The organism is Pseudanabaena cinerea FACHB-1277, from assembly GCF_014696345.1.
Classification (GTDB): domain Bacteria; phylum Cyanobacteriota; class Cyanobacteriia; order Pseudanabaenales; family Pseudanabaenaceae; genus Pseudanabaena; species Pseudanabaena cinerea.
In genome coordinates this window covers 1-57,671 of the sequence record NZ_JACJPY010000014.1, presented here as the reverse complement: position 1 = coordinate 57,671, position 57,671 = coordinate 1, and the positions used below count along the sequence as shown (strand labels likewise).

Sequence of the window (57,671 nt, the reverse complement as noted above, 5' to 3'; positions counted from 1 at the left end):
CTCAGTTTTGGTCTTACTCAGCATCCGCAGGTTTTACTCACTGAGTACTAACTGGCAAGATAGTTTCCTATCTTCGAGGCAGACTCCCTGTGTCCCAAGGAGTGAATATTGTTTTTTATTTTTCACCCATCCATAAGCTCTTTTACGGCTTAGTGGGATATTGGGGCTATTAGTGCATAACTAATAGGTGATGTCTAGCCTTTATACAACGGAAAGTTCGCCCACCACGGCTACTCTTTTCAACTCCGCTTGGTTCTATTTTATCACGGATTTAAGCTTTCAGCTCCTAGTTTATTACAAGGCTAAGGCGTAAGTCCTACAAGATTGCGATCGCAATGCACATTCAGAAAGGCACAAATCTGGGTAAGATCTACATAGAGTCAGTCAATTTTCGATAAATTTGCAACAACTTAAGTAACTTAAATAGTCAATATGCCTGAAGACAACGCATTGCCCCAAGCCCAATCCATAGATGAAGCAAGATTTAATGAAATACTTAAAAGTGTCGAGATCGATCCTGCTTTATTAGCCGAACTTGGTGAAGTCACCAATGATCCTAGTCAGGCGATCGACACTGCCATTCGCCAATGGCTACAGAGACGGGCAATCAAAGAAGCCGATCGCTCACGTCCCCTCACGATGAATCCCGTTGTGCCGCCCCGTGGCGAATGGAATGATTGAAAAATTTTATGGATGAATTGTGGCAACAGGATAAACTCATACTGGTGATTGGACTATTCCAGTTTGGAATCATCTTACTTATGTCCTTTATCTTCAATCGTAATCAACCCAAGGTTTCCGATCAATCCATCATGAAACCCATCACCCAAGATAAATCTAATGCCATGTCTGAGCAAAGTTCCCATTTAATTGCTAAACAATTGCCGCAACCCATGAGCGCAAATGATAGTGATGCAAATGGTGATGCAAATGGCGAAACAAATAACGATCCAATGGCGATCGCCGATGGCAAAATCGCTACTGCTGCAAGTGAATCCCCTTCGCTAAATGTAGACTTATCAACCAACCCATTATCAAAACCATTATCAGAGGCGGATACATCCTATAGTGTCGAGATTTCCCCTGAGTTGTTTAAGGAACTGTTAGAAATTTCTAATAATCCTGCGGCAACAGTCGATGAAGCAATTCGCTGGTGGTTGCGCCGTCGTACTCTAGATACCATAAACTCTGTTAACGATCGCCGCGATCGCTTAGGGCTACGTTCCCATCGTTCATGGAAATCCTTAGAAGAATCTTGGAATGATTAATGATTGCTAAAGTCAATCATAGTGTGGACATAGATTATGATCCTTTTGCGATGGTGGTGGGACAGCAACAGGCGATCGCCTTACTCAAATCTGCCATCAAACGCGATCGGATAGCCCCTGCCTACCTATTTGCAGGAACCAGTGGCATCGGGCGCAGCAAAACTGCCCTTGCTTTTGCTACACTCCTCTTAGATGATCGCAAATCTATCAACCGTATCAGCGATCGCAATCATCCAGATTTGCTGTGGGTAGAGCCAACCTACCTAGACAAAGGCAAAATGCTCACCGCCAAGGAAGCCGAAGCCGCAGGACTCAAACGTAAGGCTTTACCGCAAATTAGAATTGAACAGGTGCGGGAAATTCGTGAATTTGTCAGCCGTGCGCCCCTAGAATGTCAGAGATCGGTCGTGATCATTGAAGAGGCGCAGTCTATGGCAGAGTCAGCCGCTAATAGTCTTCTCAAAACCCTAGAAGAACCCCTCTATGCCACCATTATTTTGATCGTTCCCGATGCTGGCACAATTCTCTCCACCCTAGTTTCGCGCTGTCAACGCATTCCCTTTACAAGGCTCAACCAAGAGCAAATGCAGTTAGTCCTAGCGCGGGAAGGACATACGGATATTCCCCCAGAGGTGATTGCCCTCGCCCAAGGCTCCGCAGGTCAGGCGATCGAGTCCTTTGAGCGTTTCCAAAGTATTCCCGCCGAGTTAATGATTGCGGTGCGGAAGATTCCGCAAGATGCCAGAACTGCTATGGCGATCGCCAAGCAAATCACGAAGGAATTAGAAGTGGATCGGCAATTATGGCTAATCGATTATTTACAAAACTACTTTTGGAATCTAACCACCATTGCCCCAAACGCATCCCACCATCTCCCTAAGGTTCTTCAACATTTGCAACATCTCGATAAGGCTAGAGAACTAATTTCTCGATATGTGCAGCCAAGGTTAGTATGGGAAGTCACTCTACTACAAATAGCAGGTTTGATTATTTGAGAGAATTGGGAACAATGATTTACAGCTACTACCGATCAAACGGACCACAAGAAAGAGTTTTGAAGGCGTTGCGATGCAAAGATTTCAAAACTTTTTCTTGGTTTGGATTTGAGCGCAAAGCGCTGTAATTGCTGTAATCTACATTAATTGCGTCTGGACTAAAGCAGCCTGTAAAAAATTGTGAAACTATCCCTATTTGAATACGAAGTGAGTAGAGGCTTTAATTGGACAAATCAAGAGCAAGGGGCGATCGCTAAGTTAGAAAAAATCCTTGGCGATCGCTTATTTGATTTTTTAGGTCGAGAAATTCAAGCGCGGCAATATGTGGGAGTATTTCGATTAGGCGATCGCACGGTCGAAGTTTTGCCGAAAATGTATCGAGATAATACGGCAACACCAAAACAAGACTCGGTACGAAATTTGCTGTATATGCTGGAATATACGCACCAGTTGAACGTTAAGCAATATGCACTGGCTTCTCTATCACAACAGGATCTCGATTGGTTTGAGATTTTGACAAGATTATTCGCAATGAATCTTCTGGAAGAATGGCAAAGGGGCGCTTTTCGGAATTATCAAGGGGTGAGTGATACTTTACCCGTTCTCAAAGGGAAGTGGAATTTGACGGAGCAGCTACGCCGTCCTGAACGCAAGCATTTATTCGCAGTGACGTTTGATGAATTCACTGCCGATAATCAACTGAATCGGGTTTTGCGCTATGTGGTGGAGCGGCTGTATCAGTTAACGCGCAATTTCCATAATCGCCAAATGTTGCATGAGTTGCAGCAATGGATGGAAGAGGTGATTTTATTGCCAAAGGTAAATGTTGAAGATTTGCGATTAATTGCCATTACCCGCTTAAATCAACGCTTTGAGCCGCTTTTAAATCTGGCGCGTTTATTTCTAGAAAACGAGAGTTTGCAATTATCCAGTGGCAATTTCCAGACTTTTGCTTTTGCTTTGGATATGAATAAGCTGTTTGAGGAGTTCGTGATCGCCTTTATCGATCGCCATCGTCACGAAATTTTACCAACTGAACTACAGGATTGTGAATTGTTGCCACAGTCATCTGGTGCGGTGCGCTATCTGGCAAAGACAAGTAATCAACAGCCAATATTTCAACTTAAGCCCGATTTGGTGATCCGCCAAAAGGGCATTTTTCCTTTGATCATAGATACGAAGTATAAGAGATTGCAAGAAGGCGATCGCAAGTTGGGTGTTTCACAGGCAGATTTCTATCAAATGTATGCCTATGCTCAACGCTACAATTGTGCAAATGTGTTGTTGATTTATCCGCAAGTTGTGGGGATGTCAGAGCTTAGGGCTAGTTTTGCCATAGAGGGCGGAACGATTACGGCGGCGACGATTGATCTTTGTGGTGATTTGAGCAAGCAGGAAGAGCGTGATAAGCTAGTAAGGCGGTTGAAGGCACTTTTTGAGTAAGTATAGTTAAAGGTAATTGTAATAATTATGAATGAAGATATTCGCTGGAAGCAAAGATTTTCTAATTATAAAAAAGCGCTCTTACAGTTAACTAAGTTTATTAACAAAGGCGATTTGAATGAACTGGAAAAGCAGGGTTTAATTCAAGCTTTTGAATATACTCATGAGTTAGCATGGAATTTATTAAAAGATTATTTACAGGATCAAGGAATCCAAAATATAACTGGTTCTAAGGATTCGGTGAGGGCTGCTTTTAAGGTGGGGTTGATTGAGGATGGAGAAAGTTGGATGGATATGATTAAGGATCGCAATCAGACGGTGCATACTTATAATGAAGCTACGGCTGAGGCAATTATTACGAATATTGAGACAAGATTTTTTGCTTTGTTTGTGGCGTTAGGGAAAAAGATGCAGGAGTTAAGTGATGATGCAAACTGATGAAACTATAAAACGATTTGGTCTAAAGGAATCAACGATTCATAAAATTATTTCTGTGTTTACAAAGCATCCTAAAATCGAAAAAGCATTATTATATGGCTCACGAGCTAAGGGTAATTATCGTAATGGCTCGGATATTGATTTGACTTTAATTGGTGATCAACTTAGTTATTCACATTTAGGTAGTATTGAGTTAGATATTGATGATTTGTTGTTGCCTTATTCTTTTGATATATCGATTTTCAAGGATATTGACAATCCTGATTTAGTCGATCATATTAATCGAGTTGGCGTTGTTTTTTATGAAAAAATTTAGTTGTCTTCTAAATATCAGATTAAGGCATGGGTATCGGTTACTGCGTTGCTCATCAAACACTCTCACGGGGAAAGTTTGCTGACATCTCTTGTCTGACTTCAGCAATGTCTTCATCGCTGATGTTAGCGCCACGCCACAAACCACGCAAAGATCTACGGGGCTTAGGTTTTATGTACAGTTCACGCTTAATTTCGGGGGTTATTTTTTCGATTAAGTTAATTTTATCTACAAGCGAAAGTTGCTTGGCTAGTTCTAAAACCTGCTCTAGGGTGACAACTTGAGGCATAAGTTTAGAGTTTTGGTAAGCTTTGATTTGTCTGATTTGATTTTACTCTATCAGGCTGGGTATGAGTTATCATGGCGGTTGTTAGGTTCAAAATATACATTAGAATATAATTCGGTATTGTTTAGGAGCATTCACGATGTTGCTGCAAGAACTCAAGGAACAGGCTTATAAGTTGTCAAAGGGCGATATTATGCAAAATTTAGATAAAGACGAGCAGGAGTTGTTAGACAGTATTGAAAATGATAATTGGGTGAGTATTCCTGATTCTAAATTAGAAATTCAACGTTTTCAAGATATAGCTAAACGTCAAGTTTCAATGCAAAAAATTAAGTTACAGGTTTCAATACAAGACTCAGATAAAATTTACAGGTTAGCTAATCAACTTGGTTTTTCTGCATCTAATTTTGCTGAGGATATTATTCATAAATATTTAAAATATGAATTAGTTGAAAAATCTAAGTAATTCACAATAAAAGCTTTTTTATTCTATTTTTAAAATCTCCAATTACTTTAGATATTTAATATATAACCATTCAAAAAATGAGATTTTCAATTAATTCATCAATATTACTGAAGCTTTTTGATAGTTTAGGTTCTGTTCTAAATACCTCTCAAAATCGATTAAACAAGGATGAAAATATTGTATTACTAAAAGTTAGTAATAATGTACTGTCAATTTCTTATTCTGATAGCACAAGATTTTCATATCCAGTTAATGAGTCTCAGGATGGAGAGCTATGGCTTAATATTTCACAAGTCAAAAATATACGCAAAAATCTTTTGAATATGTCAGGAGGATTAACTTTTAACTCTAAATCTATAGAATCATGCGAAATAAAATCAAATGACAAAAAATATAAATTCATAACAAATATTTCTGATGGAAATCCAAGAAAGGAGCTAATTGAGTATGACAATTTAGTTGCCAATGAAGATTTATTTGTAACATCTATAATAAATCGGTTAGAAAATGGTAGCAAAAATCTTATTTTATATGGCTCCCCTGGAGTAGGTAAAACTTATACAGTGAGAAAAATTGCTTCTAGATTTATAAGAAAAATAATTTTTGGTAGAAACTTTGAACTTAATTTAAGCGATCATAAAGATTTACGAGATATTTTGTGTAATCTTGAATCTCAAAATCTAATTGCTCTTGAAATGTACTTAAATAAGAAAAGAATATTTAAAGTTTCAGATTTATTAGCAAGTAGTTTAATTACAAAATATGGAAATCAGATAGATATCAATGAAATCTCTAATAGATTAAACGTTTATAGTAGAAGTAATCCACATACATTATTTACGAATCTATTTAATGAAAAACGTACAGATTATTGGACGCTTACGAATAGTGGAAAAGAATATGTAGAAAATCAATTAATCAAACAATTTGCAGGAATTAAAACATTAGCTAATTTTGATATATCACACAATATTAAGTTTGTAACTTTTCATCAGTCATTTGCTTATGAAGAATTTGTAGAAGGCATAAAACCAATTCCAGATGGAAGTGGAGGAATGTCATATACCATTAAAGATGGTGTATTTAAAGAAATTTGTACACAAGCAAAGAATGATTCTAAAAACAAATATTTGATTATTATTGATGAAATCAACAGAGCAAATATTGCTAAAGTTTTTGGTGAATTGATTACGCTGATTGAAGATGACAAAAGAATTGGAGCGCGTAACGAATTAAAAGTTACCTTGCCTTACTCCCAAGAAGAATTTGGCGTACCGAAAAATCTCTATATATTAGGAACAATGAACACAAGCGATCGCTCGATCGCCCTGTTAGACATCGCCCTCCGCCGCCGATTTACCTTTATCGAACTCAAACCCGATCCTGAACTTCTCAAAGAAAAAATTATAGATGGCATCAAACTAGATCAACTGCTCATCCAACTCAACCAACGCATCACCCTCCTCATCGGACGCGATTACCAAATTGGGCATAGCTACTTCATGAATGTTGATACACTCGAATCCCTGCGATTTACTTGGTATCACCGTATCATTCCCCTAATGCAAGAATATTTCTATCACAACAGTGAAATGCTGAGAGTAGCAATCGGCGAGCAATTTATGCCAAAGATGACCGTAGATCCCACCTTGCAAAAAGCACTCGGTAATTTCTTTCCCTCTGAACCTCAGTATGAAATAAAAGAACTAGAATCCAATGAATTTAGAAATGCGTTGTTAAAACTGACTAATGGGTCTTAGTGGTGCAGAAAAGTTCTTGCCATAAATAATTTGTTGATGACTAAATAGATTGAGAAGGGAAATACTGGTGTTTCTCTAAATAAACAGGAATCTCTTTGATCACAGTTTTCACCTTAGTACAGACAAAGTGAAAACCGCTATGGTTCACTTCTTCTTTGTTAATTGGGCACTTTCGCAAGCAAAATTGGAATTTATTGTTATAACCTACTTTTCCCTCAACGAATTATTTACAGCAAGAATTACATGAGATAATTTTCTTGTTCATATGGGTACATCACCTCAATGTGCTGTATTTTTTCAGTAAGTCCATCACTATGCAATATCTCTACCTTCACGGATTTGCTTCTAGCCCCAACTCTTACAAAGCGCAATATATGCAGCAGAAATTTTCTGAACTAGGCTTAACCCTGCATATCCCCGATCTCAATCTTACGGATTTTGCAACGGTGACACTTTCGCAGCAGTTGGACTATTTGCAAAGTGCATATTTTGCGGAAGGGCAAGCAACCATCGTGATTGGCTCTAGCTTGGGCGGCTTTCTAGCCGTGCAACTCGCCGCCCTCAGTCCCCTTGTCCAGAAATTAGTCCTATTCGCCCCCGCCTTTGGTTTTGGTCAGAGGGTTGCGGCGGCGATCGGTATAGAAAATATGTCAGAGTGGCAACAGTCAGGTGTGCGACAGTTCTATCATTACGGATTGAAACGCAATGTAAATTTACATTATGAGTTCATTGCCGATGCCCAAAAATTTTCGGAAGACAGCTTGACGCGATCGCTGCCAATCTTAATTATTCATGGCATTCACGATGATGTCGTACCATCTGTGCTAAGCGAAAAGTTTGTTAAGGGGCGATCGCTAGTAGATTTAAAATTAGTCGAAGATGATCACGCTCTAGGCAAGGATCTTGAGAGCTATTGGCAAGATTTAAAGCGGTTCCTTACGATTTAGTTCCCCCTCACTTGTGGGCTTTCCCCTTTATTCAGAGAGAAATTAAAGGTAATAACCATTTGTGAATGAATTTAAAGATTCACCCCAAAAGTAGTTTCTTTTGATACAAAATATCCGCTAGGATTTTAAAATCAGCAGTTGCAAATAAAAAAGGTTTTAAAACCGTTGAAAAGTATCATCAAAACACTGCGAGCTGACTTCGCAATCATTTTTGAGCGCGACCCTGCTGCGCGTAACTGGCTAGAAGTGCTGCTATGCTACCCTGGGCTTCATGCCATTTGGCTATACCGCTTTGCCCATTGGCTACATCAACTTAAGTTACCCGTGATCCCGCGCATGATCTCCCAATTTGCCAGATTTTTGACAGGCATCGAGATTCACCCAGGAGCAAGGATCGGCATGGGAGCTTTCATCGATCATGGGATGGGTGTGGTCATTGGCGAGACCACGATCGTAGGTGAATATGTACTGATTTATCAAGGCGTAACCCTTGGAGGCACTGGTAAACAGTCGGGCAAGCGTCATCCCACCCTTGGCGACAATGTGGTAATCGGTGCGGGTGCAAAAGTATTAGGCAATATTGAAATTGGCAGTAACTGCCGCATTGGTGCTGGCTCAGTCGTGCTAAAGGCTGTCCCCCCTGACTGTACCGTAGTTGGCATTCCTGGACGCATTGTACATCGTCATGGCGTAAAGGTCTCTGCCCTCGATCATAGCCAAACCCCTGACCCAGAAGGGGATGTAATTCGCTCTTTGATTGGGCGGGTTGAGCAGTTAGAAAGATCTAGCGAAGCCCATGCTTTGCACCCACTCAATAGCTATCTAATTGATGCAGAACTGCTCAAAAATGTGCGCCCTCGCCATCTCATTCCCTCTGACCATTTTGATCGACCCGAAGAATATGAAGGTTTTTCTGAGGGTGGCGGCATATAGGGCAAAACTCTGTAAATGAGCTTGTAAATGGCTTGTAAATGGCTGAGCCACTCATTAATTGGGGATGAGGGCAAAGCGCTGTAATATTGTGATAGCTGTTAGCAATCAAATTTAACAATATGGCTTTAGAAATTGGCGATCGCGCCCCAGATTTTAGTTTATTAGACACCTATGGCAATAGTGTCACCCTATCCGCCCTTAAGGGCAAACGGGTGATCCTGTACTTTTATCCCCGCGACAATACCCCAGGCTGCACCAAAGAAGCCTGTGGCTTTCGTGATCGCTATGCCCAATTTCAAGACCATAACACCCTCATCTTTGGCATTAGCACCGATGATGCCAAGTCTCATCAAAAATTTGTCGAAAAATTTGAACTAAATTTTCCTTTACTCTGTGATGTTGACGCATCCGTTGCTACAGCCTATGAGAGCTATGGCAAAAAGCAAATGATGGGCAAGGAATATCTGGGTATTTTTCGGAATACTTTTGTAATTGATGCTGAAGGAAATATCGAAAAAATTTATCGATTAGTTAAGGCAGATCTGCACCCTGCTCAAGTTTTAGAAGATATCCTAAGCGGTGGCTAACTAATGACTAAGCTAACCCCTTGGCAAATACGCGATCGCCAATTTATCTGGGGCGATCGCACCTACATCATGGGGATTTTGAATATTACCCCCGACAGCTTTAGTGATGGCGGTAAGTTCAATTCACGCGATGCTGCCCTGCAACAGGTCGCCCAAATGCTGCCCTATATCGACATCCTTGATGTCGGTGGCGAATCCACGCGCCCCCATGCCCAGCCCGTCAGCATTCAAGAAGAAAGCGATCGCATCTTGCCCATCATCACCGCCCTTCGTGCCGAATATCCGCATCTGCCCATCTCCGTAGATACGATCAAATCCGCAGTGGCACAACAGGCGATCGCCGCAGGGGCAGACATGATCAATGATGTTTCCGCAGGGCGTTTTGATTCAGAAATGCTCTTACTTGCAGGTAGATTGCAAGTGCCAATTTTTTTGATGCATATGCAGGGGGAACCGCAAACCATGCAAGCCAACCCGCAATATCAAGATGTGCTAAAAGAGGTTAAGCAATTTTTGACCGATGCCATCCATATTGCCAAAGCTTGCGGGGTGCTGCCCCATCTTGTGGCGATCGATCCTGGCATCGGTTTTGGCAAAACCCTCGATCACAATTTAGAGCTAATTAGAAATTTATCAGCATTAAAAACATTGCCAGCACCCTTATTAATGGGTGTGTCCCGCAAAAGCTTTATCGGCACAATTTGCGATCGCCCCAACCCCAGCGATCGGCTCTTCGGCACGATTGCCGCCTGTACAGCCTGCATCAGTGGTGGAGCCGACATCTTGCGTGTCCATGACCCCAAAGAAATTTTTGATGCCTGTCGCATCAGTGATGCCATATTTCGTGACATTTAGCATAACTCGATTGCACAAAACGCATATTTACTATGCACAAATTAGTCAACACAAAATGTAACAACTGCAAAGCATCAGCTACAATATCCAAATCAGGATCTAAATTTATTTGAATTTATTTACACTCCTGTAAATTTTGTAATAGGGTTAGAGGGCAAGACGTGCCACAGGCTAAGCATCTGTTGATTGGTTCTACTAGGTCAGGCAGTGGGAAATCGGCAACAATTTTAGGTTTGACATACAACTTACAGGTCAAAGGGTTTAAGGTTGGCTATGGCAAGCCTATTGGCACTTTTACCTCCAAAAGCTTGCCAGAATCGGCTGAGCATAGCGAGGCTGATGTGGATTTTATTCGTCAAGCCCTAAACCTGCCTCCAGAACTTTTGCGTCCCACACTGCTCAATCTTGATCGCAATGCACTTCAGCGTCGTTTGTCTGGCGAAGATCGACAGGACTATACGGGTAAGCTCGATGAATATAAGAAACTGGTAGAAGCGGATTTAGTGCTAGTAGAAGCGCCAGCCAACACCGCCGAAGGTGCAATTTTTGGGCTATCCCTAGAGGAAATGTCTGCTCAGTTGGATGCGCCAATTTTGTTGGTAATGCGCTTCGGCTCCTTGCTGGTGGTTGACCATATTTTGATGGCAAAACAGCGCTTTGGCGATCGCCTCTTGGGGGTAGTCATTAACGATATTCCTGATGGACAGTACGAAAGTGCGATCGAAGTATTACACCCATACCTTGAAAATCAAGGTATCCCCGTTCTTGCCCTCATGCCCGAAAATCGTACCCTCCGCAGTGTCAGCGTCTCGGAAATCATTGAGCAGTTAGGCGCAACCATGCTTTGCCACCCTGACAATATCGACCTAGACAAACTGATGGTAGAGGAATTAAAGATTGGCGCAATGGATGTCAACTCCGCCCAGAGCTATTTCCGCAAGTCCTATAACAAAGCCGTCATTACAGGCAGTAGCCGCATCGACCTCCAATTTGCCGCCCTCGAAACATCAACTAACTGTCTAATTCTCACGGGTCGTCCGTTTGTTAATGATGATGTCGCCAGCAAAGCAATGGAGTTAGGCGTACCAATTTTGTCAGTTAGCCGTGACACCCTCAGTACGGTCAGTGTAATTGAGGCTTGCTTGGGTCAAGTGCGTCTCCATGAGGGCATAAAGGTGACTAGTATTTGCGAAATGATGTCTAAATATTTTCATTTCGAGCGTTTTTTAAAGCTCATGAACATTAAGGCACTAGCCGCCGTATAGCCCCCGTAAAAAGCTGCTGCTCTGCGGCACTTTGTTGGGGTTACATCTCCTGTAAAGTTTTCCAGCCTGGTTGCCATAGCGATCGCCGCTTCAAAGCGTTGGCATTCAACCAAAAACGCACCGAATCATCACAAGCCGCCTTGATCTCGGCAAATACTAGATCGCCTTCATTTTTGCGGTTAACCACCACAAAATGCCGCCAACCAAAGGTTTCTTGCATCGCTGTCCATTTGGAGCCAACAAGATAAGGAAATTTTTGTTTTTTACTCATGCAACCCACTGAGGCTTTTAATAATGCAGAAAGATCTTAGAAAGCAGTGCATAACAGCCTCAAAAGATCTTTCTGGTCTTCTTGTCAGCGCAGGAGCGCTGCAATTAAAAAAATAAAATAAATAAAAGACAAACAAAACTATTGCCAGTGGGTGACAATAGCTTTGCAACAGCTCAATCAAGCCAACTCAACCAAGCCAATTAGTCGATATCATCGTCATCATCATCGTCATCGTCATCGCCATAGCTAGAATCATCACCTAGCATCAATTCACTCAATTCTTCAGCCTCATCATCAAACTTGAGGCTAGACTCAGTACCTTCTCTAGCGATCAGGCGACCTGTTGACTCTAGCCAATCTAAGATTGATGCTTGCTGTTCGGTGGAAATAACAGCCGCAGGTTGATTACGGCGCTGTACACGCAATGCAGGGTTATTTATCATAAAAATTAAGAAAGCCGTCCGATTACATATAGCGATTTGCATTTTGCTAATAGCAAAATGCAAACCTAAAATTCCAATTTAGAAACCACCAGGAAGTCCCAGACCACCTGTGAGCGCTTCCATTTTTTCCTTCATTGTGCCAGTTGACAATTGATAAGCATCTTTGAGAGCCGCCAGCACTAAATCCGACAAAACTTCAGCACCCTGATTTAGAGCTTCAGGAGCAATCTCGACATCATGGGGTTCTTGGTTGCCGCTCAGAGTTACCTTCACTAATCCGCCGCCTGCTTCGCCAGTCAAACGCAGCTCATCTAGCTCTTCTTGTAACTTTTTTGCACCTTCTTGAATCTGTTGAGCTTTTTGGAAGGCTTCTTTCATTTTGCCTAAACCAAAGCCGAATCCTTTTCCGTCTGACATAGCAGTATCAGTTTTACCTTAAGTTTTCTCGCCTATTATGTCACCAATCGTCACAATTCGGTAAGTACGGTTATTGCGATGGGTAAAACTTGTGGATGCTCACCAAAATTTAGCAATCAGTTACAAAATAACGTTAAAATTCAAAAGCTTGGAAGTCGTCATTTATCCACCGAAGCTTGCAGCACATTACCGATCACCTATTACCACGCTGAAACATGGCTCCTATCGCCAAATTACTAATTGCTAACCGAGGTGAAATTGCCCTCCGCATCATCCGCACCTGCGAAGAGATGGGAATTCCCACTGTTGCTGTTTATTCTGATATAGATCGCAACTCTCTGCACGTGCAACTAGCCCATGAAGCGGTCTGCATTGGCGAATCACCGAGTAGTAAAAGTTATCTAAATATTCCTAACATCATTTCCGCAGCCCTGACCCACAATGCTACTGCGATCCATCCTGGTTATGGTTTTCTCTCTGAAAATGCCAAATTTGCGGAAATTTGTGCCGATCATAACCTGTTGTTTGTGGGTCCTAGTCCCAACTCAATTCGCTCGATGGGCGATAAGTCTACTGCTAAAAAGACGATGCAAAAGGCGGGTGTACCGACTATCCCAGGCAGTGAGGGCTTAATTGAGTCGGAGGAGCAGGCGATCAAGATTGCCCATGCCATTGGTTTTCCTGTGATGATTAAGGCGACTGCGGGTGGTGGTGGTCGTGGGATGCGTCTGGTAAACAATCCTGATGATTTATTGCGGTTGCTGAGGGCGGCTCAAGGGGAGGCTGAGGCGGCTTTTGGTAATGGTGGGGTCTATATCGAGAAGGTGATTGAAGATCCGCGCCATATTGAGATTCAGATCTTGGCGGATATGCATGGCAATGTGGTGCATTTGGGTGAGCGGGATTGCTCGATTCAGCGACGGCATCAAAAGTTGTTAGAAGAAGCGCCCAGCAGTGCGGTTAACCCCAAACTACGGGAAAAAATGGGTGATGCGGCGGTGAAGGCGGCTAAGGCAATTAACTATGTGGGTGTGGGGACGGTGGAGTTTTTGCTGGATAAATATGGCAAGTTTTATTTCATGGAAATGAATACCCGCATTCAAGTTGAGCATCCTGTGACGGAGATGATCACGGGGATCGATCTAATTGCGGAGCAGTTGCGGGTTGCCCAAGGCGATAAGTTGCAGATGCATCAGAAGGATGTCGAGATAAGAGGTCATGCGATCGAATGTCGGATTAATGCTGAAGATCCTGACCATAATTTTCGTCCTAATCCTGGGCGTATCAGTGGCTATTTGCCTCCAGGTGGTCCTGGGGTGCGGATGGATTCCCATGTTTATACTGATTATGTGATTCCGCCTTACTACGATTCTTTGATTGCGAAGTTGATTGTTTGGGGCAGCGATCGCAATGCAGCAATTTTGCGGATGAAGCGAGCTTTGCGAGAATGTGCGATTACAGGTGTCCCTACCACGATTCCTTTTCATCAGAAGGTGTTAGATGATGACGATTTTCGGCAGGGTCATGTTTATACCAATTATGTACCTCTGTTGCAGGCTAGGTTAGAAAGTCAATCCTAAAAAAAGGGGCGCTTCGCGCCCCTTTTTTATGTTTTTAATACATAAAGCTGCAATGGACTGCAATTCTCCCCAAAATTAGGTGGCGATCGTATCGGTCAAAACTTCGGATTCCCAATGGCTGAGGATAATCGCGTTGGTGCTGTTACCGATAATATTGACAACGGTTTTAAAACCATCGGTCAGTCGATCAATGCCTGCAACTAGGGCGATCGCCTCTAGGGGCAACCCTGCGGCAGATAGTACCGTTGCCATGGTGATAATTGCCGAACCAGGTACGCCTGGGGTACTAAAGGAAACTAATAAACTACTGAGGGCGATCGCCAATAATAGCGAAGGCGTAAGCGGCACTTGATAGATCTGGGTCACAAACAACGCATTGAAACCCTGCAAAATTGCTGCCCCATCCCGCTTTAACGCCGTTCCCAAGGGGATCGCAAAGCTGGCAATTTCTTCCCGCAGTCCGTAATTTTCTTGGATATTTTGCAATACCACAGGCAGCGCTGCGTTGGAGCTAGCCGTACCAAAGGCAAGGGCGATCGCCTCAGCGAGACTGCGTAAAAATCTCAGGGGGTCTGCCTTGAGGGTCGCCAAGATCAACATATCGATCGCAATCATGATCGTGGAAGCAATGAACAGACCCAACACGTAAAGAAATAATTTGGCAATTAGTTCTAAACCCTGCACTGCAATCACGGAGCTAATCAATGCAAACACACCCAAAGGCGCAACATACAAAATTACTGATAGGGTCTTTTCGCTGATGTGATAAATGCTTTCAATGAGTTTGACAAAGGGTTGGGCTTGCTCATGGGCTAACTGGATGCCAAACCCTAGAAGTACTGCCGAGAAAATTATTTGCAACAAATTACCTGTACTCAGTGCCTCTAGGGGGTTAGTGGGAATCAAACTAACTAACCAAGTAACTAGGGAAGGAGCCACCGTCACCTCTAAACTTTCGGGCAATGCAAACCCCTCCACCCCACTCCCTGGTTGCAAAAGGTAAGCAGTTGCCATGCCTACCCCAAGGGCGATCGTGCTAGTAATTACATAGCTAGTCACCAACTTAGCGGTATAGCGCCCCACCTGCCCTGCACCTTGGATTCTGGTCAAGCCCATGATCAATGAAGAAAACACGATCGGCACAACCACAAACTGAATTAGGCGCAAAAATGACTCCCCAACGGGAACCAAAATATTTAGATTTATCAGCTCAATATAGGTGGGAAATGTAGTATTCAGAATTGCCCCAAAACCAATACCAAGACCAAGGGACAGCAAAATTAAGGTGGATAAGTTCATAGCAAGGTGCTGAGATGACACACAAAAACTAACATTGCTTTAAAGCTAGTTTAGTTAAGTTTTTCATAAAGTCCAAAATGAACTAGGACTGACAGCTAGCGATTGGCGGCGATCGCTTCTTTAGCCAATCCTTAGGCTTTTATTATTTGCAGGGCTGAATTTGGCTACAATACGATCAAGTTAGATACAAAAAACTCTTTATGGCGGATCGTTACGTTCGCGTGAAAGCTTCCCAAGGGAAAGTCTATTACGGGCTACTAGAGCTAAACCAATCAGTAAAAATCCTTGATACAGCCCCTTGGCTTGGCGGCGAACCCAACGGTGAATTGCTAGCTCCAGATACATACCAGCTTTTAGCACCCTGTGAACCTAGCAAAATTGTGGCTGTTGGCAAAAATTATTCAGCCCATGCTGCCGAGATGGGCGGTGAAGTGCCGAAGGAGCCGATTATATTTTTAAAACCCACGACAACAATTATTGCGCCCGAAGCGGCGATCGCCCTGCCACCTCAGTCCAAGCGCGTGGAGTATGAAGGCGAACTGGCATTAGTTATTGGGGAGCGTTGTTTTAACCGTAGTCCTCAACAGGCGATCACTGCCATTTGGGGCTATACGATCGCTAATGATGTCACCGCCCGTGACCTGCAAAGAAGTGATAGTCAATGGACTAGGGGTAAGGGCTTTGATACTTTTTGTCCTTTGGGCCCTTGGGTGGTGCGTGAGGTCAGCCCTTCGGCTTTGCTGCAAACCTTCATGAATGAATCGAAAAAGCCTTTGCAATGCTCGGCGATCGATGAAATGGTATTTTCCCCTGATTACCTGGTGGCTTACATCAGTCAAATTATGACTTTATTGCCAGGGGATATTGTGTTGACAGGGACACCAGAGGGGGTGGGACCAATGCAGCAAGGCGATCGCGTATGTATAGAAATTGAAGGCATCGGCAAATTGCAAAACACGGTGATTTTACGCGAACCTTTACCCGCGATCGTGGATGAAGATATTACCGTAATTCAATAGGAACCGATCGCTTACACACAACGTCATTTACTTCTTGATACAGCAGTCAGCAACTCCTTACACACCATTGGTTCAAACCTATGCAATCCCTAATCCCCAAAGCATCCCAATCCCTATTATTAAAATTAATGCAAAGCGGAGCGATCGCCCTTGCAATCCCCTTGGCGATCGCCATGCCCAGCAGCGCTCAAATCATCCCTGTAGAAACCCCACCTAGCCAGATCCCTGCGGAAAACCCCAACGATAAAGCCGCTAACCCCACCGATAATAAAAATGCTAGATTTAGCTGTCAAATGCGCGATGGGCAGTACATCGTGGTCTATCAACCCAAAAGTCAACCCCAAAAATATTTTCCTTGGGCGGCTCCTAGTGCGATGGGTGATGGCTGGTCGCCTGAACGCCGTTGCAATGAAATTAGTCGCCGCCTAGAGTCATACCGCCCTGATGGTTTAGTGGAAATGCGGACAGGTGTGGAAAATGGCTATAACGTGATCTGTGCCACCACCGATAAAAATTCTAGTTGCCGCATTGTCCTGACGGTTCCCAATGGACAAGACCCCATTGCCACCCGCGATCGCGTATTTGGTAATCTCGCCACCGCCGACAGTGGACAAACAACCACGGCTGTAAACACCTATGGCAGTCGCGGTAATAGCACTTTAGGTAAATTAAATGACATTACGGATCTCGGTTTAGGGATCGATTTAGGCGATGTTAATGGGGTATTGAACTCTGTATTGACATCCTCTAATCGCTCTACCAATCTCCCTAGCGGCAGCAGCAATCTTTATCTCAAGCCCTATCTTGACCCTAGTGATGGTGGCACAGGCGCAAATTTGGGCAATGGTTTTAGTAGCTTAAATAATGGTAGAAGACTCAATCCTGAAAACTTTCGCTAAGCGAACATAGTGACTTTATCAGAGATTTGGGTTTATTCCCCCATGTTGATAGCATAATTAGGACTTACGCAAAACCACCAAAAGTAGGGGCAATTTATGAATTGCCCTACGCTAGCATCAGGGTTTCAAGGTTTCTTGCGTAAGAGGCTGTTTGCTAAGTTTTGTTCCCCCTAAATACCCCTTAAAAAGGGTTATTTTTTTAATCTGTCCCCCCCTTCGTAAGCGAATGTCTAGACTTCTCAAACAGGCTCTTAGGCAAAATCAAAACTGCTACAGCTATGGTGGTTTAGCTCACGCAATACTTATCGTTGGGCTGTACTGATTTCACATCAATGGTGACTCCAGAATTGATCACAAACTCACTCACGCCAATCTCGCTTTTAGGATTGCCCCAATCGTAGGTGTAGCCCATTCTTGTCCAAGGATAACCACCCACAGCATTATAGGACTTGGATCTTAAATCCTCAAACCAATTAACGTATTCGGGTTTGGCTTTTTCTGCAAGGACTGTGGGTAATTGCGTAAACTCACCAAAAGCGGTGCGATCGTTGATTTCAGCATCAGCGCTAGGTCGAAATAGATCCTGAGGATTTACCCAAAATTCGACAAATCGAGTTTTGCCATTATTGGGCGGCAATCCCAATAGTTGCTCTAATCTTAAATTTCTATCGCTCTGATTGGTGACTCCTTTCAATTCCTTTTTACAGAATTCTTGCACTTCAGGGGCTGTCGTCACCCATGTTTGGCGAGATGTATTGACTGACTGACCGATTTGATTATCATAGCCTGTCCAACTTGTCCAAGTTGCCACCAAAACCTTGCCCTTAGGGGAAGTCTTATTTTGCCAAACTAAAGATGGATTATCTTCAGTAATCGCCACTAATTTTTGCGAAACTTCATTTAGCTCAGCCACTTTAGCATCGGTAACCGCAAGATTGTATTTATTGATCAGATCGGGAGAAGTGGTCTGGGCATATACACCTTGGGGGGGCAGACCAATTGTCAATGCAAAGGCAGAGATCGCCAAAAACATGACTACAAATGTTTGAGCTGGAAACCTAACATTAAATCTAGACCGCAAATTGGTTATCAAATTTATTCTTTTCATGGTTATTTTCATGGTTAAACTAAATATCAGAGAGACAAAAAAATCAGACCCAACAATAAATGTTGCCTCTGAATTGCTGTCAATCAATCACCTTGATTAGTTTACAACGCAAAGCGCTAGATGGGAATTAGCTGGTTTGCTTATGTCCAAGCTTAATAAATATACTTTCTAGGGTTTCTTGAGTGCGATGGAAGTTGTAAATGGGAATACCTGCATCAATCAACAACTTCATTAGGTTGGCACAGTCCTCTAAGTTGCCTGTCATCTCTACCCGCACGCTGGGAACACCTGTGAGAACTTCTACTTGTTGGATTTGTGGCGATCGCTTGAGGGCGGCTTGCAAATCTTCCACTTTGCCGAGGGTAGAGATCAGAATTTGTTGTTGATCTTGACTGGTGCGATCGTAGAGTTCCTGTAGGCGTGAGCTTTCAACGAGGTTCCCTAATTCCATAATGCCGATGGAAGTACAGATTTCGGCAAGGTCACTGAGGATATGGGAAGAGATGAGAATCGTCATCCCTTGTTGTTGTAGAGATTTGATAATGTTGCGAACCTGTACCCGCGCTAGAGGATCAAGCCCTGATACGGGTTCATCCAATAGCAATAAGGTGGGATTGTGAATGATGCTACGGGCAAGGCTTAGCCTTTGTTTCATGCCCCGTGAAAGGGTGGCGATCGCCTCATCCTTTTTCTGCTCAAGTTCCACTAGTTCGATCACTTCGTGCAAGCGCTGCGATCGCTGGGGGTCACGCAAGAAATATAGACGCGCAAAATAATCTAAATAGTCCCAGACGGTCAAATCGTCATAGAGAGGGAAGTCATCGGGCAGATACCCCAATTGGCGCTTCAGTTCAGGATTGTTTTGTCCACGCAAAAACCTTGCCCCATTGATATAGATTTCGCCTGCGGTGGGTTCTTCTGCCGCCGCTAACATTCTAATTAATGTGGTTTTGCCCGCACCATTGGGACCTATTAATCCATAAACTTCACCACGTTCAATCTGCAAATCTAGATGATTGACCGCAACATGATTATCAAATTGCTTGGTTAGGTGATATGTCCGAACTGTGGGAGTGGCGGTCATAGATTTATTACCAAGGACAGAGCGCTATATTGTTTGTCAATGCACAAGAGTGTGTTCACACTTTTGCAGATTAGTATAAAGGTTTTTACTACACAAAACGGTATAGCCATTTTGTGTTTTGGTATAAGTTGTTAACTGATGTTACATGGAACCCCTCACCCCCCAGCCCCCTCTCCCAGAGAGGAGAGGGGGAGCAAAATCCAGAAAATTTTTGTTCCCCTCGCCCTTTGGGAGAGGGGCTAGGGGTGAGGGTCTTGGCAAATTCCGCGTAACATCAGTTACCACAAATAACTAGGAGGTATTAACCGTAATGACATATCCGCGAGATCTGACAGGCTATGGACGCACCCCGCCCCATGCCCAATGGCAAAATCAAGCCAGAATTGCTGTGCAGTTTGTAATTAACTATGAAGAGGGTGGCGAAAATTGCATCCTGCATGGGGATAGCAGTTCCGAAACATTTTTATCGGAAATTGTGGGTGCAGTTCCTTTTCAGGGGCTGCGGCATATGAGTATGGAGTCTTGCTATGAGTATGGCAGTCGGTCAGGCTTTTGGCGCTTATATCGGATGTTTGGCGATCGCCAGATTCCTGTGACTGTCTATGGAATTGCGATGGCATTGGAACGCAATCCTGAGGCAGTCGCTGCCATGCTGGAGGCAGATTGGGAAATTGCTAGTCACGGTTATCGTTGGATTGATTATAAATATTTCAGTCCTGAACAGGAACGGGAGCATTTACAAAAAGCGATCGCCATTCATACGGAGATTACAGGATCGCGCCCTTTAGGTTGGTACACAGGTCGCACTAGCGAACATACGCGCCGCCTAGTGATAGAGGAAGGGGGATTTCTCTATGACTCCGATAGCTATGCCGATGACCTACCCTATTGGGACTATAGCTATGGCAAACCCCATTTAGTAATTCCCTACACCCTCGATAATAACGATATGCGCTTCGCCACGCCACAGGGGTTTAACTCTGGGGAACAGTTTTTTACCTATCTACGCGATGCCTTTGACGTTCTCTATGGGGAGGGGGAAGAATCTCCCAAAATGATGAGTATCGGCTTGCATTGTCGCCTAGTCGGCAGACCAGGCAGGGCGGCGGCATTGGCTAGATTTTTAGATTATGTCCAGAGTCATGAGCGGGTGTGGCTCTGTCGCCGCATTGATATTGCTCACCATTGGCACAAACATCATAAACCCCTGTGAAATATAGTTGCGCGGCTTCGCCGCGCAACTATATTTCTCGGCAAAATTTCTCGGCAAAGCCGATATTTGCCTATTCGCCGACCAGTCGGGACACAGATAGTGTGTCGCACATTTTATTGATCTGGTTGCAGACCCGATCAAATTGATGGCGATCGCTGATATCGATGCTGAGATCAATGATTGCTGCCTTGCCCTTTTTGGTTTGGACATTGGCGCGGCGCACATTGATTTTGTTGTCGGATAGACGGGTTAAAATATCCCGCAGTACCCCCACGCGATCAATGGTTTCTACCCTGATGTCAATGGGGTAGGTTTGGGGATGTTCCGTTTCTTTATGTTGATTCCATGCCACATGGAGCAGGCGATCACTAGGAATATTTTGCAAATTATGGCAGTCATGGCGGTGAATGGTAATACCGCGATTGCTGCCGAGGGCAACTACTCCTGTGATCGGTTCCCCTGGTAAGGGCGCACAACAGCCAGCGATCGAATAGACCATGCCCTCTAGCCCCAAAATTGGCGCTTTAGAACTATGGGCATGATCGTGTTTAGCATCATGGCGAGAATCAAATTTGAAGGATTGGGTGCGATCGCCATCGGGTGCAAGTTGATGCAGGTGATGGAAATGATGTTGATGTTGATGTTGGTGTTGATGCTCGCGCAGTTTATTGACCACCGCATTGATTGAGGTTTCGCCATAGCCAATTCCTGCTAAAAGATCCTCCACATTGTGATAGTTGCATTTTTCTGCCAGCTTCAGCATTTGATCGGACTTGAGCAAAGCCTCTAAACCGTTTTTGCCTAGCTCTCGCTCTAAGGCACTGCGACCGAGGGCTATGTTTTCATCACGGCGCGATCGCTTAAACCATTGACGAATCCGACTCTTAGCGGAATTGGTAGCAACAAAATTAATCCAGTCGATACTGGGATGGGCATTATTTTGGGTCAGGATCGTGACAATATCACCATGCTTCAGCGCCCTTTGCAAAGGAACCATCACATTATTTACCAATGCCCCCGAACAATGATTTCCCACTTCCGTATGCACGCGATAGGCAAAATCTACAGGCGTTGCGCCCCTGGGCAAACAGTACACATCCCCCTTCGGACTAAATACATATACTTCGCTATCAAATAAATCCTCCTTGACGCTATCGAGATATTCCTGAGGATCTTTCATATCCCTTTGCCACTCGACCAACTGCCGCAGCCAAGTAAATTTTTGATCATCTCCCTTCAGCGCCTTACTAACAGAATTGCTCTCTTTATATTTCCAATGGGCGGCAATGCCATAGTCTGCGATGTGGTGCATCTCCCATGTGCGAATCTGCACTTCTACGGGTTGCCCCTTAGGTCCAATTACGGCGGTGTGCAGTGATTGATATTGGTTGGGCTTGGGCAGTCCGATATAGTCTTTAAATCTGCCTGGAATCGGACAGAAATGATCATGGACGACAGCGAGGACGCGATAACATTCATCCTTACTATTGACAATGACCCTGACCGCTTGAATATCGTAAATTTCGTTATATTGTTTACGCTGCCGTTCCATTTTGCGGTAAATACCGTACAGATGCTTAGGGCGACCGCTAATATCAACGTTGGTCAAGCCCATTGCCTCTAGGCGATCGCTGAGGACTCTAGTAACTTCAATCAATTGCTCTTGGCGGCTCTCGCGGGTTTCTGCCACCAAAGACTCCATCGTGCGATACTGCTCAGGCTCAATATATTTGAAAGCAATATCCTCCAGTTCCCATTTAATTTGTCCAAGCCCAAGGCGATTGGCAAGGGGCGCAAATATCTCCCTAGTTTCCCGTGAAATTGCTACCTGTTTTTCGGGACGTAAATGTTCGAGGGTTCGCATATTGTGCAGGCGATCGGCAAGTTTCACCACAATCACCCTGATGTCCTGTGCCATCGCCAAAAACATCCGCCGAAAGTTTTCTGCTTGGCTTTCGGTTTTATTCTCAAAGCTCAACTTCGATAGTTTGGTGACACCCTCCACCAACTGCCTGATTTCCTTGCCAAAAACCTCCTCAATTTCATCGCAGGTAACAGTGGTATCCTCCACCACGTCATGCAAAAAACCTGCGGCAATCATGGCATTACTCGCGCCAAGATCTTTGAGGATTGCGGCAACGGCGATCGGGTGCAGAATATATGGCTCTCCTGAGGCACGGCATTGACCGTCATGGAGGCTGTAGGCAAATCCTAGGGCGCGTCCGACTATATCTTCAGCATCTAGAGGTTCTCCTTTCTGAAATTTTTCCCAGCAATTTCTTAACCAATCTGGAATCCATAGGTCTACGGCTACGTTACAGGCTTCTGCTTTTTGATAGTCCAGCAACTGCCCTAGACGCGGAACTTCAGCAGCTATTAGTGTCATCGGAGTCATATGTTCTACTGCGCCCTAGCGAAAATATTTATTCAGATTTTGATAATCTTATTTTAAACTTTATCTTATAGCGAATTTTATAGTGATCGCTATAACTGTTTTCTAAAACCTAAAATACAGGTATTTATCCATGAATGATTCCCCAGAAAATTTTACGCAATCATTAAAAAAAATGATGCAAACTGCGGGGATAGCAAGTTGGCAAATGCTGAGCGATCGCGCAGGGGTGTCGCGCAGGGCTATTGACAGCCTTCGTAAGGGCAATGGCGCAAATTTGAAGTATGCCGATCTAGCTAAATTAGCTACGGTGTTGCAAACCAATATTACTGACTTCATGACTGAATTTGTTGATAAATTCACTGGCGAATCTATTAATAATTTGTATGAACAAACCGAGCATTCCCATGAGGTAATTAATGATCGGATCACCCATGATGTTACCGTTGATTGTTTTGATGATTTACCGTCAGGGATGGGGAATGATCTAGTTGAACAAAATCAAAAGCAAAATCAAGGGCAAAATCAAGAGCGAAACCTTGACCTTCAAGCTGAATACCAACTTTTACTGGATCGCTTAGAGCAGCAAAAACAGGATTTGCGATCGCAGTTAATCCGTGAAGCGGTGCAACAGATTGAGTCATTAATTTTGCAATTGCCATCAGCAATCTATGCAGTACAGCAAAATCCCCAATTACCTGCTAAAAATATTTTGCCGCTATTACGTCCCCTCGATCTGCTTTTGCAGCAATGGCAAGTCAAGCCCATCGGTGCGGTGGGCGAACAGATTGCCTATGATCCGCAGGAGCATGAATTAATGGATCAGACTATGGATCAAGAGCAGGCGATCGCGGTGGGCGATCGCGTATTAGTGCGCTATGTGGGTTATAAATTGGGCGCGCGACTGTTATATCGGGCGAGGGTTTCTCTGCCGCTACATTAAGGTCTTAACTAGGGCGATCGCGGCGGCTCTGGTTTTAACTTGACCTTCCACCTGTGCCAACTTAACGGTTTCTAAAAGCTCGCCTAGCTTGGGACTAGGGGCAATGCCTAACTCATAGCGCAAATCATCGCCCGTGAGCAGTGCCACAGGATAGGCGATCGCATCGTGGGGATTAAGCCACCGCTCTAGCCAAGGCGCAACTTTGGGCAACTCAAGACCAGCAGCTAGGGCAAGGGTAGCGATCGCAGGGAAAAACTCTAGGGTTGCTTGAAAAAATTTGTACTGCTCTGTTAGGGTCGCTTGCTCGCTGAGATCGATAAACTGCGGTAAATAACGCAGGGTTCCCAACAGCCAGCGTTGTTCGGCACGGCTCAAACCCAACGACTCAAGGGCATTGGCGCTATTGGTCAAAGCCGCAAGTTTGATAATTACCAGAGCATAGCGATCGGCTGCCAAGTGTTTGCTAAAAAATAATTCCAAATCTGGATATTCCTTGAGCAGCATCGTAATTACTGACTCAATTTGCCTAAAGCGAGCGATATTGAGGTGTTGGCGCGGCAGCCAATCTGCCAAGATCTGATCCTCAACCGCCGCCATCATCCAATAACTTCCATTGCTACTATGCAATAAATAACCTAATTCCGTGCGTATTCGTTCGGCGGCGATCGCCTTTAATCTCGGTGCAAACTTGATTGCTACCTGCCTTGTCAAGTCCTCGATCGCAAATCCTAACTGCGCCGCCTGCCGATAGCCGCGCAAAATCCGCAATGGATCTTCCGCCAAATTTTCAGGAGCCACCATTCTAATTTGTTGACTTTGTAAATCCCCAAAACCATCAAAAGGATCGATCAAAAGTTCCACCACTTGCTTCCCAATCCCCAATCCCCAATCCCCAATCCCCAATCCTTCAATCTCCAAAAGCTGATGGCATTCAATGGCGATCGCATTCATACAAAAATCGCGCCGCCCAAGATCCTCTCGAATTGTGCGCCCCATTTGCTGGGCAAAGTCTGCCGTGGCATTGGCAAATACGACCCTAGCAATTTTGCGCTCTGCATCTAGCACCACAAAACCCGCCTTATATTTACGGGCGATCGCTTGGGCAACCTCAATGGCGCGATCTGGCAATACAAAATCTAAATCTAAATAGCGACCTTGGCGGTTGAGCAAGCGATCGCGCACCCATCCACCTACAAGATAGGTTGGTGTCGGCAGTTCGTGAAAATCAAAGGGGAATTGTTGCAAGATATACTTAAATCTCTAACTAAATAACCATGTTATAGCTTATTTGAATGCCGCCCCCCAGCCGCATAGGTTTGATGTTTAATTCACAAATGTGTGACAACGCTATTATGGATAGGTGTAATCAGGTTATGCTAAGAGCAACAATGGCGCAAGTATTTATACACAAAGGGTATCATAACAATTATGTCGGGAAAACTATCAACTCATGTTCTAGATACTGTTCATGGCTGTCCTGCTCAAAGTGTCAAGCTAGAGCTATGGGCGATCGCTGACGATACAGATCACAGTCAAGGTCAAAATAAAGTTTTATTAAAAACCCTTTACACCAATCAAGATGGGCGTACTGACGAGCTACTGCTCAATGATACAGAAATCAAGATCGGCATCTATGAGATTTGCTTTTACGTTAGCGACTATTTCGCTAAGTTCCCTGATTGTGCTAATCCAACCAATTCAAAAATTAATTTTCTCGGACAAATTCCCATTCGCTTTGGCATCACCGATGCCAGCGATCGCTACCATGTACCTTTACTGGTTTCCCCTTGGTCTTACAGCACCTATCGCGGCAGCTAGGGCTGAGCCGTAATGTAAAAAATCAATTTTTGATGGAGCAGCGAAGTCAGTTTATTAAGAATATCTGGATAGTCAATTAGCAGTCAGTCAATTAGCAGTCAATCAATTTTATGCAAAAACCTGAAATTCCCGCCGATGAAGGCGATCGCCAAGCTGCCCTTAATCGCTACAAAATTCTCGATACGTTACCAGAACAGATATATAACGACTTGACTCAACTGGCTTCGGATATCTGTGGAACGAAGATTGCTTTAATTTCTTTAATTGATCGCGATCGGCAATGGTTTAAATCGCGGGTGGGAATTGAGGCAACTGAGACATCGCGTGAAATTTCTTTTTGTGGTCACGCTGTAGCAGCCAAAGAGACTCTGCACGTTCCTGATGCCATAGAAGATCCGCGTTTTTCGGATAATCCTTTAGTGGTTGGCGGTCCCAAAATTCGGTTTTACTTAGGAGTACCTTTAATCACTCCCGATCATTATGCCTTGGGTACGTTATGTGTTATCGATGGTGAACCCAAACAACTCACCTCCCACCAAATCAGACAATTGGAAATACTTGGGCATTTGGTTGTCAGTCAACTGGAGCTAAGACTAGCTGAGCAAGCTTCCCGTTTGTTAGTCTCGGTGGTTGAGTCCTCCAACGATGCGATTGTTACAAACACGTTTGATGGAAATATCACCAGTTGGAATCCAGCCGCCGAGAGAATGTTTGGTTATTCTGCGGATGAGGTATTGGGAAAATCGATTTCCATGATGATTCCCAGCGATCGCGTCCATGAAGAAGAGGTATTTATCGATCATATCAAACGGGGCGAACGAATGGAACATTATGAAAGTATTCGTCTGCACAAAGATGGCAGTCCCAGAGATGTATCTTTTACAGTTTCCCCTGTAATTGATGCGACAGGGGAAATTGTTGGGGCTTCCAAAATTGTCCGCGATATCACCACAATTAAGCAATCACAAGCTCAACTTCGCAACATTACCAATGCTTTAAATAACACCGCAATGGTGGCAATCACTGATGTGCATGGCTCCATTATCTTTGCTAATGATAAATTCTGCGAAATTTCTAAATATAGTCGAGCAGAATTAATCGGTCAAAATCATCGCATGATTAGCTCTGGATATCATTCTCGCGATTTTTTTGTGGATATAAAGATGACAGTTTCTATTGGGTGAACACGACGATTCTGCCGTTTATTGACGAACGGGGGAAGTTCTATCAATATATTGCCATTAGTCAAGATATTACCGACCTCAAAAACAATGAAGATCAACTTCTGCAAGCTCTGCGATTCAAGGATGAATTTCTGGCAAATATGAGTCACGAGCTACGCACTCCACTCAATGCCATTTTGGGAATGTCAGAGAGCTTGCAAGAAGGGGTGTTAGGCACAATTAATCAGCGTCAATCTGAAGCGATCGCCACCATTGAGAAAAGTGGAGAACATCTGCTAGCCTTAATCAATGACATTTTGGAACTATCAAAGATTTCTTCGGGAAAACTTGAATTGGAACTCGAACAAGTTTCTATTGAGCAGCTTTGTAAATCAAGTATCGTTTTTGTCAAACAACAGGCTTTCAAAAAACAGATTCAGATCAATGCGAATTTGCCTCCAGATCTAGGAGAAATGCTGTTAGATCAGCGCCGTATGCGACAAGTGCTGATTAATTTATTAACCAACGCGGTCAAGTTTACCCCCAAGGGTGGTAAGGTCAGCCTAGATGTCTATTATGAAGCCTCAGAAGTAGGTTTTGGCGATCGCCCAGAATACCCAGACAGTCGATATATTTGCTTTGCTATAACTGATACAGGCATTGGCATTGCCCCTGAGGATCAAGAGAAACTTTTTCAGCCCTTCGTACAGGTTGATAGCAAGCTAAATCGCAAATATGAAGGAACGGGGCTGGGGCTGGCGCTAGTGAAACAAATTGTGGAATTACATGGTGGTAATGTCGGGCTTCAGAGCGAACTTAATCAGGGTAGCTGCTTTACTGTGCGTCTGCCATATAGTTTTCCCTTGTTGCATAATCAAGAAATATCACCAACGCATTCATCAGCAATTTCAGAAGCAGATCAGCAGTTAGCCATAACTGAAAATTCACCTGAGCAGCAGGTTGTGAGTGAGTTTTATGACAGTAAGGCGACTCCGCTCCCGCTCCCGATCATTCTCTTGGCGGAAGATAACGAAGCCAACATCTTGACTATTTCCAGTTATCTTGAAGCCAAAGCCTATCGGGTGATTGTTGCTAAAAATGGGGTTGAGGCGATCGCTATTGCAAAAGCCGAACGCCCTGATTTAATTCTCATGGATATCCAAATGCCTGTGATGGATGGACTCGAAGCGATCGCCCAAATTCGCCGCGATCCTGGTCTGGCTGATTTACCAATTATTGCTTTAACTGCCTTGGCGGCACTGGTTCCGCCCAATGAGGAGCAGAAAGTCTTATTCAGCAAGGAGTGTAGGAATCTGTTGTCAAAGCTGGTTAACGTGGTTTTTGAGCAAAAAGTGCCTGTACACCCTGTTTTTGTGTTAGGTTACTGCCATACAAGATTCTTTTAATTAAAACCATAACCCTTGCTATGCTTGGCTTTTACTTCCTCACTGGGCGGAACCAGTGCCGCCTTGGCAATGGAAGGCGATCGCGATCGCTGCTTGGGCGTGGGGGCAAATGAGTACATTAGCAAACCGATTAAACTCAAGCAATTGGCTGTACTAATTCAAGAGTTGCTGTAGAGATTCCGCTTCAATCCCCCTTGTAAGTCACAGTAATTTGTCCTATGCAAAATCCTGAAATCCCAGCCAATGAGAGCGATCGCCTAGTTGCACTAGAGCGCTACCATATTCTCGATACCTTGCCTGAGCAAGAATATGATGACTTGACGCAACTGGCGGCTGATATTTGTGGAACGCCGATCTCCTTAATATCTTTGGTTGCTCAAGATCGCCAATGGTTTAAATCGCGTGTTGGAATTGACGTTATGGAGACACCCCGCGATATTTCCTTTTGTGGTCATGCGGTTGCCGATGGCGAGATCTTGAATATTCCAGACACTACTCAAGATGTCCGTTTTGCCGATAACCCATTGGTACTTCAAGATCCTAACATTCGCTTTTATGCTGGTGTCCCTTTAATGACCCCAGATCTCTATGCTTTGGGGACTTTGTGCGTGATCGATCGCCAACCCAGAACCCTTACTCCAAAACAAATCCAGCAACTCCAAGCCCTAAGCCGTTTGGCAGTCGGTCAGTTAGAACTCAGGCTAAGCGGTGAAGACCTCGTAAACCGTACCGCCAACCTCAAGGCAAGAGTCGAACGGGAGCAATTGATCTCCATGATCGCCAATAAGACCGCCGCTTTGTTACCTTTGCCAGAAATTCTCGAAACATCTGTGCAGAAACTGCGATCGCTTCTTGGTTGCGATCGCCTATTAATTTGGCAGTTTCAATCTGATGGTAGTGGATTAGTCATTGCAGAATCTGTGGGCGCAGATTGGCGAGTTGCTCTAAATGAGGCGATCTCAGATCCTAATTTTCGTGGCGATATTGCCCTGCGTCATAAAGAATGTCGGGCGATCACCAAAGAAAACATTCTTACTGCGGGCTATCCTGATGCTTACCTGCATTGGTTACAAGCATATCAAGTGAAGTCAAATCTTGTTGTGCCGATGGTGGTGTCTGGAAAGTTATGGGGATTTCTAGACGGGCATCAATGTATAAACTATCGGGAATGGCAGCATACCGATCTGGTAATGATAGATGAGATCACAGTACAGATTGCGATCGCGATCCAGCAAGCTGAGGCGATGGCAGAACGTCACCGTTGTGAAGTCGAACTTAGAGATAGTGAAGAGCGTTTTGCCTCCCTAGCCTCCGCCGCCCCAGTGGGAATTTTTCGGACAGATGCTGAGGGCAGATGCATATATGTGAACGAACGCTGGCTGCAAGTTTCGGGATTAACCCTGTCTGAAGCTTTGGGTTTTGGCTGGATTGATGGCATTCATCCCAACGATCGCGAATTGGTTTTTACGGAATGGAATACTTCGGTTGCCGAAAATCGTCCGTTTCTTCTGGAGTATCGGTTTCAAAATAAGGCAGGGCAGACGACTTGGGGCTATGGTCAGGCTGTGGCTGAGCGCAATCAGTTTGGGGAAACCGTTGGTTATGTTGGCACGATTACAGATATTAGCGATCGCAAACAAGCCGAAGCCTCTCTACAACAACTCAACCAAGATCTAGAAGCCAAGGTTGCAGAACGCACCCAATCACTGTTGCAGGTCAATAGTCTCCATCAAGCCATTCTCGATGGTGCTGATTATGCATTAATTTCCACCGATTTAAATGGCGTAATCCAGACCTTTAACAAAGCGGCGGAGAGACTGTTGGGCTACAGCGCCTCTGAACTAATTGGTCAATTCACCCCCGCAATTATTCACGATCCGCAGGAGATAGTTAACCGAGCGGCAAACCTGTCTGTGGAGCTAGGGCAGAATATTCTCGTCGGTTTTGAGGTGTTTGTCGCCAAAGCGCGTTTAGGTCTAGCTAGTGAAAATGAATGGACTTACATCCGCAAAGATGGTTCGCGGTTTCCTGTGTTGCTATCTATTACGGCTCTCAAGGATGACCATCAAGAAATTATTGGCTTCTTAGGCATTGCTCAAGATATCAGCGATCGCAAACAGGCGGAACAGGAGATTTTAGAAAGCCAAAGATTTATTGAGAAAATTGCTGAAGCATCGCCAAACATTCTCTATCTCTACGATCTACAAGAACATTGCAATGTTTACAGCAATCGTGAGATTGCATCAGTGCTTGGCTACACACCCACTGAGATTCAAGCGATGGGAGCGGCATTATTTGCAAACTTGATGCATCCCGAAGACCTTGCAAAAATGCCTGACTACTATCAACAAATTGATATTGCTCAAGATGGAGAGATTTTTGAAATAGAATATCGGATGCGTCATGCTAACGGTGAATGGCGATGGCTCTATAGTCGAGACACAGTATTTAGTCGAGATGATCGCGGACAGATTAAATTAACCATCGGGACTGCACAGGATATCAGCGATCGCAAAGAAGCGGAAAGACAATTCCAAAACCTCTCCGATCGCCTCTCCTTAGCCGCTAAATCCTCAGCTATGGGCATTTGGGATTGGGATGTCGTGCATAATATTCTTACTTGGGATGATCGAATGTACGAACTCTATGGCATCACCTCCAATCAATTCTCAAGTGCCTACGATGCTTGGTCAAACAGCCTACATCCAAATGACCGTCAAGCTAGTGAATTAGCCATCCAACAAGCCCTCAAAGGCGAAAAAGACTTTTGCCAAGAGTTTCGAGTCATCCATCCTGACGGCACGATCCGCTTCATTCAAGCCTATGCCATAGTGCAGCGCAATGAGCGCGGCGAACCGCTTCAGATGATTGGGGCTAACTTTGACATTAGCGATCGCAAACAAGCCGAAGTCACAATTCAACAAACTGCCGCCCAATTAGAAGCCTCCAATCGAGAGCTAGAAGCCTTTGCCTATTCTGTATCCCACGATTTGCGATCGCCTTTACGCGCCATCGATGGCTTTAGTAATGCCTTGATTGAGGACTATGGCGATCGCTTTGATGATGAGGCTAAAGATTATTTTGATCGCATCCGCCGCAATATTCACCGCATGGGGATGCTGATCGATGACCTGTTGCGACTCTCCCGCGTATCGCGATCGGAAATGCAATATAGCGCTGTTAACCTCAGTGCCTTGGTACAGGAGCAGATCGATGAATTGCAAGCAATCAATCCAGAACGGCAGGTTAAATTGGCGATCGCGCCCAATATTATCGTCTCTGCCGATCGCACATTGATGCAAGTTGTGATCAACAATTTAGTACAGAATGCTTGGAAATTTACCAGCCACCATGACTCAGCCCAGATCGAATTTGGAGTTTTGCAACAAGAAGATCGTTTAACCTACTTTATACGCGATGATGGAGCTGGGTTTAATATGACCTTTGCCAATATGTTATTTGGTGTCTTCCAGCGCTTGCATAATACTAACGAATTTCCGGGTACGGGTATTGGTTTAGCCACCGTTCAACGTGCTATTCATCGTCACGGTGGCAAAGTTTGGGCTGAAGGAGTTGTAGAACAAGGAGCAACCATTTATTTTACTGTCCCCAATACATCGATCAGGAAAGGAGTATAGGTAATGAATATGAGTAAAATTATTTTGGTTGAAGACAACCCTGATGATGAAAGGCTGACTTTGCGGGCGTTGCGAAAGGCAAACATTGCCAATGAAATTCTCATCGCTCGTAATGGTGAAGAGGCTCTGGCGATGGTGCTGAATGCTGACCCATTGCCAAGTGTGATCCTCCTTGACCTAAAGCTACCCAAAATTAGCGGATTAGAAGTCTTGCGACAGATTAGAGCTAGCGATCGCACTCGCTTTTTACCAATCGTGGTGCTGACATCTTCCAGTGAAGATCGCGATATCATTGAGAGCTATAACTTAGGGGCTAATAGTTATGTCTGCAAGCCCGTTGAGTTTGATCGCTTTACGGAAGCTGTGAGCCAACTGGGGCTTTACTGGGCTTTGATCAATCAGCCCTTGCCAACAGGAGTTAATCACCCATGAGCGAACCACTAAATGCTCTGATCGTTGAGGATTTGGAAGATGATACGCTTTTAACCCTACGCGAACTAAAGCGTGGTGGTTTTAATGTTGTTTGGGAGCGCGTGGAAACTGCGGAGGCACTTCGTAATGCCCTATTAAACCATCCTTGGGATATTGTTCTTTCGGATTACAATCTTCCCCAATTTAATGCTCCTATGGCTCTCCAAATTGTCAAACAAATCCAGCCTAATATACCCTTTATTGTCATATCAGGCACTATTGGTGAAGCCTCGGCAGTCGAGTTAATGCGCCAAGGAGCCAATGACTATCTGATGAAGGGGAAACTAACCCGACTAGCAGAGGTGGTGCGCCGAGAACTTAGGGAAGCCGAAATTCATCTAGAGCGTCAGCAAGCTGCTCTTGAACTTGCTCGCACCAAAGAACGGTTGCAACTAGCGATCGCAGGATCGGGTATTGGCTTATGGGATTGGGATGTTCCATCTGGAAATTTGATTTTTAACGAACGCTGGGCAGAGATAATCGGCTACACCATCGAAGAACTGGAATTTCTCAATGCGGAAACAGTGAAGGAAAAGATCCATCCTGATGATTTCCAGTCAGTCACCTTAGCCTTAGAACAACATTTTCGTAAAGAAAAGGAGACTTACGAGTGTGAAATGAGGATGCGTCACAAGCTGGGCGGGTGGGTGTGGGTTTTGGCGAGTGGCAAGGTGGTGGAGTGGGATGCGGATGGCAAGCCTTTGCGAATGACGGGGACTCATCTTGACATCAGTGGACGCAAACAATCCGTTGAGATGTTGCAACAACTTAATCAAACCTTAGAAGAGAAAGTACGATTGCGAACGGCTGCTTTACAAGAAAGTGAGAGCCGTCTCCGTGAAGCTCAACAAATCGCCCATCTTGGTAGTTGGGATCTGGATGTACTAACCAGAAAAAATTCTTGGTCAGAGGAAATCTTTAGGATTTTCAGGCTCGATCCTGATTGCCCAGAGCCAAAATGTGAAGAGATGGTGGCATATTTTTCTACAATCGATCGCCTACGAATTGTTCACCTGATCGATAGAGCCATTCAGCTTACGGAAGCCTTTGAGAGCGATTTACAAATTATTCGTGCCGACGGTTCTATGGGTTATGTGTTTGTCAAAGCGGAAGCGATCGCCAATGAAGAGGGGCAGGTAATTCGGCTATTTGGGATTCTGATGGATATCAGCGATCGCAAACTCGCTGAATTTCAATTGCAACATACCAATGAAGAACTTGTCCGCGCCACGCGCCTCAAAGATGAGTTTCTTGCCAGCATGAGCCACGAACTGCGGACTCCCCTCAACGCGATTTTAGGAATGACGGAAGGATTGCTAGAAGGAGTATTTGGTGATGTCAGCGATCGGCAAATCAGAGCCTTAAAAACTTTAGAGAATAGCGGTAATCATCTTTTGTCGCTGATTAATGACATTCTCGATGTCGCCAAAATCGAATCTGGTCAAATGGTCTTAGATTTAAGTGCCACATCGGTGCAAAACCTCTGTAAATCTAGCATTGTCTTTGTCAGTCAACAATCTCTCCGCAAACAAATTCAAATCATCGAACAGATTCCTCAAAATCTGCCTGACCTGATAATAGACGAGCGGCGTATCCGTCAAGTTCTGATTAACCTACTCAATAATGCTGTCAAGTTTACTGATATTGGCGGCAGCATCACTTTGACTGTCACTCTATTGTCAGGAGAAGAGTATGGAGAGAATTCCTTTCTGAGATTTGCGGTAAAGGATACGGGTATTGGCATTGCTCCAGAAAACATCACAAAACTATTTCAGCCGTTTATCCAAATTGATAGCGCCTTAAATCGAAAATATGAAGGAACAGGCTTAGGGCTTGCCCTCGTCAAACGGATCGTGGAAATGCATAATGGCAATGTGGGTTTAACCAGTGAGTTGGGCGTGGGCAGTTGCTTTACTGTTGAGCTACCCTGTGGAAGCACCGTTCTTGCTAACCCTAAATCAGAGTCTCAACTCAATCCAGCTTTTTACCCTCAGCCTAGCACTTCCACACTATTAGGATCACCTTTGATCTTACTAGCAGAGGACAATGAAGCAAATATTGCCACGATTTCTAGCTACCTTGGCGCAAAAGGCTATCGCATTGTGTCTGCAAAAGATGGGGCTGAGGCGATCGCCTTAGCTAAATCTCATCAGCCCGACTTAATCCTCATGGATGTGCAAATGCCTGTGATGGACGGACTCGAAGCCACCAAACAAATACGTCTCGATCCTAGTGTAGTTAACATTCCCATTATCGCCTTGACTGCTTTGGCGATGGAAGGCGATCGCGATCGCTGTTTGGCGGCTGGGGCAGATGAGTACGTCAGCAAACCGATTAAACTCAAACAATTAGTTCATTTAATCCAAGATTTGCTTTAGCGATCCCCCTCAATCTCTTTTATTTCAAGAATAATTGTATCAGTAAATTAATTATGCAAACACCTGAAATTCCCGCCGATGAAAGCGATCGCCTAGTTGCCCTCGATCGCTACCATATTCTCGATACCTTACCAGAGCAAGTCTATGACGACTTGACGCAACTTGCGGCGGATATCTGCGGCACGCCGATCGCCCTCATTTCATTAGTAGACAGGGATCGCCAGTGGTTTAAATCTCGTGTTGGGCTAAATGCCACGGAAACCCCTCGCGATATTTCCTTTTGCGGTCACGCCGTTGCCGCCAAGGCAACCTTAAATATCCCTGATGCGAGTCAAGATCCCCGATTTGCCGACAATCCTTTGGTGACAAACGATCCAAATATTCGCTTTTATGCGGGAGTTCCTTTAATTACCCATGATTATTATGCGTTAGGAACTCTATGTGCGATCGATTCACAACCGCACAACCTCACCGAAGCCCAAATCAGACAGTTAGAAGCCCTGAGCCGTCTCGTAGTTAATCAACTGGAGTTAAGGCTTAATCGCAATTCCACCGAATCACAACTAGATGCAGTCTTATCCCTCAAGCAGGCGATCTTAGACAACGCCAACTTTTCGATCATTGCGACCGATTTGAATGGCACGATCCAGTCCTTTAATAGGGCAGCAGAGAGGATGCTAGGCTATGACGCATCGGAGATTGTGGGCAAGACTAGCCCAGCAATTTTTCATGAGTTTTATGAAATTGCCTCCCAAGCCCAACATTTAACGCAGGAGCTAAATACAGATATTCCTGTTGGGTTTGAAGTCTTCACTGCCAAGGCGAAATTGGGACAGGTGTATGAACGGGAATGGACTTATATTCGTAAAGATGGCTCGAAGTTTCCTGTCATGCTGACGATTACGGCGATTCGCACCGAAAGCGGCGAAATAACGGGGTATATGGGGTTCGCCAAAGATATTACCAGCCAAAAGCAAGCAGAGAAGGAAGTAAAAGATATCACATCGGCTCTCGATCAGACTGCAATTATTGCCATTACCGATATCCAAGGAACGATTACCTTTGTCAATGATAAATTTTGTGAAATCTCACAATATAGCCGTGAAGAGCTAATCGGTCAAAATCATCGCCTTCTCAGTTCGGGGCATCATCCGCGATCGTTTTTTGTGGAGATGTGGAGAACGATCGCCAGTGGTCAAACTTGGCGGGCTGAAATCAAAAACCGCGCTAAGGATGGAACCTTCTATTGGGTTGATACGACTATCGTGCCTTTCTTGAATGAAGATGGCAAGCCCTATCAATATTTGGCAATTCGCAAAGACATCACGGCTCGTAAAGCGGCGGATATTGAGTTGCAGAAGCTATCTGTAATTGCGAGTAAAACTGATAATGTGGCGATCGTTACCAATGCTCATGGCGAAATTGAATGGGTTAACGATAGTTTCCATAAATTGACGGGTTATACCTTGGCTGAAGTCATTGGTAAAAAGCCGGGGGATTTTTTGCAAGGAGAGAAAACTTCACAGGAGACAGTTAACTCAATTCGTGAGGCGCTGGCAAAGCATGAACCATTTTCTGGGGAGATTTTGAACTACAGCAAGGATGGCAAAGCATATTGGCTATCGCTAAATATTAACCCTGTCTTCGATGACGATGGGGAGTTAATACAGTTCATTGCGCTCGAAAGTGAAATCACAACTCGCAAAGAAATCGAAATCAAGCTGCGAAAGGAAGTGGAAGGGGCGATGAAAAAGTTAAACGTGATGAATGAGCGTCTAGAAGTTAGTAACCGCGAATTATTAGACTTTGCCTATGTTTCTTCCCATGATTTGCAGGAACCCCTACGCAAAATTCAGGCTTTTGGCGATCGCCTCAAATCAACTTGCCAAGATTCCTTAAACGAAAAAGGATTGGATTATTTAGAACGAATGTTAAATGCGGCGAGTCGCGCCCAGATTTTAATCAATGACCTGCTCGACTTCTCGCGGGTGACGACCAAGGCGCAGCCCTTTCAACCGATCAACTTATCTGAGGTTTTGGAGGGAGTGCTCTCTGACCTAGAGGTGCGGATCGAGAAGTCAGGCGTAATTCTTGAAGTAGATCCTCTGCCTGTTGTTGAAGCTGATGCTCTACAAATGCGGCAAATTTTGCAAAACCTGATCGGCAATGCTTTGAAATTTATCCGCGAAGGGGTTACGCCAATGGTGCAGGTGAGATCGCGGGTTTACATGGAAAATGAGCAAGAATGGTGTGAAATTCGGGTCATTGATAATGGCATCGGCTTTGAACAGCAATATGCTGAACGCATTTTTCAGATTTTCCAGCGACTGCATGGGCGAAAGACTTTTGAAGGTACGGGGATTGGGCTAGCTATTTGCCGTAAGATTGCAGAGAGGCACAATGGAACCTTAATCGCACAGGGCGAACTCGACCAAGGCGCGACTTTTATTTTTACCTTACCAACTCACCAACTTAAAGGAGATCTACAGGATGCCTACTAAAAAAGTAAAAAGCGTTACGATTCTAGTCGCGGAAGATGATGAGGACGATCGCCTACTCATGCAAGAGGCTCTCGAAGAAAACCGCCTTGCCAATGATTTACATTTTGTGGGTGATGGGGTGGAGTTGTTAGACTATCTCAAATGTCGCGGCGACTACAGCGATCCCGCGAGTGCGCCTCGTCCTAGCTTAATCCTATTAGATCTGAATATGCCGCGCAAGGATGGTCGCGAAGCCCTCAAAGAGATCAAAGCCGATCCCGATCTTCGCCAAATTCCTATCGTCGTCCTCACAACTTCTAAGGCAGAGGAAGATATCCTCCGCACCTACGATCTGGGGGTGAGTTCCTTTATTGCCAAGCCTGTTGTATTTGATTCAATGGTGCAAATCATGAAGATGCTGGGAACCTATTGGTTTGAAATTGTGGAATTACCCGATCGCGCTTCTAAATAAATTGATCATGTTTCGCAAAAGGTTTTAAGACCCTCACCCCTAGCCCCTCTCCCAAAAAGGGAGAGGGGAACAAGAAATTAGTTTTACTCCCCCTCTCCCTTAATGGGAGAGGGGGCTGGGGGGTGAGGGCTTTCCAAATAAATCATTAATTCACCAGAAAACAATGACCTTAGATACTTGTCGAGTTCTACTCGTTGACGATGATGAAGATGACTATATTGTGGCTCGTGATTTTTTGAGCGAAGCCGAATTATTGGACTTCAAACTGACTTGGGTTGACAACTATGATGACGGCTTGGTCGAAATTGGCAAAAATTGCCATGATGTCTATCTTTTTGACTTTCGCCTTGGCAAAGAAAACGGCTTAGAACTGTTGCAAGCAGCGATTAAAACAGGATGTACTAAGCCCATAATTTTGCTGACGGGAGTGGGCGATCGCGAAATCGATCAAAAAGCCATGGCATTAGGAGCATCGGACTACTTAGTTAAGGGAAATTTTCTAAGTGCCACCTTACTTGAGCGCTCCATTCTCCATGCGATTGAACGGAAATTGTCAGAAAATCGCCAGCTAAAATTAGTTTCCGAACTAGCCGCCGTCAATCAAGAACTGAAAGACTTTGCCTATATAGTCTCCCACGATCTCAAGGCTCCCTTGCGCGGTATCGCGTCTTTGGCGGATTGGGTGCAAAATGATTATGGCGATCGCCTTGATGACGAAGGGCGCGATATGCTGAGGCTGATGAGTGGGCGCGTAAGGCGCATGAGCGATCTCATCGATGGCGTATTGCAATATTCCCGCGTTGGTCGGGTCAAGGAAAATAAGACCCAAGTAAATCTTGCACGATTACTGCATGAAACCATTGATATAATTGCTGCACCCAATGGAATTCACATTGCGATCGATAGCGAGTTGCCGACCTTGTGGGCAGAAAAGACCCGAATGCAACAGGTATTTCAAAACTTGATTGGTAATGCTGTAAAATATATGGGTAAGCCTGAAGGTGAAATTCACATCGGTCATTCACAAAAACATGACTATTGGGAATTTTATGTCAGTGATACAGGCATGGGTATTGATTCTAGACATTTTGACAAAGTGTTTCAAATCTTTCAAACCCTAGTGCCGCGAGATCAGTCTGAGAGTACGGGAGTAGGCTTGGCGATTGTCAAAAAAATTGTCGAAACCTATGGTGGTAAAATTTGGTTGCATTCTGAAGTTGCTAAGGGTAGTACATTTTGGTTTACATTACCTATGTCAGGATCTATGCCAAATTCCATGTCAGAATCCATGGTTGAGGTGCAAGAATCATGAGAAGTTTCGACCCAATTTTGCTTGTAGAAGATGATCTTTTGGATATTATGACCCTCAAACGTGGGTTAAGGGATATAAGTGCCAATAATCCTCTCCATGTCAGATCCGATGGTGAATCTGCTCTAGATTTTTTACGAGATCCTAACAATCCAGTCCCTGCATTAATCTTATTAGATCTAAATATGCCAAGGATGAATGGGCTAGAATTTCTCAAAATCCTCAAGTCCGATCCTGATTGGTGCAAAATCCCCGTAGTCATTTTGACGACTTCTCAAGAAGAGCAGGATCGTCTTGCTAGTTTTGAATTAAGTGCGGCAGGATATATTGTCAAACCGCTAGAATATCCCGCTTTTGTTGAGAAGTTACAGATTCTTTACCAATATTGGCGATTAAGCGAAATTCCGAGTTTTGCTTCTTGATTTTATGTAGATATATCCCAATAAGTTTATGGCAGCCACTACCAATAGTTCAGAAAAAATTCAACTTCTGCTTGTCGAAGACGATCAAATTGATCGCCTCGCTTTCACACGCACAGTCAAGCAGTATGGATTGCCCTATGACTATTCCTTAGCAAGCTCTCTGACAGAAGCTTTAGCAATCTTGAGCGATCGCCGATTTCAAATTGCGATTCTCGATTACAACTTAGGCGATGGTCAATCTAGCGAACTATTTTCGATTCTAAAAGAACAAAATTGTCCGTTTGTGATCTCGACAGGTAGTGGGGATGAGGAAACGGCGGCAAGATTGATGAACCAAGGGGCGGCGGACTATTTGATCAAAGATCCCGAACGTAACTATCTGAAAATTTTACCCGTAACCATTAGTAAAACCCTAAGCCGTCATCAAACCGAAGGGCAGTTACAATTACTCAACCGTGCGATCCAGAGCGTCAAGGATGGCATCTATATTTTAGATTGCCGAGGAAATATCCAGTACATTAACAATACGCTTGCCGAGTTTAGTGATATTGCTCCTGAAGCGGCGATCGGGCAATCAGTGCAAGTATTAAAGCAACCCTATCTAGAGGCATGGTTGCAACAGCGCCCTTCCTGTGCCGATGAGACTTGCAGCCTCGAAGTGGAAATGATCATGTGTCGAGCCGATGGCACAAATTATTTGGCTTTACTCGCTGAAACTTGCGTTATCGAAAACTCCCACTTCAGCAGAATTGGGGTGATCCGCGATGTCACTTCTCTCAAAACAGTTGAACTAGAATTAAGACTTGCTCAGGAGAGTTTAGAAAATACGGTCAAAGAACGAACTGCCGAACTCCAACAAGCGATCGCCGATTTAAGACAAGAAAATCAAGAACGCTTAAAAATTGAGGAGTCATTGCGGGCAAGTCGGGATCAAATTCAGCAACAACAGGAATTTTTTAGATTAGTCATTGACAGCAATCCCAATATGATTTTTGTCAAAGATTGGGATGGTCGCTATCTCCTTGCCAATCAAACTATGGCTGATTTTTATAACACCACAGTTGAAAATCTGGGGGGTAAGACAGATGCTGAATTCCATCGCAACCCTATAGATTCAGAGCGATTTCTCCAAGAAAATCGTCAGATAATTTCCAGCCAACAGGATAAGTTCCTGCCCGAAGAGAAAATACATCATGCAGATCTTGGTCTTCTATGGCTCCAATGGCAAAAGCGCCCGATTAAAATATTTGGTAGTTTTGGTAGTATAGATGGGGTTTTGGGGGTTGGCGTAAATATTACGGCTCGAAAACAGATCGAGATTTCCTTAAGTGAGAGCCAGAAACGTTTTGAGTCCCTAGCTGCATCTGCTCCTGTGGGCATTTACCGCACTAATACCACTGGTGACGCGATCTACCTCAACGATCGCTGGTGTGAGATCGCAGGTTTGACCGCCGCAGAAGCGTCTGGCCCTAACTGGGCGAGAGCATTGCATCCTGAAGATCGCGAAAAAGTTGGCGCAGCATGGTATGCCTCCGTACAGGAGAATCGCCCGTTTGAACTGGAATGTCGTTTTCAAAAGCCCGATGGTTCTATAACTTGGGTACTTTCACGAGCCTGTGCTGAATATGATATTTATGGCGAAATCATTGGCTATGTGGGGACAATTACTGATATTAGCGATCGCAAACGCGCCGAGACAGTCTTACAAAAACTCGTAACAGGAACCGCCGCCGTTACAGGCGCAGACTTTTTTGTGGAATTGGTGCGCCACATTGCTGAGGCTCTTGATGTCGCCTATGCTCTCGTGACCGAAGTGGTGGATGAGCGATTGGTTTCGTTGGGGTTTTGGGCAAATGGGAGCTTACAACCATCTATTTCCTATCTACCCGCCAAGACTCCCTGCGAGCGTTGCATGATAGAAGGACAATATCATTGCGAGGAAGCCGTCCAAGCAGCATTTGCCGAAGATTTCGATCTTGTGACCATGCAAGCTGAAAGCTATTTAGGAATTGTTTTAAAAGATGATGATGGTAACGTCATTGGCAATCTTTGTGTTTTAGATACAAAGCCAATGTCGGAAACTGCAAGGGTTGAAGCGATCGGCATTTTGCAGGTCTTTGCCGCGAGAGCATCGGCAGAATTGCAGCGCAAAAATGTCAACGAAGCCCTCAATCGCCTCAACCATGAGCTAGAGGAGCGTGTACTAGAACGGACTCAAGCACTACAAGAACGGGAGGAACAACTTCGAGACTTTTTTGACAATGCCACTGATTTAATCCAGAGCATATCTCCAGAAGGAAATATCTCATTTGTAAATCGTGCATGGAAAAGCACCTTAGGCTATAGCGAAGCTGAATTAAAAAACTTATCGATTTTTCAAATCATCCATCCTGAAGACCTTGAACATTGTCAGATCGCTATGCAAAATCTATTTTGTGGTGAACAATGCATCGCGATCGAGACTAGATTTGTAACTAAGGATGGTCAAACAATTGTTGTGGAAGGCAATGTGAACTGTCAACTAAAAGATGGCGTACCAATCGCCACCAGAGGAATTTTTAGAGATATTACCGAACGGAAAAAAGTAGAGAATGAACTTTTTGAATCAAAACAATTTCTACAACTAGTGCTTGATACATTTCCACTATTTGTATTTTGGAAAGATCGCCAGTCAGTCTATTTAGGTTGCAATCAGAACTTTGCGGTGAGCGCAGGATTAAACTCGTCATCGGAAATAGTCGGCAAGACTGACTATGAGATGCCTTGGAGAAATAGTGAAGCAGATAGCTATAGAAGCGACGATCGCCAAGTTATAACCTCTGGCAAACCTAAACTAAATATTATCGAGACTCAATATCAGGAAAATGGTAAAACTATTTGGTTGGAAACCAATAAAATACCGTTACGGGACTTAAATGGAGATGTGATAGGGGTTTTAGGGACATATCAAGATATTAGCGATCGCAAGATTGCCGAAGAAAACCTCGCAGAAAGTGAAGCCTTTAATCGTCAGTTAGTCACAGAGTTTCCCATTGGTTTAGCAAGCTGTCGCCTAGATGGACAATTGGTATTTGTTAACGCTGCCTTTGCCCAAATCTTAGGACGCACGGTTGAGGAAGTTCTATCTCTCAGTTATTGGGATATTACGCCTGCTAAATATGCTGAGCAAGAAGCCGAACAAATGCAGTTAATTCAAACAGAGGGTCGCTATGGTCCCTATGAAAAGGAATATATCCATAAAGACGGACATCTTGTGCCAGTACTTTTGTCGGGAATAATGATTTTGCGGAATGAAGAGTTATTGATCTGGACGAGCGTACAGGATATTAGCGATCGCAAATCTGCCGAAGCGAAATTGCAATTAGCGAACCAAGAACTGATGCGAGCCACCCGCCTTAAGGACGAATTTCTTGCCAATATGAGCCACGAACTCCGCACACCGCTCAATTCAATTTTAGGAATGAACGAATCGCTACAGGAGGGCATATTTGGCAATATTAATGAGCGACAACTCAAAGCATTGCAGACCATTGAGAATAGTAGCACCCATCTTTTAGCATTGATCAATGACATTCTCGATGTCGCAAAGATTGAATCGGGACAGATTAACCTAGATTTAGCGATTACTGATATAGAAAGCTTATGTAAATCTAGTTTGGCATTTATTAAGCAGCAAGCACTGACAAAACGTATCCAAATCATCCCTCAGATTCCCAAATATTTGCCAGAAATAATCGTAGATGAGAGACGAATTCGTCAAGTCTTGATCAATTTGCTAAACAATGCGGTGAAATTCACCTTAGAGGGAGGAACGATTACTTTGGCAGTATCCCTAGTTTCGTCTGAGACAACTGCCACCCACCGCCCGAATACTAACCTCCTAAAAATAGCTGTAATTGATACGGGTATAGGGATCTCCGCCGAAAATATTCAGAAACTATTCCAACCATTTATCCAAATCGATAGTGCGTTAAACCGTCAATACAATGGCACTGGCTTGGGTTTAGCTTTGGTAAAGAATCTGGTTGAGCTGCATGGCGGCAGTGTGGAACTGACCAGCGAAGTGGGAGTTGGCAGTTGCTTTGCTATTAATCTTCCCATCGACCCCAACAATCATCTTGATATAGAAACGCAAACTGAGCAGGATGCCTCAGGACAGTTACCAATAACTCAATGCTCAATGGACGTAGTGGTTTCGCCATTGATTTTACTCGCAGAAGATAACGAGGCTAATGTTGCCACCTTCTCCAGTTATCTCCAAGCCAAGGGCTACCGCTTAGTTGTGGCTAACGATGGGCAGCAGGCGATCGCGATCGCCAAAGCTGAGCATCCTGATCTGATTTTGATGGATATTCAAATGCCTGTCATGGACGGTCTAGAGGCAATCAGGCAAATTCGCTGCGATCCTGATTTGGTTGATGTTCCCATTATTGCCCTGACGGCTCTGGCAATGACAGGCGATCGTGAGAGATGCCTAGACGCTGGAGCAAATGACTACCTATCCAAGCCAATTAAGTTAAGAAGCCTGACTCAATTGATGCAAACCTTGATATAGCACGCAGATAGAATTCCTGCGATCGCTAAGGTTTCGGGCTAGCACGGGAGCATAGCCCCTACAAAATATGAATTATTCAGGTAGGGGCTATCCCCCTGTATTTGCCCTGCCTGGCGCATCAATTAATCAGCCGCATCGTAAGGTTATAGAGAGTCCCAAACATAAGTGCAAGGGTGGCAAGGGAAGCGATCGCATTGCCTGCGGCTCTTTTGCTGGCTTCGACATAATAACCCCAAGCATAACCAATGCGCCCAATCACCCAAACACCACCCAAAATCGCCCCCAAATTCGGGCTGACGAAAATACTAAATAGCCATAGACAAGGCAAAAAGATCACAATTTGTTCTAGGGTATTCTGGTGAGCGCGATATACACGCTCAAAGTCTTCATTGCCTGTGGTTTGTGGCGGCATAATTTTATACTTAACACGAGCTACGCCCACACCAATGCCTAATCCAAAGTAAACTAGCAATGCCAAAATAGTCACGATCGCAGGAAAAATCAAAGTTTGCATCATCTCGTTGGGTTCTAAATTTACTGTTTATGTTATGCCAAAATTTATCACTTATTCGCCCCTAACGCTGGGCTTGTCAATAGTGGCGATCGCCGCGATCATCGTCAGTTGTCAGCCCAACCAATCTACAAATCGTGCTGAAGATGTCGCCATCAACCATCTGCGATCGCAGTTAAAAATCTCTGCACAGACAGCGATCGCCATTGAGGCTAAGTCGCCGCTATCAATCAATGTCAGCGACCTTTGCCAAACGACTTTACCTAACCAAGATGGTTTAAAAGTATCCCTGATTTCTGAAGATATTCGTTATATTCTGCATGTCGATAAAGATGGCAGTCGGGCGGAGCTTTGTAGCTCTGAGGATGCTAAGCCAGAATCTACCACCAAGTATATGGGGACGGGCTATAGTCTGCGCTACCCTGCTCAATGGCGGGCGATCGATCTAGGCTTAGAGAATTCGGGTGTAAGTACGGTGGTATTTACACCCAGTCGCGACTTGGGGGGAGGTGTGCAAGATCTCGATAAGCTCAGGCAGCAATTGCGTCAAAATCAACAACCCTATGCGATCGTGTTGCGCCAACCTCTCAATGCCCCCGCGATCGCCAGCATTCCTGACGAGTTAGGCAAAGAGGCGATGGTCACGCCCCTAGACGCACAGGTCAAGGGCGCAAAATCCGCCAATCAAAAAGAATTTACATCGGATAATTGGCAGGTCAAAATTTTGACTTTAACTACAGATCAATTCGCCTATAGCGTTAGTTACTATCAACCTAATACGGCTAAAGATACAGAAGCTTTTGATCAATTTGCCCAGAGTTTTGCCCTCATAGATTCTCCATAGCCCCTCAATCAAAATCTTAAAATCCTTGCCTTACAACGCTTTCAAAGTTCTAATTGGGTTGACAAGTAGCTAAGCACAAATAAACTAGAAACCTAGAAAGCTGTCCCAGCCACCACACAGGCGGAACAGCTTCTAGTTTTAGGTTTTAATTACGATGAGTATCTGGGGACACTAGACGGGAGTAGAAAACCGAATTTTCAAATAATCATCTTCCATCTTTGCTCCAGTGGTTTGCAACACCGACAGCGCCTGTGGCAACACCAAATTACGGCGATGATTACCGATACGAATATTTAGCTCATCACCCGTTTTTGTTAACTCGATCGCCTCCTTGGGTACGCCTGGAAGATACAACTCCAGACGGTATTCTTTATTCTCTTCCACCACCCGCATCGTATTTTCCTTGTAATAGACCTGAGCAGGATCTTCATCCCCAAACAAAGTTTCTTTCAACCTTTCCAAAGCCGCAAAGCCACACATCTCTTCAGCATAAAGTGGAATCTGCTTGATCGGCAATGGACTGAAATCACGATAAATCTGTTCACAATATTGCTTTTGGTTATCCTTCCAAACCTTAAAGAAAGGATCTTGCACCTCTTCAGGAATAATCCGATTCGCAATCACCAAATCCGTAGCCACATTGTAAAGACTGAGATAGGAATGCGCCCTTAAGGACTCATTAATCACCATCTTTTCAGGATTCGTCACCAACCGCACCGTGGTAATTGTATTATCCGTCAGAATTTTTTCTAAAGCCTCTAGCTCTTCATAAAACTCGTAGGGTGCATCCATCACCTCTTTGTTAGGCAAAGAGAAACCCGTCACTCGCTTAAAAATTGGCTCAAAGACTGGACTCAATACCTGCGCCATCCCCTGTAACGGTTTGTAAAACTTTCGCATATACCAACCCGCCACTTCAGGCAAAGATAGCAACCGCAAAGCTGTACCTGTTGGCGCAGAGTCAATCACCAATACATCAAAATCCTTTTCATCATAATGACGCTTCACCCGTACCAAGCCAAAAATTTCATCCATCCCTGGCAAAATCGCTAGCTCTTCTGCCTGTACGCCTTCCAATCCTCGCGCCTGCAAAACCTCACTGATATAGCGCTTCACCGCACCCCAGTTTCCTTCCAACTCCCTCAATGCGTCTAGCTCTGCCCCCCATAGGTTTGGACGGACTTCCTTAGGGTCATGCCCTAGCTCAACCATAAAACTATCCGCAAGAGAATGGGCAGGGTCAGTACTCAAGACGAGAGTTTTATAACCCAATTCCGCACAGCGTAAGCCTGTGGCTGCTGCTACGGAGGTTTTGCCCACTCCGCCTTTTCCTGTCATCAAAATGATACGCATGGTTAATTTAATTTAATAAACTGATTTGAAATATAGTTTTGGATTGAATTTAGATTTGCCAAGCGCTGCACTTGGTAGTTAATGTATGTGATCCTTATGCTTAATCTATTTTAATAGAGAGGTTCTTAAATCTTTACATTCAGGCTTTAATTCTAACACCGATCCCTATCTGTCATTAGTAATTCATATTCAACAAATTTCTTTGCAGCACCACCCGTTTTAAAAAGTGACACTTCGCCCCACTTTTTAAAATGTTTATGTACTACTCAAAGCCTCAAAAGACTGTATGTGCCATTAATTTCGTGGGAGTTTATATACTAAAATTCTAACGACAGCTATAAATATTTATATTATTGACATTGTTTATGAGTCATCAATCTGATTCTCCAATAGATTTAGAGCAGCTTCATCAGATATCAGAAGGCGATCTGGAGTTTGAGATTGAAGTGTTGGAAGTGTATGTAGAAGATCTGGCACAAAGACTAGATAGTATGCGTGCGGCGGCGTTTATGGGCGATCGCCATCAGGTTATGGCAGAGGCACACCACATCAAAGGCTCAAGCAGCAATGTTGGCGCTGTGCAAATCAGAAACCTAGTATTGAGGATCGAGCATCTGGCACTAACAGACTTGAACGCCGTGTTAAAAGTGATTGACGATATTATTGAGGCGTTAAATTTAGTGCAATTATTTATTATTGATAAAGTTCGTTTACACAATCAGTAAATCATCAGGCTTTCTTTTTAAATAGACCCGATATACTGGCAGTCCTTGGCTAATTACCGAGTTTTCGCGCTCCGTGGCAATATGCTCTGGAAAAGTATGGTCATCGGCAAAATTTCCCACTCCAGCGAGATTAATAAAATTTTCATTTGCCTCAAAGGTTGCTCGCATATCTAGGGCCACCTCATAAACATCCGATTGCAGGAATACAGGGGCATCGGCAACTAATAGCTCAGCGAGGGTTGCTACTAGTTCAGGCTGGACAGTACGGCGCTTTTGTTGCCGCCGCTTAAACCAAGGATCGGGAAATTGAATTGTGACTTCGTGCAAGGTATTTTTGCTCAGCAAACCTGCAAGGGAAACATTAGCGTTGCAAAAAATATAGTGCAAATTGGATAAGCCCAACTCATCGCGGACTTGGTTGCAGCGATCGACTAGGGGTTCCCGAATTTCTAAGCCCAAAAAATTCCAATGTGGTTTTAGTTGTGCCATTTGTAAAATGTAACGCCCTCTTGCTGAGCCAATGTCAAGGCTGAGGGGCTTTGACCAGTCTGCATAAATATCTGTCCATACGGGCGGGGCGATCGCCGTACTATACTTTTTGGCTAAAGGGTTGACATGTTCACGCACTCTTGCTCGCCGCGATACATTGGCGTTGGTGACGTTAATAATCAGATTTGCCTCTGGCTGGGGGAGATCGGGGTTGGACATATTCGCAAGATTAGCTGAGATGTAAACAAGGCTTTCTATTATAGCGATCGCCAATTAATACCCATAGAAACTTTGGAAGCATCGTTGCTTTGACTCAATACTCCCTCAAATAATTACAGCAAGTTAATTACAGCAAGTTAATTACAGCAAATTAATTGCGACAAATTAATTGCAACAAATTAAAAAGTGGTGTAGCAATTTTTTAATTTGGTATGAGCTAAAATTGCAAGGTCAATTAGCTATTTAGTAACCCTGTTTTGTATACTCGCCCCTTAGCCAATCTGATCGAACAACTGCAACGACTGCCAGGGGTAGGGGCAAAAACTGCTCAAAGGCTAGCCTTGCACATTATTAAACGCCCTGCTGAAGAAATAGAGGCACTTGCCCAGTCTTTAGTGCAGGCTAAGCAGCAAGTGGGCAACTGCTCTATATGTGGACATCTATCGGCAGAGCCAATTTGCGAGATTTGCGCCCATCCTAATCGCGATCATACGGTGATTTGCGTGGTGTCTGACTCCCGCGATCTAATTGCCCTTGAAAAAACCCGCGAATATCGTGGCAAATATCATGTCCTTGGTGGTTTGATTTCGCCGATGGATGGTATCACACCCGATCATTTAAATATTCAAGGACTAGTGCGGCGCGTGAGTGGTGGAAAGGTGGCAGAGGTGATTATGGCGATCGCCCCTAGTGTGGAGGGCGAAACCACAACTTTGTATGTGGGCGGGTTGCTCAAACCTTTTACAAAAGTTACGCGAATTGCCTTTGGTATTCCGATGGGCGGTGACTTAGAATATGCAGATGAAGTAACTCTGGCAAAAGCGATCGAGGGTCGCCGTGAGCTTAGCTTTTAGTTAAGCATAAGTGCTTCAAATAATCGCCCTTTCGATGCTACTATCCTTCTGATTTGTAACGTAATCACCAACGTCACCACGATGATGATCAACCCACTATCAAAAATTACTTGCATTACAACCTTATGTGGGTTAGTTGGTTCTAGTTCTATTATCTTTGGACTTCCCGCCGTGACGCAATTAGGCACCAGCCCCAAAATCAATACGCCACAAGCAATTTTAGTATTAGGCGGCTCGCCCACCCGTGAAAAATTCGCCGCTAAGTTTGCCCGTCAACATCCTCAACTGCCTATTTTTGTATCGTCAGGTAGCCCCGAAGAATATGCTGAATATGTATTTGACCAAGAAGGTATAGACCGCGATCGCATTCACCTAGACTATCGTGCAGTGGACACGGTTTCCAATTTTACAGTGATGGTCAAGGAGCTAGAAAAGCGCCAAATCAACAATATTTACTTAGTAACCTCCGATTATCATATGTCCCGCGCCTTAGTAATTGGCAAAATTGTATTGGGTAGTCGGGGTATTCAAATCCAGCCCGTAACCATTCCTTCCAAGTTTGAGCCTGAGAGTCCTGTGAAGTCTCTGCGCGATGGCTTGAGATCTGTTTTTTGGCTAATGACCACTAACTAATTGACACTGATAAAAACTTTCTTTCAATAAATCTTATTTGGGCTTGATCAAAATTACCCCTTAGTGCTATGTTAGTAAAGCGCAAAAAAACAAACGCGCAAAAGCAATTTTAAGCAATAAGCCGGGATAGCTCAGTTGGTAGAGCAGTGGACTGAAAATCCACGTGTCACGAGTTCAAATCTCGTTCCTGGCATAACTTTACTCCAATATTTCTCCAAAGCAAGGTCTAGCGATCGCAATTGTGTTGCTGTCCTTAGATTGGTTGAGCAATTTGGCAATAATTTGGAAACCGTTACAAAGTGACAATTTCAAAATTATTTCTTGGTTTTAAGTCAGCGTAAAGCGCTGTATCATAAAAATGTTGATTGGAGGGATAGTCTTGAAAGGAATTTTGATTAGCTTTGGCATTATGGCAGTGGCGGTTTTGGTGATTGTAGTCGCCCAGATTACAGGTAGTCAATCAGCGATCGCCAGTGGGGGTGAGCCCTCGACTGGTGCGCCTCAACAAGTAAAAATAGCAACAGTACCATTAATTAGTATGAATGACTCCGACATCAAAGAAACTGGCACAGGGCTTAAGTATAAGGTGATCACCTCTGGCACAGGGGCTTCACCCAAAGCGGGGCAGACCGTGGTAGTGCATTACATCGGCACGCTCGAAGATGGTTCTAAGTTTGATAGCTCCCGCGATCGCAATAGTCCTTTTTCCTTCAAGCTTGGTGCTGGTCAAGTAATCAAAGGTTGGGATGAAGGTTTAGCTCTGATGCGTGTGGGCGATCGCTATAAACTAATTATTCCCCCCGAACTCGGTTATGGCGATCGCGGTGCTGGCGGCGTGATCCCCCCAAAAGCCACCTTAATCTTTGACGTTGAGTTATTACGCATTTCTTAACTTTAAAATCTCACCAATTAAAGAGGATTGCTACGCCATTCCTCTTGATTGGGTGAGACAGCATTTGGTGAGGCAGCACATTCTCGCTGCCAACAAACCTTCCCCGATTTTGCCAACTCTAAGGATTTTGAAACCACTTCCACAACGTTTTGCCACCTCACCTCACGATTCAACATCCGCCCCAACTTCAACAAAGCCTGTTCCCTTTCATAGCGCACTCTATAAAACATTGGTTGATCACATCTCTGGAGATTTTGCTGGCGGGTTTTTAGCATCGCTTCATGCACAATAATTGATACCTCTGAGCCAATATTCATCTGAGCGTAATGGCGTAAATGACCTAGCCCTTTACTAGAGGTTGCATATAAGGGCGGTAGGCGATTTAAGGATTTAGCGAGGACATCTTCAAGCCGAATAAACCGTAACTCATTCTGAGGAAAAGACCCCGCACGGTTTTGCGCCATCCGAATTACTAATCTTTCTAAGGAATGTACTAACTGCCGACTTTCTAGCATATAGACTTCATAATCACGGCGCTTAATCTCACTCAGAGGCTGACTTTGTAGTACAGACTTTTTTAAATACATACTAGCGTTGAAGCGATTCTGCCCCAAAGTCCCTCTAAGTTGTGCGGAGTAATTGCCAGAATTATATTTAGCGATCGCCGCCTCTAAAGCATCTTCTAGCGCTTTGGGAAGATCGCTCCACATTAAGCTTTTCCTGCCTAAAATATCCTGTACCTGCAACAAAGCATAGGGCGCATTTGCCAACTCAATGTCTTCAAGGGATTCTGGCTGCCGCAAGGGATCGCGTCTTACGCCGAGCAACGCCTGACGCACCATCTTACTTATATCAGTACGCATAGCCTCGCATTGCTGGCGCATAATTTGCAGATCAACATCCGTTGAAGCAAACTTGGGGGGCAATCGATTTAAGGCATAGGCGATGACTTCATCAAGATTATATTTATGTCTAATACCAATTCCTAAGCTCTGAATCTGAGCATTTGCCTCCTCATATACAAATTCTAATAAAACATTTCGACAGGATTCCATTGTGTTGACTGACTTTGTATCAGATCTAGGTATGGCACTTTAACTTTGGGGCTGAGGCATTCTGTGGTCAGCAGCTACGATATGTCCAAGGCTAGGAATGCAAAATATTGGATTGTAAAATACTCTCAGCTTTGAGGAGATAGGCAATGTGATTCTGTTCTTTAGCATATCCCTTAAGATAGGGCTTTAATGGGGCTGGCATCAAGGTAATATCATTGGCAATATGCCCAAGGGGAATATGTACTATACCCATAATTTTGGGAACAACCAATGCTAAAGCCAAGTTTTGCATCGAGATCAAAATTACTTCATAAAGTGAGATATTTTGGCTCAATGGCTGCATTCCCAACAACATTGCCAAGTCAACCCCCCAATAGACAAGGCGACGGCGGCTCAAAATCCCTAAAATACAAGATGGTTTGTTAGGTACAGGGATGATATTAATTGATCTAATGGTCAAGACTTCCTGAACAAATTCACTTTCTAACAGACCAACAGATTGTAAATCAATGGCAAATTTGAGACAAGTAGCAGTTGCTGGCTCTGCTCCCATTTCGGGGGCATAATTCTGAAGGTAATCGGCTCTCTCGGAAAGCGTTTGCATAGCTTAGGTTAAGTTTTGTGGGACTCGATCTTGTTATAACTAAATAGCAAATGCTTGTATACGGCATTCATGCTGAAAAAAGGTTTGCCCATTAAGAAGATGTGTAATAACTAAAACTATATTCTCAATTTATATTCTCAATTTTTATGTATAAAAGTCTGTTTGCTTCCCGCGATCGCATTTATGACTTTGATGAACTCAGCTTTCCCTGTGAGGGTGTTGATTTAGAGATCCCCATAAATTCTTTAAGTTCTCTAAATTCCCTTCATGATGGTTCTAAACGCCCCTATGTCATTTTTAATATGGTGTCTAGCATTGATGGTAAAGCCACAACTTTTAAAGGAGAACTAGGTAAATTAGGCTCACGCCCCGATCGCTACCTCATGAAACGATTGCGATCGCAGGTGGATGGCGTAATCGCAGGGGCAAATACACTGCGTCACGATGCTTTCATTCCCACATTACCCGACGATCTCGTTACCGATCGCCTGAGACATTTCGCGCAACCACAGCCCCTCGGCATCGTGATCACCAACTCAGGCAATCTCCCCGAAGATCATCGTTTTTGGAATGCAGGTCAGGAATTACGATTAGTGATTACCTCTGAGAAGGCAGCGATCGCCCCTTGGGTAAGCCAAAAAGCCCAAATCCTGCGACTGCCTAACCAAGATCATCACAATCAAGCGATCGATCTGCGAGCAGTACTAGCCATCCTATGGCAACAATTTGGTATTAAACGGCTTTTAGTCGAAGGCGGCGCATCCCTCAACTACAGCCTCATATCCCAACATCTCGCCGATGAAATATTTCTCAGTATCGCGCCCTACGTTGTTGGCGGTGTCGAAAACATGACCATTATCGGCGGTTCTGACTATGGCATGGGCGGCGGCGACATCCCCAAACTAGAATTGCGATCGGTCTATAGCCATGACTCAGAGCTATTTTTGCGTTATCAATTTGTGAAGCCAAAAGAAAAGGAAAGATAGCAAAGCTATCTTTCCTTTTTTGAGGTACAAACGCAAAGCGCTGTAAATACTAAAAATACTAACTGGCAGCCTTAGACTCGCGGCGCATCGTGCCGTTAGCCTTCGGCTCACCCTTAAGCTTAGTAACTAAAGAATTCCAGCCAAACTTAGTCAGCGCCAGCAACCAATTACCTTCCAACTCCCGAAACATCGCCATATTCATATGAAAAGAAGCATTAGCTTCATCGACAATGCGCTCAGCCGTGGCAGCATCTACAGGCAAAGTGTCAAGAGCCTCACGGTAGCGCTTCTTAAATTCACCATGATTGCGGATATCGTCAAACTCATAGAAAGCAGTACCATTGCCCTCTTCCAAGCCCATCGACTCCTTGGCGATTTTCTTGAGGATTTGACCACCAGACAGATCGCCCATGTAGCGGGTATAGGCGTGAGCCACTAGCAACACAGGATCATTAGCCGAAATCTCGCGAATACGAGCGAGATACTTTTCACAAGCAGGAGTGGGCTTGACCACTTCGCGCCAGTTGGAGCCAAAGTAAAACAACATATCTAGTTCAAGACTCTTTTCGCGCCATAGCTCACGGTAATAGAGCTTGCTCAATACGGGATCATTTTTGTGAACCTCAAATTCTGCCTCGATCGCCTTGTAGACAAAATAAAGATTGCCAACCAGTCTGCTATAAGACGACTTATCAACCACGCCCTTCAAAAAGCATTTGATAAAGTCAGTACTCTCAGCCGCCGAGTGAGATTTCTGTGTACCAACACGCAAAAGCGTTGCTAAACCTTGACTCATGGATTCTCCTAAATTTTTGTGATTATTTTGTTATTTTGATTGTTTTTTAATTGGTTTTGATTGGGATAATCTAGCTACCACAATGCTGTATTAGCTAGATTTGACCATCCATTCACATCCAAGAATTAGAGTTGCGGCGTTTTACACCACCAATCCTTGGTTTTGAATGTCAACTTTTGGAAATATTTTTGGAAATATTTTTGGAAATAAATAAAGAATGAATAAATATAATTGCAGACTCGTCAAAATCCCATGATTGCTGCTAAAGACCTAAGCCCAGCAGTATTTAATTGAGGATTTGACATAAGCTCTAATTATATAAGTCAAAGCATAGAAAAATTTCTAGCCTGTAACAAATTTTCATCTACCCCCTCACCCATATAATGTACTTAGCATCTCCCTTTGGAATTTTAGTCAAGATAGCTTGAAGAGGTAATCCATCTTGGTTTTAAGCGGATACGAATACTTACTGGTATTCATCATTGTATGTACATTAGTCCCCCTGTCGGGACTGGCTCTATCGGGGCTGTTGAGTCCTGCCCAAGGCGGAGCCGCAGGACGCACCACCTACGAATCTGGCTGCGAACCGATCGGTGGCGCATGGATTCAGTTTAATATTCGCTACTATATGTTTGCCCTTGCCTTCGTGATCTTCGATGTGGAAACCGTATTTTTGTATCCTTGGGCGGTGGCATTTAGTAAACTGGGGCTATTAGCCTTTGTTGAAGCCATCATATTTATTGGCATTTTGGTACTAGGTCTAGTCTACGCTTGGAGAAAAGGAGCCTTAGAATGGTCATGAAAGCTGAAAATGTTGGTTTGGACTTTAGTATCGAAGAACAAACCCAACGCCTCATTAACCCCGTCGAAAAGCCTCAAGTCACTCAAGACTTGTCTAATAATGTCATTTTGACCACCCTCAATGACCTTTACAACTGGTCGAGAATGTCTAGCCTCTGGCCGATGCTCTATGGTACTAGCTGCTGCTTCATTGAGTTTGCCGCGATGATCGGCTCCCGTTTTGACTTCGATCGCTTTGGTCTGTTACCCCGTTCTAGTCCTCGCCAAGCAGATTTAATCATTGTCGCAGGTACAGTAACAATGAAAATGGCTCCTGCCCTTGTGCGTCTCTATGAGCAGATGCAAGAGCCTAAGTATGTAATTGCCATGGGCGCTTGCACAATTACGGGCGGAATGTTCAGCACTGACTCCTACACTACGGTACGCGGTGTTGATAAGTTGATCCCTGTGGATGTCTATATCCCTGGTTGCCCTCCCCGCCCCGAAGCAATTATGGACGCGATCATTAAGCTTCGCAAAAAGATTGGTGCAGAAGGCTTTCAAGAAAGGGCAAATCTCAATCGCACCCATCGCTATTATGCCGTAAAGCATGAAATGAAGGTGGTCGATCCAATTTTGACTGGACAATATCTAGAAATGCCTAGCCGTATGACTCCGCCTAAAGAATTGGTGGAATCAGGTATTCCTTTACCCGCTTTGCAAATGGCTCCAAAGGAGGTAGAAACCGTTGGCAGATAATACTTTGGATAAATCAACTCAAACGGAAGCTGCCCTAGCAACTACGGAAGTCAGCGCCCCCATATCACAATGGTTGACTAGCAATGGTTTTGACCATGAATTTTTGGGTCTCGATCATCAGGGCGTTCCCATTCTCAAGATTGATCGCCAGTTTTTGTTACCTTTCTCCACAGCGCTCTATGCCTATGGCTTTAACTACTTGATGTGTCAATGTGGTTATGATGCAGGGGCTGGTGATAGCTTGGTGAGTATGTATCATTTGGCGAAGATCACGGATGAAGGGATAAACAAGAGCGATCGCCTTGAAGAAGTGCGCGTGAAGGTATTTTTACCCCGTGTCGATCCTCGTTGTCCTTCGGTCTATTGGATCTGGAAGACTGCCGATTGGCAGGAGCGTGAAACCTTTGATATGTATGGCATTGTTTATGAAGGACATCCCAATCTTAAGCGGATTTTAATGCCTGAAGACTGGATCGGCTATCCGATGCGAAAGGATTATGTCACGCCAGATTTTTACGAGCTACAAGACGCATATTAACGAAGAAAGCACCCAATGGGTGCTTCTCTTTTTAATCAAATAAAATCCATAATCTTTTCTAGATCTCTTGCACCATGTAGGACACGCAAAAGATTCTAAAAAACTTTCGGCAGCAACTCGATTGCCCATTGCTAAGATGTAATTTGCTTGTTGTCTTAAAACTCGACAACGCTTTGCGCTCAAAATTTGTCCTGCGGCTAGTCTGATCGGTAATTGGTGTAATTGGTGTAATTGGTGTAATTGTATAATTGTGTCACTTGCATCTCCCAAGCCTGTGTTATTTATCGAATCCCTTCTCATTCAAGCCTTAGCAATTACCATAGGTGCTTGCATTGGCAGCTTTTTAAATGTGGTAATCTATCGCATACCTGCGGGATTGTCGATCCTATACCCGCCATCCCGTTGTCCCCATTGCTTGCGGCAACTTGCGCCCCGCGACAATATTCCTGTGATTGGTTGGTTTTTGATCAAGGGTAAATGTCGCTATTGTCATACGCCTGTGTCATGGCGTTATCCAGCGATCGAGGCTTTTACGGCATTTCTATTTTGGTGTGTAGCAGCCTATTTCGGAACTTCACAACCTATTCTAGTTTTATGTTTTTATGCTTTGTTCCTTAGTTGGTTATTGGCGCTGGCAATGATTGATATTGATACGATGACATTGCCAAATTCGCTTACACAGTCTGGGTTGGTTTTAGGAATCCTTTATCAAGGAAGCTTAGCAATGACATCTAGTGATAGTTCTATCGCCAAAATGTTGATAGGAGGGATTGGTGGAGCGGTTTTGGGGATTTGGTTGTTGGATATTATGCGAATTGCGGGGCGAATATTTTTGCAGAAGGAAGCGATGGGCGGCGGCGATCCCAAGTTAGCGGCAATGATGGGAATGTGGTTAGGTTGGCAAAACATCTTACTTACAATTTTGCTGGCTTCGGCAATTGGTACTGCTATTGGCGCGATCGCAATGATTTGTAGTAATCATCAAAAACAGCAGCCAATTCCCTTTGGTCCTTTTTTAGCTTTAGGGGGCGGACTTTCCTTGTTTTTTGGAAATCCAATTATTTCAACCTATCTAAAGTGGTTTGGGTTGAGCTAAAGACTCTATGGTCACAGCAGGTTTAGCGGCGATTAATTAATTTTTAACATAAACCAATACTTCGGACATAAAAAAAGGGGAACAAAAAAGCTATTCATCAGATAAGGTGCAAGTAATGAATCAAAGCACCAAATGAATAGCATTAATGACATATTACCGAAAGTAGCAACCAAGGCACAACAGAAATTTCTGTCAATCCTG

General features: G+C 44.2%; 54 protein-coding genes, 1 tRNA gene and 1 pseudogene. 41 read left to right on the top strand and 15 right to left on the bottom strand.

What is annotated here, in order from left to right; translation table 11 throughout:
* Nucleotides 1-432: 432 nt before the first annotated feature.
* From H6F44_RS06930 to H6F44_RS06905, 6 genes are all read left to right on the top strand, one after another.
* On the top strand, nucleotides 433-681 hold the full coding sequence (locus H6F44_RS06930) for a hypothetical protein (RefSeq protein ID WP_242016472.1): 249 nt from the start codon (nucleotides 433-435) through the stop codon (nucleotides 679-681).
* A gap of 8 nt (nucleotides 682-689) precedes the next feature.
* Nucleotides 690-1,268 (top strand): hypothetical protein, encoded by a 579-nt coding sequence (locus H6F44_RS06925; RefSeq protein WP_190350225.1) that lies wholly within the window; start codon nucleotides 690-692, stop codon nucleotides 1,266-1,268.
* Nucleotides 1,268-2,263, top strand: a complete 996-nt coding sequence (locus H6F44_RS06920; RefSeq protein ID WP_190350224.1) for a DNA polymerase III subunit delta' — start codon at nucleotides 1,268-1,270, stop codon at nucleotides 2,261-2,263. The genes H6F44_RS06925 and H6F44_RS06920 overlap by 1 nt, the downstream gene beginning before the upstream one ends.
* A 180-nt stretch (nucleotides 2,264-2,443) precedes the next feature.
* On the top strand, nucleotides 2,444-3,706 hold the full coding sequence (locus tag H6F44_RS06915; RefSeq protein WP_190350223.1) for an McrC family protein: 1,263 nt from the start codon (nucleotides 2,444-2,446) through the stop codon (nucleotides 3,704-3,706).
* Between the two features lie 27 nt (nucleotides 3,707-3,733).
* Nucleotides 3,734-4,144 carry a nucleotidyltransferase substrate binding protein gene (locus H6F44_RS06910; protein ID WP_190350222.1) on the top strand — a complete coding sequence of 137 codons (411 nt, stop codon included), beginning with the start codon at nucleotides 3,734-3,736 and terminating at the stop codon, nucleotides 4,142-4,144.
* Complete coding sequence (locus tag H6F44_RS06905; RefSeq protein WP_190350237.1) at nucleotides 4,134-4,460, top strand: nucleotidyltransferase domain-containing protein; 327 nt, start codon at nucleotides 4,134-4,136, stop codon at nucleotides 4,458-4,460. Before H6F44_RS06910 ends, H6F44_RS06905 begins: the two co-directional genes overlap by 11 nt.
* A 52-nt stretch (nucleotides 4,461-4,512) precedes the next feature.
* Here the strand turns inward: H6F44_RS06905 and H6F44_RS06900 are convergent, their stop codons facing one another.
* Nucleotides 4,513-4,746, bottom strand: a complete 234-nt coding sequence (locus H6F44_RS06900) for a hypothetical protein (protein WP_190350221.1) — start codon at nucleotides 4,744-4,746, stop codon at nucleotides 4,513-4,515.
* A 136-nt stretch (nucleotides 4,747-4,882) separates the two neighbouring features.
* Between H6F44_RS06900 and H6F44_RS06895 the strand changes: the two genes are divergently transcribed.
* The 7 genes from H6F44_RS06895 to H6F44_RS06865 all read left to right on the top strand — a co-directional run bounded on the left by H6F44_RS06895 (nucleotide 4,883) and on the right by H6F44_RS06865 (nucleotide 11,556).
* Nucleotides 4,883-5,209, top strand: a complete 327-nt coding sequence (locus H6F44_RS06895; protein WP_190350220.1) for a hypothetical protein — start codon at nucleotides 4,883-4,885, stop codon at nucleotides 5,207-5,209.
* Between the two features lie 77 nt (nucleotides 5,210-5,286).
* Nucleotides 5,287-6,969 (top strand): McrB family protein, encoded by a 1,683-nt coding sequence (locus tag H6F44_RS06890; RefSeq protein ID WP_190350219.1) that lies wholly within the window; start codon nucleotides 5,287-5,289, stop codon nucleotides 6,967-6,969.
* A 314-nt stretch (nucleotides 6,970-7,283) separates the two neighbouring features.
* On the top strand, nucleotides 7,284-7,916 hold the full coding sequence (locus tag H6F44_RS06885; RefSeq protein WP_190350218.1) for a YqiA/YcfP family alpha/beta fold hydrolase: 633 nt from the start codon (nucleotides 7,284-7,286) through the stop codon (nucleotides 7,914-7,916).
* 174 nt (nucleotides 7,917-8,090) lie between these two features.
* The gene (cysE, locus tag H6F44_RS06880) at nucleotides 8,091-8,849 is read left to right on the top strand and encodes a serine O-acetyltransferase (protein WP_407681865.1); all 759 of its coding nucleotides are present in this window, start codon (nucleotides 8,091-8,093) and stop codon (nucleotides 8,847-8,849) included.
* A 119-nt stretch (nucleotides 8,850-8,968) separates the two neighbouring features.
* Nucleotides 8,969-9,436 carry a thioredoxin-dependent thiol peroxidase gene (gene bcp, locus H6F44_RS06875; RefSeq protein ID WP_190350217.1) on the top strand — a complete coding sequence of 156 codons (468 nt, stop codon included), beginning with the start codon at nucleotides 8,969-8,971 and terminating at the stop codon, nucleotides 9,434-9,436.
* 3 nt (nucleotides 9,437-9,439) lie between these two features.
* Nucleotides 9,440-10,291 carry a dihydropteroate synthase gene (gene folP / locus H6F44_RS06870; RefSeq protein WP_190350216.1) on the top strand — a complete coding sequence of 284 codons (852 nt, stop codon included), beginning with the start codon at nucleotides 9,440-9,442 and terminating at the stop codon, nucleotides 10,289-10,291.
* 161 nt (nucleotides 10,292-10,452) lie between these two features.
* Nucleotides 10,453-11,556, top strand: coding sequence for a phosphotransacetylase family protein (locus tag H6F44_RS06865; RefSeq protein ID WP_190350215.1), 1,104 nt, complete (start codon nucleotides 10,453-10,455; stop codon nucleotides 11,554-11,556).
* A 40-nt stretch (nucleotides 11,557-11,596) separates the two neighbouring features.
* On the opposite strand, the gene H6F44_RS06860 is transcribed toward H6F44_RS06865, so the two are convergent.
* The 3 genes from H6F44_RS06860 to H6F44_RS06850 form a co-directional block, all read right to left on the bottom strand.
* Nucleotides 11,597-11,827, bottom strand: coding sequence for a TIGR02450 family Trp-rich protein (locus tag H6F44_RS06860; protein WP_190350214.1), 231 nt, complete (start codon nucleotides 11,825-11,827; stop codon nucleotides 11,597-11,599).
* Nucleotides 11,828-12,027: 200 nt separating this feature from the next.
* Nucleotides 12,028-12,270: a DUF3134 domain-containing protein gene (locus tag H6F44_RS06855; protein ID WP_190350213.1), complete on the bottom strand. Its 243-nt coding sequence runs from the start codon at nucleotides 12,268-12,270 to the stop codon at nucleotides 12,028-12,030.
* A 78-nt stretch (nucleotides 12,271-12,348) separates the two neighbouring features.
* Nucleotides 12,349-12,687: a YbaB/EbfC family nucleoid-associated protein gene (locus H6F44_RS06850; protein ID WP_190350212.1), complete on the bottom strand. Its 339-nt coding sequence runs from the start codon at nucleotides 12,685-12,687 to the stop codon at nucleotides 12,349-12,351.
* Between the two features lie 215 nt (nucleotides 12,688-12,902).
* Here H6F44_RS06850 and accC point away from each other — a divergent pair, with 215 nt between their 5' ends.
* Nucleotides 12,903-14,267 (top strand): acetyl-CoA carboxylase biotin carboxylase subunit, encoded by a 1,365-nt coding sequence (accC, locus tag H6F44_RS06845; RefSeq protein ID WP_190350211.1) that lies wholly within the window; start codon nucleotides 12,903-12,905, stop codon nucleotides 14,265-14,267.
* A gap of 75 nt (nucleotides 14,268-14,342) precedes the next feature.
* Here the strand turns inward: accC and H6F44_RS06840 are convergent, their stop codons facing one another.
* Nucleotides 14,343-15,566, bottom strand: coding sequence for a dicarboxylate/amino acid:cation symporter (locus H6F44_RS06840; protein WP_190350210.1), 1,224 nt, complete (start codon nucleotides 15,564-15,566; stop codon nucleotides 14,343-14,345).
* 200 nt (nucleotides 15,567-15,766) lie between these two features.
* Here H6F44_RS06840 and H6F44_RS06835 point away from each other — a divergent pair, with 200 nt between their 5' ends.
* A complete protein-coding gene (locus H6F44_RS06835) occupies nucleotides 15,767-16,585 on the top strand; it encodes a fumarylacetoacetate hydrolase family protein (RefSeq protein ID WP_190350209.1) in 819 nt (272 codons plus the stop codon).
* A gap of 80 nt (nucleotides 16,586-16,665) precedes the next feature.
* The gene (locus H6F44_RS06830) at nucleotides 16,666-17,484 is read left to right on the top strand and encodes a COP23 domain-containing protein (RefSeq protein WP_190350208.1); all 819 of its coding nucleotides are present in this window, start codon (nucleotides 16,666-16,668) and stop codon (nucleotides 17,482-17,484) included.
* Between the two features lie 286 nt (nucleotides 17,485-17,770).
* On the opposite strand, the gene H6F44_RS06825 is transcribed toward H6F44_RS06830, so the two are convergent.
* Together H6F44_RS06825 and H6F44_RS06820 are read right to left on the bottom strand one after the other, a co-directional pair.
* Complete coding sequence (locus tag H6F44_RS06825; protein WP_199302030.1) at nucleotides 17,771-18,517, bottom strand: hypothetical protein; 747 nt, start codon at nucleotides 18,515-18,517, stop codon at nucleotides 17,771-17,773.
* A gap of 202 nt (nucleotides 18,518-18,719) precedes the next feature.
* Nucleotides 18,720-19,676, bottom strand: a complete 957-nt coding sequence (locus H6F44_RS06820; protein ID WP_190350206.1) for an ABC transporter ATP-binding protein — start codon at nucleotides 19,674-19,676, stop codon at nucleotides 18,720-18,722.
* A 310-nt stretch (nucleotides 19,677-19,986) separates the two neighbouring features.
* Here H6F44_RS06820 and puuE point away from each other — a divergent pair, with 310 nt between their 5' ends.
* The gene (puuE, locus tag H6F44_RS06815; RefSeq protein WP_190350205.1) at nucleotides 19,987-20,889 is read left to right on the top strand and encodes an allantoinase PuuE; all 903 of its coding nucleotides are present in this window, start codon (nucleotides 19,987-19,989) and stop codon (nucleotides 20,887-20,889) included.
* Between the two features lie 70 nt (nucleotides 20,890-20,959).
* Here the strand turns inward: puuE and H6F44_RS06810 are convergent, their stop codons facing one another.
* On the bottom strand, nucleotides 20,960-23,284 hold the full coding sequence (locus H6F44_RS06810) for a RelA/SpoT family protein (protein WP_190350204.1): 2,325 nt from the start codon (nucleotides 23,282-23,284) through the stop codon (nucleotides 20,960-20,962).
* A gap of 130 nt (nucleotides 23,285-23,414) precedes the next feature.
* On the opposite strand from H6F44_RS06810, the gene grpE reads away from it, so the two are divergent.
* Nucleotides 23,415-24,224: a nucleotide exchange factor GrpE gene (grpE, locus tag H6F44_RS06805; protein WP_190350203.1), complete on the top strand. Its 810-nt coding sequence runs from the start codon at nucleotides 23,415-23,417 to the stop codon at nucleotides 24,222-24,224.
* On the opposite strand, the gene H6F44_RS06800 is transcribed toward grpE, so the two are convergent.
* A complete protein-coding gene (locus tag H6F44_RS06800) occupies nucleotides 24,216-25,469 on the bottom strand; it encodes a CCA tRNA nucleotidyltransferase (protein ID WP_190350202.1) in 1,254 nt (417 codons plus the stop codon). The two genes, grpE and H6F44_RS06800, sit on opposite strands and share 9 nt — an antisense overlap.
* A gap of 183 nt (nucleotides 25,470-25,652) precedes the next feature.
* Between H6F44_RS06800 and uraH the strand changes: the two genes are divergently transcribed.
* From uraH to H6F44_RS22795, 12 genes and pseudogenes are all read left to right on the top strand, one after another.
* Complete coding sequence (gene uraH, locus H6F44_RS06795) at nucleotides 25,653-26,042, top strand: hydroxyisourate hydrolase (RefSeq protein WP_190350201.1); 390 nt, start codon at nucleotides 25,653-25,655, stop codon at nucleotides 26,040-26,042.
* A 110-nt stretch (nucleotides 26,043-26,152) separates the two neighbouring features.
* Nucleotides 26,153-27,226 (top strand): PAS domain S-box protein, encoded by a 1,074-nt coding sequence (locus tag H6F44_RS06790; RefSeq protein WP_190350200.1) that lies wholly within the window; start codon nucleotides 26,153-26,155, stop codon nucleotides 27,224-27,226.
* A gap of 131 nt (nucleotides 27,227-27,357) precedes the next feature.
* A pseudogene (locus H6F44_RS06785) lies at nucleotides 27,358-28,611 on the top strand (ATP-binding response regulator); the annotation flags it as partial.
* Between the two features lie 24 nt (nucleotides 28,612-28,635).
* Entirely contained in the window at nucleotides 28,636-28,785 is a 150-nt protein-coding gene (locus tag H6F44_RS06780) for a response regulator (RefSeq protein WP_199302028.1), read from the top strand.
* A gap of 44 nt (nucleotides 28,786-28,829) precedes the next feature.
* On the top strand, nucleotides 28,830-32,249 hold the full coding sequence (locus tag H6F44_RS06775; protein ID WP_190350199.1) for a PAS domain S-box protein: 3,420 nt from the start codon (nucleotides 28,830-28,832) through the stop codon (nucleotides 32,247-32,249).
* Nucleotides 32,250-32,252: 3 nt separating this feature from the next.
* Entirely contained in the window at nucleotides 32,253-32,681 is a 429-nt protein-coding gene (locus H6F44_RS06770) for a response regulator (protein ID WP_190350198.1), read from the top strand.
* The gene (locus H6F44_RS06765; protein WP_190350197.1) at nucleotides 32,678-35,098 is read left to right on the top strand and encodes a hybrid sensor histidine kinase/response regulator; all 2,421 of its coding nucleotides are present in this window, start codon (nucleotides 32,678-32,680) and stop codon (nucleotides 35,096-35,098) included. Before H6F44_RS06770 ends, H6F44_RS06765 begins: the two co-directional genes overlap by 4 nt.
* Before the next feature lie 53 nt (nucleotides 35,099-35,151).
* Nucleotides 35,152-37,599 (top strand): PAS domain S-box protein, encoded by a 2,448-nt coding sequence (locus tag H6F44_RS06760; protein WP_190350196.1) that lies wholly within the window; start codon nucleotides 35,152-35,154, stop codon nucleotides 37,597-37,599.
* Nucleotides 37,589-38,050 carry a response regulator gene (locus H6F44_RS06755; RefSeq protein WP_190350195.1) on the top strand — a complete coding sequence of 154 codons (462 nt, stop codon included), beginning with the start codon at nucleotides 37,589-37,591 and terminating at the stop codon, nucleotides 38,048-38,050. The genes H6F44_RS06760 and H6F44_RS06755 overlap by 11 nt, the downstream gene beginning before the upstream one ends.
* A 163-nt stretch (nucleotides 38,051-38,213) precedes the next feature.
* Nucleotides 38,214-39,362 carry a sensor histidine kinase gene (locus H6F44_RS06750; protein WP_190350194.1) on the top strand — a complete coding sequence of 383 codons (1,149 nt, stop codon included), beginning with the start codon at nucleotides 38,214-38,216 and terminating at the stop codon, nucleotides 39,360-39,362.
* Nucleotides 39,359-39,781: a response regulator gene (locus H6F44_RS06745; RefSeq protein WP_190350193.1), complete on the top strand. Its 423-nt coding sequence runs from the start codon at nucleotides 39,359-39,361 to the stop codon at nucleotides 39,779-39,781. The genes H6F44_RS06750 and H6F44_RS06745 overlap by 4 nt, the downstream gene beginning before the upstream one ends.
* Before the next feature lie 28 nt (nucleotides 39,782-39,809).
* On the top strand, nucleotides 39,810-44,336 hold the full coding sequence (locus H6F44_RS22795; protein ID WP_199302027.1) for a PAS domain S-box protein: 4,527 nt from the start codon (nucleotides 39,810-39,812) through the stop codon (nucleotides 44,334-44,336).
* A 118-nt stretch (nucleotides 44,337-44,454) separates the two neighbouring features.
* Here the strand turns inward: H6F44_RS22795 and H6F44_RS06725 are convergent, their stop codons facing one another.
* Entirely contained in the window at nucleotides 44,455-44,850 is a 396-nt protein-coding gene (locus H6F44_RS06725) for an MAPEG family protein (protein ID WP_190350192.1), read from the bottom strand.
* A gap of 34 nt (nucleotides 44,851-44,884) precedes the next feature.
* On the opposite strand from H6F44_RS06725, the gene H6F44_RS06720 reads away from it, so the two are divergent.
* Nucleotides 44,885-45,691 (top strand): hypothetical protein, encoded by an 807-nt coding sequence (locus H6F44_RS06720; RefSeq protein WP_190350191.1) that lies wholly within the window; start codon nucleotides 44,885-44,887, stop codon nucleotides 45,689-45,691.
* 171 nt (nucleotides 45,692-45,862) lie between these two features.
* Here H6F44_RS06720 and H6F44_RS06715 read toward each other — a convergent pair whose 3' ends face one another.
* Nucleotides 45,863-47,044 carry a TRC40/GET3/ArsA family transport-energizing ATPase gene (locus tag H6F44_RS06715; protein WP_190350190.1) on the bottom strand — a complete coding sequence of 394 codons (1,182 nt, stop codon included), beginning with the start codon at nucleotides 47,042-47,044 and terminating at the stop codon, nucleotides 45,863-45,865.
* Nucleotides 47,045-47,409: 365 nt separating this feature from the next.
* On the opposite strand from H6F44_RS06715, the gene H6F44_RS06710 reads away from it, so the two are divergent.
* Nucleotides 47,410-47,769 carry an Hpt domain-containing protein gene (locus H6F44_RS06710; protein WP_190350189.1) on the top strand — a complete coding sequence of 120 codons (360 nt, stop codon included), beginning with the start codon at nucleotides 47,410-47,412 and terminating at the stop codon, nucleotides 47,767-47,769.
* Here the strand turns inward: H6F44_RS06710 and trmB are convergent.
* A complete protein-coding gene (gene trmB, locus H6F44_RS06705; RefSeq protein WP_190350188.1) occupies nucleotides 47,755-48,477 on the bottom strand; it encodes a tRNA (guanosine(46)-N7)-methyltransferase TrmB in 723 nt (240 codons plus the stop codon). The two genes, H6F44_RS06710 and trmB, sit on opposite strands and share 15 nt — an antisense overlap.
* 257 nt (nucleotides 48,478-48,734) lie before the next feature.
* Here trmB and recR point away from each other — a divergent pair, with 257 nt between their 5' ends.
* The 4 genes from recR to H6F44_RS06685 all read left to right on the top strand — a co-directional run bounded on the left by recR (nucleotide 48,735) and on the right by H6F44_RS06685 (nucleotide 50,856).
* On the top strand, nucleotides 48,735-49,331 hold the full coding sequence (gene recR / locus H6F44_RS06700) for a recombination mediator RecR (protein WP_190350187.1): 597 nt from the start codon (nucleotides 48,735-48,737) through the stop codon (nucleotides 49,329-49,331).
* 171 nt (nucleotides 49,332-49,502) lie between these two features.
* The gene (locus H6F44_RS06695; RefSeq protein ID WP_322096177.1) at nucleotides 49,503-49,964 is read left to right on the top strand and encodes a YdcF family protein; all 462 of its coding nucleotides are present in this window, start codon (nucleotides 49,503-49,505) and stop codon (nucleotides 49,962-49,964) included.
* 120 nt (nucleotides 49,965-50,084) lie between these two features.
* A tRNA-Phe gene (locus tag H6F44_RS06690) sits at nucleotides 50,085-50,157 on the top strand.
* 186 nt (nucleotides 50,158-50,343) lie between these two features.
* A complete protein-coding gene (locus tag H6F44_RS06685) occupies nucleotides 50,344-50,856 on the top strand; it encodes an FKBP-type peptidyl-prolyl cis-trans isomerase (protein WP_190350185.1) in 513 nt (170 codons plus the stop codon).
* A gap of 17 nt (nucleotides 50,857-50,873) precedes the next feature.
* Here H6F44_RS06685 and H6F44_RS06680 read toward each other — a convergent pair whose 3' ends face one another.
* Nucleotides 50,874-51,911, bottom strand: a complete 1,038-nt coding sequence (locus H6F44_RS06680) for a late competence development ComFB family protein (RefSeq protein WP_190350184.1) — start codon at nucleotides 51,909-51,911, stop codon at nucleotides 50,874-50,876.
* A 91-nt stretch (nucleotides 51,912-52,002) separates the two neighbouring features.
* On the bottom strand, nucleotides 52,003-52,515 hold the full coding sequence (locus tag H6F44_RS06675) for a chemotaxis protein CheW (RefSeq protein ID WP_190350183.1): 513 nt from the start codon (nucleotides 52,513-52,515) through the stop codon (nucleotides 52,003-52,005).
* Between the two features lie 146 nt (nucleotides 52,516-52,661).
* On the opposite strand from H6F44_RS06675, the gene H6F44_RS06670 reads away from it, so the two are divergent.
* Nucleotides 52,662-53,501, top strand: coding sequence for a RibD family protein (locus H6F44_RS06670; RefSeq protein WP_190350182.1), 840 nt, complete (start codon nucleotides 52,662-52,664; stop codon nucleotides 53,499-53,501).
* A gap of 58 nt (nucleotides 53,502-53,559) precedes the next feature.
* Here the strand turns inward: H6F44_RS06670 and H6F44_RS06665 are convergent, their stop codons facing one another.
* The gene (locus H6F44_RS06665; RefSeq protein WP_190350181.1) at nucleotides 53,560-54,297 is read right to left on the bottom strand and encodes a biliverdin-producing heme oxygenase; all 738 of its coding nucleotides are present in this window, start codon (nucleotides 54,295-54,297) and stop codon (nucleotides 53,560-53,562) included.
* Nucleotides 54,298-54,736: 439 nt separating this feature from the next.
* Here H6F44_RS06665 and ndhC point away from each other — a divergent pair, with 439 nt between their 5' ends.
* The 4 genes from ndhC (at nucleotide 54,737) to H6F44_RS06645 (ending at nucleotide 57,470) form a co-directional block, all read left to right on the top strand.
* Nucleotides 54,737-55,099 carry an NADH-quinone oxidoreductase subunit A gene (gene ndhC / locus H6F44_RS06660; protein ID WP_190350233.1) on the top strand — a complete coding sequence of 121 codons (363 nt, stop codon included), beginning with the start codon at nucleotides 54,737-54,739 and terminating at the stop codon, nucleotides 55,097-55,099.
* Nucleotides 55,096-55,836: an NADH dehydrogenase subunit K gene (locus tag H6F44_RS06655; protein WP_190350180.1), complete on the top strand. Its 741-nt coding sequence runs from the start codon at nucleotides 55,096-55,098 to the stop codon at nucleotides 55,834-55,836. The genes ndhC and H6F44_RS06655 overlap by 4 nt, the downstream gene beginning before the upstream one ends.
* A gap of 4 nt (nucleotides 55,837-55,840) precedes the next feature.
* Complete coding sequence (locus tag H6F44_RS06650) at nucleotides 55,841-56,374, top strand: NAD(P)H-quinone oxidoreductase subunit J (RefSeq protein ID WP_407681864.1); 534 nt, start codon at nucleotides 55,841-55,843, stop codon at nucleotides 56,372-56,374.
* A 250-nt stretch (nucleotides 56,375-56,624) separates the two neighbouring features.
* The gene (locus H6F44_RS06645; protein WP_322096176.1) at nucleotides 56,625-57,470 is read left to right on the top strand and encodes a prepilin peptidase; all 846 of its coding nucleotides are present in this window, start codon (nucleotides 56,625-56,627) and stop codon (nucleotides 57,468-57,470) included.
* Nucleotides 57,471-57,671: the final 201 nt, after the last annotated feature.

Coding starts and splice junctions, on each gene's coding strand:
- H6F44_RS06665 (WP_190350181.1), bottom strand. CDS start 54,297: ATGAGTCAAGGTTTAGCAACGCTTTTGCGTGTTGGTACACAGAAATCT.
- H6F44_RS06830 (WP_190350208.1), top strand. CDS start 16,666: ATGCAATCCCTAATCCCCAAAGCATCCCAATCCCTATTATTAAAATTA.
- H6F44_RS06720 (WP_190350191.1), top strand. CDS start 44,885: ATGCCAAAATTTATCACTTATTCGCCCCTAACGCTGGGCTTGTCAATA.
- H6F44_RS22795 (WP_199302027.1), top strand. CDS start 39,810: ATGGCAGCCACTACCAATAGTTCAGAAAAAATTCAACTTCTGCTTGTC.
- H6F44_RS06930 (WP_242016472.1), top strand. CDS start 433: ATGCCTGAAGACAACGCATTGCCCCAAGCCCAATCCATAGATGAAGCA.
- H6F44_RS06810 (WP_190350204.1), bottom strand. CDS start 23,284: ATGACTCCGATGACACTAATAGCTGCTGAAGTTCCGCGTCTAGGGCAG.
- H6F44_RS06820 (WP_190350206.1), bottom strand. CDS start 19,676: ATGACCGCCACTCCCACAGTTCGGACATATCACCTAACCAAGCAATTT.
- H6F44_RS06655 (WP_190350180.1), top strand. CDS start 55,096: ATGAAAGCTGAAAATGTTGGTTTGGACTTTAGTATCGAAGAACAAACC.
- H6F44_RS06790 (WP_190350200.1), top strand. CDS start 26,153: ATGCAAAAACCTGAAATTCCCGCCGATGAAGGCGATCGCCAAGCTGCC.
- H6F44_RS06835 (WP_190350209.1), top strand. CDS start 15,767: ATGGCGGATCGTTACGTTCGCGTGAAAGCTTCCCAAGGGAAAGTCTAT.
- H6F44_RS06765 (WP_190350197.1), top strand. CDS start 32,678: ATGAGCGAACCACTAAATGCTCTGATCGTTGAGGATTTGGAAGATGAT.
- H6F44_RS06910 (WP_190350222.1), top strand. CDS start 3,734: ATGAATGAAGATATTCGCTGGAAGCAAAGATTTTCTAATTATAAAAAA.
- H6F44_RS06725 (WP_190350192.1), bottom strand. CDS start 44,850: ATGCAAACTTTGATTTTTCCTGCGATCGTGACTATTTTGGCATTGCTA.
- H6F44_RS06760 (WP_190350196.1), top strand. CDS start 35,152: ATGCAAACACCTGAAATTCCCGCCGATGAAAGCGATCGCCTAGTTGCC.
- folP (WP_190350216.1), top strand. CDS start 9,440: ATGACTAAGCTAACCCCTTGGCAAATACGCGATCGCCAATTTATCTGG.
- H6F44_RS06885 (WP_190350218.1), top strand. CDS start 7,284: ATGCAATATCTCTACCTTCACGGATTTGCTTCTAGCCCCAACTCTTAC.
- trmB (WP_190350188.1), bottom strand. CDS start 48,477: ATGTCCAACCCCGATCTCCCCCAGCCAGAGGCAAATCTGATTATTAAC.
- H6F44_RS06750 (WP_190350194.1), top strand. CDS start 38,214: ATGACCTTAGATACTTGTCGAGTTCTACTCGTTGACGATGATGAAGAT.
- H6F44_RS06710 (WP_190350189.1), top strand. CDS start 47,410: ATGAGTCATCAATCTGATTCTCCAATAGATTTAGAGCAGCTTCATCAG.
- H6F44_RS06745 (WP_190350193.1), top strand. CDS start 39,359: ATGAGAAGTTTCGACCCAATTTTGCTTGTAGAAGATGATCTTTTGGAT.
- H6F44_RS06670 (WP_190350182.1), top strand. CDS start 52,662: ATGTATAAAAGTCTGTTTGCTTCCCGCGATCGCATTTATGACTTTGAT.
- grpE (WP_190350203.1), top strand. CDS start 23,415: ATGAATGATTCCCCAGAAAATTTTACGCAATCATTAAAAAAAATGATG.
- H6F44_RS06775 (WP_190350199.1), top strand. CDS start 28,830: ATGCAAAATCCTGAAATCCCAGCCAATGAGAGCGATCGCCTAGTTGCA.
- H6F44_RS06920 (WP_190350224.1), top strand. CDS start 1,268: ATGATTGCTAAAGTCAATCATAGTGTGGACATAGATTATGATCCTTTT.
- H6F44_RS06900 (WP_190350221.1), bottom strand. CDS start 4,746: ATGCCTCAAGTTGTCACCCTAGAGCAGGTTTTAGAACTAGCCAAGCAA.
- bcp (WP_190350217.1), top strand. CDS start 8,969: ATGGCTTTAGAAATTGGCGATCGCGCCCCAGATTTTAGTTTATTAGAC.
- H6F44_RS06890 (WP_190350219.1), top strand. CDS start 5,287: ATGAGATTTTCAATTAATTCATCAATATTACTGAAGCTTTTTGATAGT.
- H6F44_RS06715 (WP_190350190.1), bottom strand. CDS start 47,044: ATGCGTATCATTTTGATGACAGGAAAAGGCGGAGTGGGCAAAACCTCC.
- puuE (WP_190350205.1), top strand. CDS start 19,987: ATGACATATCCGCGAGATCTGACAGGCTATGGACGCACCCCGCCCCAT.
- uraH (WP_190350201.1), top strand. CDS start 25,653: ATGTCGGGAAAACTATCAACTCATGTTCTAGATACTGTTCATGGCTGT.
- H6F44_RS06840 (WP_190350210.1), bottom strand. CDS start 15,566: ATGAACTTATCCACCTTAATTTTGCTGTCCCTTGGTCTTGGTATTGGT.
- H6F44_RS06850 (WP_190350212.1), bottom strand. CDS start 12,687: ATGTCAGACGGAAAAGGATTCGGCTTTGGTTTAGGCAAAATGAAAGAA.
- H6F44_RS06895 (WP_190350220.1), top strand. CDS start 4,883: ATGTTGCTGCAAGAACTCAAGGAACAGGCTTATAAGTTGTCAAAGGGC.
- H6F44_RS06770 (WP_190350198.1), top strand. CDS start 32,253: ATGAATATGAGTAAAATTATTTTGGTTGAAGACAACCCTGATGATGAA.
- accC (WP_190350211.1), top strand. CDS start 12,903: ATGGCTCCTATCGCCAAATTACTAATTGCTAACCGAGGTGAAATTGCC.
- H6F44_RS06755 (WP_190350195.1), top strand. CDS start 37,589: ATGCCTACTAAAAAAGTAAAAAGCGTTACGATTCTAGTCGCGGAAGAT.
- H6F44_RS06925 (WP_190350225.1), top strand. CDS start 690: ATGGATGAATTGTGGCAACAGGATAAACTCATACTGGTGATTGGACTA.
- H6F44_RS06680 (WP_190350184.1), bottom strand. CDS start 51,911: ATGGAATCCTGTCGAAATGTTTTATTAGAATTTGTATATGAGGAGGCA.
- H6F44_RS06825 (WP_199302030.1), bottom strand. CDS start 18,517: ATGTTTTTGGCGATCTCTGCCTTTGCATTGACAATTGGTCTGCCCCCC.
- H6F44_RS06675 (WP_190350183.1), bottom strand. CDS start 52,515: ATGCAAACGCTTTCCGAGAGAGCCGATTACCTTCAGAATTATGCCCCC.
- H6F44_RS06855 (WP_190350213.1), bottom strand. CDS start 12,270: ATGATAAATAACCCTGCATTGCGTGTACAGCGCCGTAATCAACCTGCG.
- H6F44_RS06860 (WP_190350214.1), bottom strand. CDS start 11,827: ATGAGTAAAAAACAAAAATTTCCTTATCTTGTTGGCTCCAAATGGACA.
- H6F44_RS06905 (WP_190350237.1), top strand. CDS start 4,134: ATGCAAACTGATGAAACTATAAAACGATTTGGTCTAAAGGAATCAACG.